The 45,349-nt window shown below is 65.7% G+C and carries 35 protein-coding genes, 1 other RNA gene and 1 pseudogene (1 of these 37 running past the window's edge); 13 read left to right on the forward strand and 24 right to left on the reverse strand.

What is annotated here, in order from left to right; translation table 11 throughout:
- The 5 genes from CEY11_RS11955 to CEY11_RS11975 all read left to right on the forward strand — a co-directional run.
- Nucleotides 1-1,131 carry the 3' portion of a M20 aminoacylase family protein gene (locus tag CEY11_RS11955; RefSeq protein WP_088603608.1) on the forward strand. The gene continues 75 nt to the left of window position 1, outside the view, so only the last 1,131 of its 1,206 coding nucleotides appear in the window; its start codon lies beyond the left edge, outside the window; its stop codon occupies nt 1,129-1,131.
- Nucleotides 1,132-1,566: 435 nt separating this feature from the next.
- Nucleotides 1,567-1,911: an acyl-CoA thioesterase gene (locus tag CEY11_RS11960; protein WP_088603672.1), complete on the forward strand. Its 345-nt coding sequence runs from the start codon at nt 1,567-1,569 to the stop codon at nt 1,909-1,911.
- Between the two features lie 13 nt (nt 1,912-1,924).
- A complete protein-coding gene (gene mgtE / locus CEY11_RS11965; protein WP_088603609.1) occupies nt 1,925-3,400 on the forward strand; it encodes a magnesium transporter in 1,476 nt (491 codons plus the stop codon).
- A 478-nt stretch (nt 3,401-3,878) separates the two neighbouring features.
- Entirely contained in the window at nt 3,879-4,295 is a 417-nt protein-coding gene (locus tag CEY11_RS11970) for a putative toxin-antitoxin system toxin component, PIN family (RefSeq protein WP_088603610.1), read from the forward strand.
- A 1-nt stretch (nt 4,296) separates the two neighbouring features.
- On the forward strand, nt 4,297-4,518 hold the full coding sequence (locus CEY11_RS11975) for a toxin-antitoxin system HicB family antitoxin (protein WP_088603611.1): 222 nt from the start codon (nt 4,297-4,299) through the stop codon (nt 4,516-4,518).
- A gap of 418 nt (nt 4,519-4,936) precedes the next feature.
- Here the strand turns inward: CEY11_RS11975 and secA are convergent, their stop codons facing one another.
- Both secA and CEY11_RS11985 read right to left on the reverse strand, forming a co-directional pair.
- Nucleotides 4,937-7,681, reverse strand: a complete 2,745-nt coding sequence (secA, locus tag CEY11_RS11980) for a preprotein translocase subunit SecA (RefSeq protein WP_088603612.1) — start codon at nt 7,679-7,681, stop codon at nt 4,937-4,939.
- Nucleotides 7,682-7,795: 114 nt separating this feature from the next.
- Nucleotides 7,796-8,785, reverse strand: a complete 990-nt coding sequence (locus CEY11_RS11985; RefSeq protein ID WP_233154846.1) for a M23 family metallopeptidase — start codon at nt 8,783-8,785, stop codon at nt 7,796-7,798.
- Between the two features lie 27 nt (nt 8,786-8,812).
- Here CEY11_RS11985 and CEY11_RS11990 point away from each other — a divergent pair, with 27 nt between their 5' ends.
- Nucleotides 8,813-9,301 (forward strand): DciA family protein, encoded by a 489-nt coding sequence (locus CEY11_RS11990; RefSeq protein ID WP_088603614.1) that lies wholly within the window; start codon nt 8,813-8,815, stop codon nt 9,299-9,301.
- A gap of 197 nt (nt 9,302-9,498) precedes the next feature.
- Here the strand turns inward: CEY11_RS11990 and lpxC are convergent, their stop codons facing one another.
- The 14 genes and pseudogenes from lpxC to mraZ form a co-directional block, all read right to left on the reverse strand.
- Nucleotides 9,499-10,422, reverse strand: a complete 924-nt coding sequence (gene lpxC, locus CEY11_RS11995) for a UDP-3-O-acyl-N-acetylglucosamine deacetylase (protein ID WP_088603615.1) — start codon at nt 10,420-10,422, stop codon at nt 9,499-9,501.
- Between the two features lie 306 nt (nt 10,423-10,728).
- Entirely contained in the window at nt 10,729-11,901 is a 1,173-nt protein-coding gene (gene ftsZ / locus CEY11_RS12000) for a cell division protein FtsZ (RefSeq protein ID WP_088603616.1), read from the reverse strand.
- Nucleotides 11,902-12,176: 275 nt separating this feature from the next.
- Complete coding sequence (gene ftsA / locus CEY11_RS12005) at nt 12,177-13,403, reverse strand: cell division protein FtsA (RefSeq protein WP_088603617.1); 1,227 nt, start codon at nt 13,401-13,403, stop codon at nt 12,177-12,179.
- 7 nt (nt 13,404-13,410) lie between these two features.
- The gene (locus tag CEY11_RS12010) at nt 13,411-14,202 is read right to left on the reverse strand and encodes a cell division protein FtsQ/DivIB (protein ID WP_088603618.1); all 792 of its coding nucleotides are present in this window, start codon (nt 14,200-14,202) and stop codon (nt 13,411-13,413) included.
- A 37-nt stretch (nt 14,203-14,239) separates the two neighbouring features.
- Entirely contained in the window at nt 14,240-15,646 is a 1,407-nt protein-coding gene (gene murC / locus CEY11_RS12015; RefSeq protein WP_088603619.1) for a UDP-N-acetylmuramate--L-alanine ligase, read from the reverse strand.
- A complete protein-coding gene (murG, locus tag CEY11_RS12020; protein ID WP_088603620.1) occupies nt 15,643-16,722 on the reverse strand; it encodes an undecaprenyldiphospho-muramoylpentapeptide beta-N-acetylglucosaminyltransferase in 1,080 nt (359 codons plus the stop codon). Before murG ends, murC begins: the two co-directional genes overlap by 4 nt.
- On the reverse strand, nt 16,719-17,912 hold the full coding sequence (gene ftsW, locus CEY11_RS12025; RefSeq protein WP_088603621.1) for a putative lipid II flippase FtsW: 1,194 nt from the start codon (nt 17,910-17,912) through the stop codon (nt 16,719-16,721). The genes murG and ftsW overlap by 4 nt, the downstream gene beginning before the upstream one ends.
- Nucleotides 17,909-19,489, reverse strand: a complete 1,581-nt coding sequence (gene murD, locus CEY11_RS12030) for a UDP-N-acetylmuramoyl-L-alanine--D-glutamate ligase (protein WP_088603622.1) — start codon at nt 19,487-19,489, stop codon at nt 17,909-17,911. The genes ftsW and murD overlap by 4 nt, the downstream gene beginning before the upstream one ends.
- Entirely contained in the window at nt 19,486-20,658 is a 1,173-nt protein-coding gene (gene mraY, locus CEY11_RS12035) for a phospho-N-acetylmuramoyl-pentapeptide-transferase (RefSeq protein ID WP_088603623.1), read from the reverse strand. Before mraY ends, murD begins: the two co-directional genes overlap by 4 nt.
- Nucleotides 20,648-23,425, reverse strand: a complete 2,778-nt coding sequence (murF, locus tag CEY11_RS12040) for a bifunctional UDP-N-acetylmuramoyl-L-alanyl-D-glutamate--2,6-diaminopimelate ligase MurE/UDP-N-acetylmuramoyl-tripeptide--D-alanyl-D-alanine ligase MurF (RefSeq protein WP_088603624.1) — start codon at nt 23,423-23,425, stop codon at nt 20,648-20,650. The genes mraY and murF overlap by 11 nt, the downstream gene beginning before the upstream one ends.
- Nucleotides 23,425-25,158, reverse strand: coding sequence for a peptidoglycan D,D-transpeptidase FtsI family protein (locus CEY11_RS12045; protein WP_088603625.1), 1,734 nt, complete (start codon nt 25,156-25,158; stop codon nt 23,425-23,427). Before CEY11_RS12045 ends, murF begins: the two co-directional genes overlap by 1 nt.
- Nucleotides 25,159-25,343: 185 nt before the next feature.
- A pseudogene (gene ftsL / locus CEY11_RS25555) lies at nt 25,344-25,595 on the reverse strand (cell division protein FtsL); the annotation flags it as partial.
- Complete coding sequence (gene rsmH, locus CEY11_RS12055; protein ID WP_088603627.1) at nt 25,595-26,659, reverse strand: 16S rRNA (cytosine(1402)-N(4))-methyltransferase RsmH; 1,065 nt, start codon at nt 26,657-26,659, stop codon at nt 25,595-25,597. The pseudogene ftsL and the gene rsmH, both read right to left, overlap by 1 nt.
- 8 nt (nt 26,660-26,667) lie before the next feature.
- Complete coding sequence (mraZ, locus tag CEY11_RS12060; protein ID WP_088603673.1) at nt 26,668-27,096, reverse strand: division/cell wall cluster transcriptional repressor MraZ; 429 nt, start codon at nt 27,094-27,096, stop codon at nt 26,668-26,670.
- Between the two features lie 618 nt (nt 27,097-27,714).
- On the opposite strand from mraZ, the gene rnpB reads away from it, so the two are divergent.
- Together rnpB and CEY11_RS12070 are read left to right on the forward strand one after the other, a co-directional pair.
- An RNA gene (rnpB, locus tag CEY11_RS12065) (RNase P RNA component class A) lies at nt 27,715-28,126 on the forward strand.
- A 33-nt stretch (nt 28,127-28,159) separates the two neighbouring features.
- A complete protein-coding gene (locus CEY11_RS12070; RefSeq protein WP_088603628.1) occupies nt 28,160-29,989 on the forward strand; it encodes an ATP-binding cassette domain-containing protein in 1,830 nt (609 codons plus the stop codon).
- 200 nt (nt 29,990-30,189) lie between these two features.
- Here CEY11_RS12070 and pyrC read toward each other — a convergent pair whose 3' ends face one another.
- Nucleotides 30,190-31,266, reverse strand: coding sequence for a dihydroorotase (gene pyrC / locus CEY11_RS12075; protein ID WP_088603629.1), 1,077 nt, complete (start codon nt 31,264-31,266; stop codon nt 30,190-30,192).
- Nucleotides 31,267-31,457: 191 nt separating this feature from the next.
- Nucleotides 31,458-32,654: a M20 aminoacylase family protein gene (locus CEY11_RS12080; protein WP_088603630.1), complete on the reverse strand. Its 1,197-nt coding sequence runs from the start codon at nt 32,652-32,654 to the stop codon at nt 31,458-31,460.
- A gap of 330 nt (nt 32,655-32,984) precedes the next feature.
- Between CEY11_RS12080 and CEY11_RS12085 the strand changes: the two genes are divergently transcribed.
- Nucleotides 32,985-34,331 carry an ABC transporter substrate-binding protein gene (locus CEY11_RS12085; protein WP_088603631.1) on the forward strand — a complete coding sequence of 449 codons (1,347 nt, stop codon included), beginning with the start codon at nt 32,985-32,987 and terminating at the stop codon, nt 34,329-34,331.
- A 175-nt stretch (nt 34,332-34,506) separates the two neighbouring features.
- On the opposite strand, the gene CEY11_RS12090 is transcribed toward CEY11_RS12085, so the two are convergent.
- Genes CEY11_RS12090 through CEY11_RS12105 form a run of 4 tightly spaced genes read right to left on the reverse strand, consistent with a single transcriptional unit; the run spans nt 34,507 to nt 38,350 of the window.
- Nucleotides 34,507-35,694 carry a branched-chain amino acid ABC transporter permease gene (locus tag CEY11_RS12090; protein WP_198958888.1) on the reverse strand — a complete coding sequence of 396 codons (1,188 nt, stop codon included), beginning with the start codon at nt 35,692-35,694 and terminating at the stop codon, nt 34,507-34,509.
- A 31-nt stretch (nt 35,695-35,725) separates the two neighbouring features.
- The gene (locus tag CEY11_RS12095) at nt 35,726-36,790 is read right to left on the reverse strand and encodes a branched-chain amino acid ABC transporter permease (protein WP_088603632.1); all 1,065 of its coding nucleotides are present in this window, start codon (nt 36,788-36,790) and stop codon (nt 35,726-35,728) included.
- A gap of 8 nt (nt 36,791-36,798) precedes the next feature.
- Complete coding sequence (locus CEY11_RS12100; protein ID WP_088603633.1) at nt 36,799-37,506, reverse strand: ABC transporter ATP-binding protein; 708 nt, start codon at nt 37,504-37,506, stop codon at nt 36,799-36,801.
- Complete coding sequence (locus tag CEY11_RS12105) at nt 37,487-38,350, reverse strand: ABC transporter ATP-binding protein (RefSeq protein ID WP_088603634.1); 864 nt, start codon at nt 38,348-38,350, stop codon at nt 37,487-37,489. The genes CEY11_RS12100 and CEY11_RS12105 overlap by 20 nt, the downstream gene beginning before the upstream one ends.
- Nucleotides 38,351-38,928: 578 nt before the next feature.
- Here CEY11_RS12105 and CEY11_RS12110 point away from each other — a divergent pair.
- Nucleotides 38,929-39,198: an SWIB/MDM2 domain-containing protein gene (locus tag CEY11_RS12110; protein ID WP_088603635.1), complete on the forward strand. Its 270-nt coding sequence runs from the start codon at nt 38,929-38,931 to the stop codon at nt 39,196-39,198.
- 295 nt (nt 39,199-39,493) lie between these two features.
- Here the strand turns inward: CEY11_RS12110 and CEY11_RS12115 are convergent, their stop codons facing one another.
- On the reverse strand, nt 39,494-39,859 hold the full coding sequence (locus tag CEY11_RS12115) for a DUF4870 family protein (protein ID WP_088603636.1): 366 nt from the start codon (nt 39,857-39,859) through the stop codon (nt 39,494-39,496).
- A gap of 141 nt (nt 39,860-40,000) precedes the next feature.
- Nucleotides 40,001-40,924 carry a LysR family transcriptional regulator gene (locus CEY11_RS12120; RefSeq protein WP_088603637.1) on the reverse strand — a complete coding sequence of 308 codons (924 nt, stop codon included), beginning with the start codon at nt 40,922-40,924 and terminating at the stop codon, nt 40,001-40,003.
- A gap of 98 nt (nt 40,925-41,022) precedes the next feature.
- On the opposite strand from CEY11_RS12120, the gene CEY11_RS12125 reads away from it, so the two are divergent.
- From CEY11_RS12125 to mdlC, 3 genes are all read left to right on the forward strand, one after another.
- Nucleotides 41,023-42,234 carry an FAD-dependent monooxygenase gene (locus CEY11_RS12125; RefSeq protein WP_233154847.1) on the forward strand — a complete coding sequence of 404 codons (1,212 nt, stop codon included), beginning with the start codon at nt 41,023-41,025 and terminating at the stop codon, nt 42,232-42,234.
- 40 nt (nt 42,235-42,274) lie between these two features.
- A complete protein-coding gene (locus CEY11_RS12130; protein WP_088603639.1) occupies nt 42,275-43,252 on the forward strand; it encodes a Bug family tripartite tricarboxylate transporter substrate binding protein in 978 nt (325 codons plus the stop codon).
- Between the two features lie 108 nt (nt 43,253-43,360).
- A complete protein-coding gene (mdlC, locus tag CEY11_RS12135; RefSeq protein WP_088603675.1) occupies nt 43,361-44,983 on the forward strand; it encodes a benzoylformate decarboxylase in 1,623 nt (540 codons plus the stop codon).
- Nucleotides 44,984-45,349: the final 366 nt, after the last annotated feature.

Raw genomic sequence — 45,349 nt, forward strand, 5'->3', positions numbered from 1 at the left:
GAGCTGGCCTACGAAGAAGTGCGCACCGCAGACGTGGTAGCCGAGCAACTCCAGTCCTGGGGCATCGAAACCCATCGCGGCCTGGGCGTTACCGGCGTGGTCGGAACCATACACGGAAAATCCCGCAACGGCCATGCCCTGGGTCTGCGCGCCGACATGGACGCCCTGCCCATGCAGGAACTCAACACCTTCCCGCACGCCAGCAGCAACCCCGGCAAGATGCACGCCTGCGGCCACGATGGCCATACCGCCATGCTGCTGGCCGCGGCCCGCTACCTGGCGCAGCGCCGCGACTTCGACGGCACCGTGCACGTCATTTTCCAGCCGGCCGAAGAAGGCTTCAGCGGGGCGCGCAAAATGATCGAAGACGGCCTGTTCCGGCTCTTTCCCATGCAGGCGGTGTTCGGCATGCACAATTGGCCCGGCATGCCGGTGGGCAGCTTCGGCGTGCTGCCCGGCCCCATGATGGGCTCCAGCAACACCTTCCAGGTCGAACTCGAGGGCAAGGGCGCGCACGCCGCCATGCCGCACCTGGGCACCGACCCGGTCATGGCCGCCGTGCAGCTCGCCCAGTCGTTCCAAACCATCATCACCCGCGACCTCGACCCGCTCGACCCCGCCGTGCTCAGCATCACCCAGATCCACGCCGGCTCGGCCGACAACGTCATCCCCAACAGCGCCACCATGCGCGGCACGGTGCGCACCTTCTCCGACCAGGCGCTCGACCTCATCGAACAGCGCATGTCCGAAGTGGCGCAGCTGGGCGGCCAGGCCATGAACTGCAAAATCGCCTTCACTTTCAACCGCAAATACCCCGCCACCGTCAACCACCCCGAAGAAACCGCCTTCAGCGCCGAAGTCCTGAAATCCATCGTCGGCGAGCAGAACGTATTGCAAGACATCCGTCCGTCCATGGGCTCCGAAGACTTCGCCTTCATGCTCAAAGAAAAACCCGGCTGCTACGTCTGGATCGGCAACGGCAGCGGCGACCACCGCGACGCCGGCCACGGCCTGGGCCCCTGCATGCTGCACAACGGCAGCTACGACTTCAACGACGAACTGATCCCCCTGGGGGCCACCTACTGGGTGGAACTGGCCCGGCGCTGGCTGGCCGCGGCCGCCGCGCGCTGAAAGCCCGAACCGCCGCTGCGCCACAGCGCTGTGGCAGCGCCACGATCTGGCGCCCCCACAGCGCGGCCCACACGCCACCGCGACCTCGCACTCTGTGCGCTCCGCGGCCCTGCGGCCAGCGGCCCTGCAGCCAACTGCGCCTAGCCTGGCGCCCATTTGCCCACCAGTGCGGCTCCCCTTTTAGTATGAACAGGCCCTAGCGCAAGCCGCCATACCCCCGGCAGGCGCTGCTCGGGCCACAGCAGCGCAGGCACGGCCACATCCTCTGTAACATTCTGGCCGTAACATCCTTGCCGTAAAATAGCGTCGCCAACAGGCAGCCTTTCCACCGGCCCCGCGCAGGGTCGCCGCCGCGAGCTTACCGGAGCAGTCGTCTTGAGCAACGCCACTTCCACGCCCCTCCCCCCTCCCGAGCGCCACGCGGTACTGCGCGTCATGCCCATGCCCGCAGACGCCAACGTGCACGGCGACGTATTCGGCGGCTGGATCATGGCGCAGATCGACATCGCCGGCTCCATCCCCGCCGCACGGCGTGCCGGCGGCCGCGTGGCGACCGTGGCCGTCACCGCACTTACCTTCAAACAACCCGTCTTCGTCGGTGATTTGCTCAGCTTCTACGCTGAAATCATCAAAATCGGCCGCACCTCCATCACCATAGAGGTCGAAGTCTACGCAGAACGGCAAGGGCTCGAAGCCCAGGTCGTCAAAGTCACCGAAGCTACGCTCATCTACGTGGCCACCGACGCGCAGCGCCACAGCCGCCCCCTGCCCGCGGCCTGAGCAGGAAGCGTAGATGCCGGAAGTTTCCGCCAACGCCGAGCCCATACCCATCACCATTCCCCGCAGGCTCGATCCAGAAGACGCGCAGCTTGCGCTGCAAAAACTGCAGGTTCTGTTCAAGCGCGAAGAGGTGGTGGAGGCACTGGCCGACAAGGCCGAGGACGACGAGCGCGCCAACCTGCTCGACGGCGCACTGCAGCGCCAGCTGGAAAACGAGATCCGCGAAGTCATCCAGGGCCTGCATCCGGCCGACATCGCATTCATCCTCGAATCCCTGCCGGTCGAGCCGCGCCAGCTCGTGTGGCGCCTGGTCGGCCCCGACCAGGCCGCCGACGTACTGCTGGAAGTCGACGACTGGGCAAGGGAATCGCTCATCGAATCCATGGATCGCCAGGATCTGGTGGCCGCCACCGGCACCATGGATGCCGACGAGATCGCCGACCTGGTGCCCGACCTGCCGCCCGACGTGGTGGCCGAAGTCCAGAAAGGCCTGACCGAAGAAGAACGCGCCCAGCTCATCGCCGCCATGGGCTACCCCGAAGGCAGCGTAGGCGCCATCATGGACTTCGACATGGTGCGGGTGCGCGAGGACGTGTCCCTGGAAGTCGTGCTGCGCTACCTGCGGCGGCTGCACGAACTGCCCGACCACACCGACCAGATCTTCGTCGTCGACCGCCAGGATCGCCTGCAAGGCGTACTGCCCCTGACCACACTGCTGGTCAGCGAGCCCGACAGCGACGTGTCGGAAGTCATGAACACCGACTACCTGACCCTCGGCCCGCTCGACGAAGACACCGAAGCCGCCAGCGGCTTCGAACGCTACGACCTGGTGTCCGCCCCCGTCATCGACGACCAGGGCCGGCTCATCGGCCGCGTCACCATCGACGAAGTCGTCGACGTGATCCAGGAAGACTCGCAAGAACAAGCCCTGTCGCGCGCCGGCCTGCAGGAAGAAGACATCTTCGCCCCCGTCATCAGCGCCCTGCGCAACCGCGCCCCCTGGCTGCTGGTCAACCTGTGCACCGCCTCCACCGCCTCATTCATCGCCTCGCGCTTCGAAGACACCGTCAGCCACATCGTCATCCTGGCATTCCTCATGTCCATCGTCGCCGGCATCGGCGGCAACTCGGGCAACCAGACCATGACCATGATCATCCGCGCCCTGGCCGTGGGCCGCGTCACCGGCTCCAACATCTGGCAGCTCATCAAGCGCGAACTGTCCGTCACCTTCATGGTCGGCGCCTGCGGCAGCATCGTCACCGGCGCCTTCGCCTGGGTCATCTCCGGCTCGGCCGCCATCGCCGCCGTCATGATGGCCGCCATGATAGGCAATATGCTCATCGGCGCCGCCCTGGGCGTACTCATCCCTCTGCTGCGCGACCGCTTCGGCAAAGACCCCGCAGTCGGCTCATCGGTGCTCCTCACCTTCGCCACCGACTCGCTGGGCTTCTTCATCTTCCTGGGCCTGGCCACAGTCTTCCTGCTGTAGCAGCGCCCAAACCGGCGCCAGCCCCCGGCCCGCCCCAAACCCGAGCCCCCAACAGATACCCACACTCTCCACCCGTCTACGAAACCAGCGGAGAGCACGGGGTGCCTCCTGGAGGTGAGTGGGTCATCGAACCGTAAGGAGGTACCCCGTGCTAGGCCGCGCCTAAAGAACCAAGCCAGGCGACGACCACCACAGCGTCCCATTCCAGGCCGCGCCAGAAGAACCAATCCACACGACAAACCAAGCCTCACACCCCCCGCCCGCCTACGAAACCAGCGGAGAGCATGGGGTACCTCCTGGAGGTGAGTGGGTCATCGAACCGGAAGGAGGTACCCCATGCTAGGCCGCGCCTAAAGAACCAGGCAGAGCGACGACCACCACAGCACCCCGCTCCAGGCCGCGTCTAAAGAACCAACCCCCACGACGAATCGATATCCATGCCAGCAAAAAACGGTGGCATTTCTGCTACCATATCACCATGAGGATTGTCATCGACACCAACGTTTTTGTCGGAGCCTGCATGGGTATCGGCGCCTCTCGCAAGGTCGTCGAAGCATGCCTGCAAGAGCGTTGCATCCCGTTGATGGGTGCCGCTCTTCTTGCGGAATACGAAGACGTCCTGAACCGCACAGCGCTGTTCCGGAATTGCCGCCTGAACCCTCGAGAAAGAGCAGAACTGCTGGACATCCTCTTGTCCTATAGCGAATGGACGCGGGTGTACTACCTGTGGCGCCCCAACCTGCCCGACGAAGCAGACAATCACCTGGTCGAGCTGGCCGTAGCCGGCGCTGCACAATACATAGTAACGCGCAACCTGCGCGACCTCCGTGCGATGGAACTGCAGTTCCCTGGGCTCAAACCCGTTAGGCCGGAAGATTTTTTGAAGGAGCTCTGACATGACAGCCCTTACCGTACGACTTCCTGACGAAAAACACCGCCGCCTGAAGGCACTGGCAGAAAGCCGGGGCACACCATTGAACCGCCTCATCGACGAAATGACCACACTAATGCTGGCCGAGTTCGACGCGGAAACCCGGTTCAAAGTCCGCGCCGCGCAGGGCGCGAGAAACGCCGCCCGCGGAATGGATCTATTGAAAAAAGCAGCCAGCCGAGACTGACAGCTAGGGCGCTCCGCCACAGGCTCGACAATCCCCACATCCGTCTACGAAACGAGCGGAAAGCATGGGGCACCTCCTGGAGGTGAGTGGGGTATCGAACCGGAAGGAGGTACCCCGTGCTAGGCCGCGTCTAAAGAACCGAATCGGGCGACGAAAACCCTCACCTAGCAAAAAGGCCCCAAAACCCGGCGACGCCCCAAAAGACACCAACACCATCCACCCGCCTACGAAACCAGCGGAGAGCATGGGGTGCCTCCTGGAGGTGAGTGGGGTATCGAACCGGAAGGAGGTACCCCATGCTAGGCCGCGTCTAAAGAACCGAATCGGCGACGAACACCCCCCCACCAAGCAAAGAGGCCTCCGCGCCGCCAAGCGCGAAGGCCTCTTCCATCTGCAAACAGAAATCAAGCTGCCGCCATCAGCTCAACTTCCCATGGCAGTGCTTGTACTTCTTGCCGCTGCCGCAAGGGCAAGGATCATTACGCCCCACCTTCGGTACCGCATTCACGAACGGCACCCCGCGAGCCGCGGCGGCCTCGTCCAGCCCCGGATCCGCCCCGCTCAATGCCGCGTCATAGTCCGAATGATGATAAGTCACATTCTCCAGCTGCGTCGGCGGCTCCTCGGCCTCGACCTGCTCCGGCGACTGGATCTTCACCGTCATCAGCACCTTGATCACCTCATCGCGGATGCGCTCCAGCATCGCCGAGAACAGCTCGAACGCCTCCAGCTTGTAAGCCTGCTTCGGATCCTGCTGCGCATAACCGCGCAGATGAATCCCCTGGCGCAAATGATCCAACGAAGACAAATGCCCGCGCCAGTGCGTATCTATCGCCTGCAGCAGCATCGAGCGCTCGAACGGTGCCCAGTTCTCGCGCCCCACCAGCTCGACCTTCGCCTCGTACAGGCCGCGCGCCTTCGCCAGCACCCGCTCCAGCAGATCCTCATCGGTCAGGTTCGGCTCTTTGTCCAGCATCTCGACCAGCGGCATCTCGACCTGCCAGTCGGCCTCCAGCACCACCTGCAGCCCCGGCACATCCCACTGCTCTTCCATACTTTGCTCGGGTATGTAAGAGCGGAACTGCTGCGTCACCGCCGCGTCGCGCAAATTATGAATGACCTCGCTGATGTCATCCGACTCCAGCACCTCGTTGCGCTGCCCGTACAGCACCTTGCGCTGCTCATTGGCGACGTCGTCATATTCCAGCAGCTGCTTGCGGATATCGAAGTTGCGCGCCTCGACCTTGCGCTGCGCCGACTCGATCGAGCGCGACACCATGCGCGCCTCGATCGGCTCGCCCTCGGGCAGGCGCAGCTTTTCCATAATCGCCCGCACCCGGTCGCCGGCGAAAATCCGCATCAGCGAATCGTCGAGCGACAGATAAAAGCGCGAAGAACCCGGGTCGCCCTGGCGTCCGGCGCGGCCGCGCAACTGGTTGTCGATGCGCCGCGACTCGTGGCGCTCCGTGCCTATGATGCGCAAGCCCCCGGCCTGCTTGACGCGCTCGTTGTCGGGCGCCCACTGGGCCTTGATGGAGTCGACGCGCGCGGCCTTTTCCGTATCGCTGAGCGCGGCATCGGCACGCACCAGGTCGACCTGCTTGTCGACGCTGCCGCCCAGCACGATGTCGGTGCCGCGGCCGGCCATATTGGTGGCGATGGTAATGCGCCCAGGCTTGCCGGCCTCGGCCACGATCTCGGCCTCGCGCGCGTGCTGCTTGGCGTTGAGCACCTCGTGCGGCAGCTTCGCCTGCGCAAGCAGGCCCGACAGCAGCTCGGAGCTTTCGATGCTGGTGGTACCCACCAGCACCGGCTGCCCGCGTTCCTGGCAATCGCGGATATCGGCCAGAATGGCCTGGTATTTTTCCTTGTCGGTCTTGAATACCTGGTCGTTCTGATCCTTGCGGATCATGGGCCGGTTGGTCGGGATGATGACGGTTTCCAGGCTATAGATTTCCTGGAACTCGTAGGCTTCCGTGTCGGCGGTACCGGTCATGCCGCCGAGCTTGTCGTACATGCGGAAGTAGTTCTGGAACGTGATCGAGGCCAGGGTCTGGTTCTCGTTCTGGATCTTGACGCCTTCCTTGGCCTCGACCGCCTGGTGCAGGCCGTCGGACCAACGGCGCCCCACCATCAGGCGCCCGGTGAATTCGTCGACAATCACCACTTCGTCGTTCTGCACCACGTACTGTTGGTCGCGGAAATACAGATTGTGGGCGCGCAGCGCCACGTTCAGGTGGTGTATCAGCGTGATGTTGCGCGGGTCGTACAGCGACTCGCCCTCGGGCAGTATCCCCAGGCGCGCCAGGATCTGCTCGGACTTCTCGTGGCCAGCCTCGGACAAATACACTTGCTGCCCTTTCTCGTCGACCCAGAAGTCGCCCTCGGGCTCGGGTTCCTGCGGCTTGGGCTCGGAGGCCATGCGCGTGAGCAGCGGCGGCACGGCATTCATGCGCACGTACAGCTCGGTATTGTCTTCGGCCTGGCCGGAAATGATCAGCGGAGTGCGGGCCTCGTCGATGAGAATGGAGTCGACTTCGTCGACGATCGCATACGACAGCGGCCGCTGGCGCCGGTCTTCCGCGCGGTATTCCATATTGTCGCGCAGGTAGTCGAAGCCGTACTCGTTATTGGTGCCGTAGGTGATGTCGGCCTGGTAGGCCGCGCGCTTTTCTTCATTTTCCTGCTGCGGCACCACCACGCCCACCGTCATGCCCAGGAAGTTGTAGAGGCGCGCCATCCACTCGGCATCGCGCCGGGCCAGGTAGTCGTTGACCGTAACCACGTGCACGCCGCGCCCGGCCAGCGCGTTCAAGTACACCGGCAGCGTGGCCATCAGGGTCTTGCCCTCGCCGGTACGCATTTCGGCGATCTTGCCGCCGTGCAGCGCTATACCGCCCAGCATCTGCACATCGAAGTGGCGCATGCCGAACACCCGCTTGCTGGCCTCGCGCACCACCGCGAAAGCTTCCGGCAGCAGGTCGTCGAGCGAGGCGCCGGACTGGATGCGTTCGCGGAATTCTGTAGTCTTGGCGGCCAACTGCTCGTTGCTCAGGTCGGCCAGGGACGGTTCGAGCGCATTGATGCGCGCCACCTGCTTGCGATATTGCTTGAGTAAGCGGTCGTTACGGCTGCCTATCAGTTTCTTTAACAGTGGAACCATTCTCGTGTCGTCGCTGCCGGGCCGCGCGCCTGCGCGCATAGCCCGAAGCTGTCTGTTGATGTTGGCGAAAACGCCCCCGGCAAAATTCAGCTACCCGCGGGCAAACAAGACAGTTTAACGCACCTCGGTGGCCCCGGCTCCGGCATGCGTCGCGGCCGCCGCGACCAGGTGCCCCGAAACCCCTGGCTTGGCCAGGAACAGCCGCGGATCCAGGGGCGTGCCCGCCATGCGCACCTCGAAATGCAGATGCGGGCCGGTAGAGCGGCCGCTGGTGCCTACCTGGGCAATTACCTGCCCCTTTTCCACCAGGTCGCCCACCTTGACGTCCAGCGCAGAGGCATGGGCATAGCGCGTGACCAGGCCATTGCCGTGGTCGATTTCCACCATATTGCCGTAGCCCGCCTCGCGCCCGGCCTTGGTGACCACCCCGCCGGAGGCCGCGTAAATGGCGGCGCCGCGCGGCGCCACGAGATCCATCCCTTCGTGCAGCGAACGGCGGTGGGTCACGGGGTTGACACGCCAGCCGAAGGGCGAGCTCAGGCGCGTATAGTCCACCGGCGTCAGGTCGGGCAGGCGCGCCTCGATGCCGGCGCGCCGCGTGAAGGCCAGATCCAGCAGCGCCAGGCGCTCGCCCTGTTCGGTCATGCGCTGCTGCAGCCGATCCAGGGCAAGCCCGAGGCTTACGCCCGAATCCGGCTGCGGCCGCGCGCCGGCGATGTCGTCCATGGGCGGCGCCGCGGTATCGATGCCGGCATTGATCTCGGGATCGGTATAGGCAATGTCGGCTTGCTTGGCGATGCGTCGGCTAAGCGCCGTCATGGTGATGAGCCGGGCCTGCAGCTCGCCCACCTTGCCGGCCAGCAGCGCCAGGGTGTCGCGCATATGGGCCGAGTCGCGCACCAACCGGGCGTCCATCGCCTGGGCCTGGAAGGCATCGGCGGCATGCGCGGGCGTATGCGCATACGACTGGATCCAGGCCCCGGCCAGGGCCGAAGCCACCAGCGCAGTGGCCATGGCCAGCGAGCGCAGCAGCCGGGACGGCTGGCTGCTCGCCAGCCCGGAATTGGAAGCGCCGGCCTGGCCGTGCATAATGGTGGATGACACTGTAGCAATACCTCAGTAAATCTATAAATGCATACCACGCCCAGCCAGCGCCAAGCGCGCAAAAAAACTGCCCCCGACGCCGATCTTTCGGCGATAGGGTGGCTGGGCAGTGACCAGCACACCGCCGGCGTATTGACAACCGCCCGCATGCTGCTGGCCATCGAACAGGCGGCCGGCGCCATACTTCCGCCCGCGTTGCGGCAGGTATGCCGGGTGGCCCGCATAGACAGACAGCAGGTCACGCTGGCGGTTCCCGGCGCGGCCCATGCCGCCAAGCTTCGGCAACTGGCTCCACGGATCGCGCAGCGCCTGTCCGAGAGTGGATGGAACCTTAACCAGGTGCAGGTTCGGGTTCAAGCGGGTTTGCCGCACATCGGGACAAATCCGCCAAGGGCCAAAAATGTCGAGCCCCTGGGCGCGCAGGCCCTGGACGCCTTCGAAGCCTTGCATGCTTCGCTGCGGCCGGGGCCCTTGGCCGATGCCGTCGGCCGGCTGCTGGCCCACCACAAGCCCTGACCCCAACCCCGGAGTCCGGCCGCAAAATGCCGAGGTGGCCGCGGCCCCGTGGCCTGCAGCGGCCCTCGGCCGCCCGGCCGCGGCCTCGTACGAGCCGCAAGGCGATATTTCAGAGGGCGGAACAACAAGCTGTACCCCGGGTGCAGTCCCCCCCGGAGCTTGCCACGTTCACCGCCGCCCGGACATGCGCACCCGGCTCAGGCCAGCTTCCACTCGGTCGTGAAGGCGCGCGGCGCGGTAGCGGTGGATTCGTAGGTGATCGGCTCCCAGGCGTCGCGATGCGCCAACAGCGCGCGCGCGAGCCGGTTGTTCAGGCTATGGCCCGACTTGCAGGCCACGTAGCGCCCCACCAGCGGCTTGCCGATCAGATACAGGTCACCGATGGCATCCAGGATCTTGTGCTTGACGAACTCGTCGTCATAGCGCAAGCCGTCGGAATTGAGCACGCGGTATTCGTCCATGACGATCGCGTTGTCCAGGCTGCCGCCGCGCGCCAGGCCCGCGGCACGCAGCGCCTCGACCTCGCTGACGAAACCGAAGGTACGGGCCCGCGCGATGGTCTTGGTGTAGGAATCTTTGGCGAAATCGACCTCGGCGAAGTTGGCCGTGGAGTCGATGGCCGGGTGATGGAAATCGATGGCGAACGACAGGGCGAAACCGTCGTAGGGTTCGAGGCGCGCCCATTTCAGGTCGCTGCCTTCGCCCTCGCGCACCTCGATGGGCTTGAGCACGCGGATGAAGCGCTTGGCCGCGGGCTGCTCTTGCAGGCCGGCCGAGCGCAACAAATACACAAAAGTGCCGGCGCTGCCATCCATGATGGGCACTTCTTCGGCCGTGAGGTCGACGTGCAGATTGTCGATGCCCAGGCCGGCGAGCGCCGACATGAGGTGCTCGACCGTGGACACGCGCACATTGCCCTGCTGCAGCACGGACGCCATGCGGGTATCGCCCACTTCGTCGGCACGGGCAGGGAAATCAACGACCTCGGGCAGGTCTACACGGTGGAACACAATACCGGTATTGGGCTCGGCCGGTCGCAGCGTGAGTTCGACTCGGCGGCCGGAATGCAGCCCCACCCCCTTGGTACTGATGGGTTTCTGGATGGTGCGTTGGCGTAACATGATGATCGGTCAGTAAGTTTGCGGCTTCGACTTGGCGTAGCGGCGGATGGAAGCATTGTAACAAGAATGGATTTCAAGCCGCGTAATAGTTGTAAGGCCCAGATACCGCCACGGGCCGAGGCCAACGCTGCCGGCATGGCGCGGCGGCGCACGCCCCCGGGGACATAGGGTTGTGCGCCGCCGACGGCCGCGGGCTACCAGCAAGGTATTCCGGCGCTGCGAGAGGATCCCGCAGCGCCCGGACTACCGTCCGCGCGGCTCCATGTGAGGTTCGTTCCGGTTACAGAAATGTGCCGGTACTGCCCCTCAATCGGCCTGCTTGCGCAGGAAGGCCGGAATGTCGAAGTGATCCATGCCGGCGGTCTCCAGCGCCCGCACCTGGGCCGAAGCCTGGCTGCGCGGGTTGCGGATCACGGCGGGCACGTCCGAATTGGCAAAGCCGCCCATCAGAGGCATGTTGTCGGTGCCGGTACGATATGCCTCGTTGGTGGCCACCAGCTGCGGACGGCTGGCCATGGCTTCGTGACGGCCCAGGCCGGTCGCCACCACGGTCACGCGCAGGTTCTCGCCCATGGACTCGTCGTAGGCCGTGCCGAAGATGACGGTGGCGTCTTCGGCGGCATAGCTGCGGATGGTGTCCATGATTTCGCGCGTCTCGCGCATCTTGAGGCTGCCGCGGCTGGCGGTGATGTTGACCAGCATGCCACGCGCACCGTGCAGATCCACGCCCTCGAGCAGTGGGCACGCAATGGCGCGCTCGGCGGCCACGCGGGCCCGGTCGGCACCGGCGGCGATCGAGGTGCCCATCATGGCCTGGCCCTGCTCGCCCATGATCGTCTTGACGTCCTCGAAGTCGACGTTGATGTTGCCCTCGACATTGATGATCTCGGCGATCCCGGCGCAGGCGCTGTGCAGCACGTCGTCGGCGGACTTGAAGCAGTCCTCTTGCGTGGCGTCGTCGTCCATCAGCTCGTACAGGTTTTCATTGAGCACTACGATCAGCGAGTGCACGTGCTTGGACAGTTCGGCGATGCCCTCTTCGGCCATCTTCAGGCGCTTGGTGCCTTCGAAGGAGAAGGGCTTGGTGACCACGCCGACGGTGAGTATGCCCAGCTCCTTGGCCACTTCGGCCACCACGGGGCCCGCGCCGGTGCCGGTGCCGCCGCCCATGCCGGCGGTGATGAACACCATATTGGCGCCATTGAGCGCGGCACGGATTTCCTCACGCGCGGTCTCGGCCGCGGCACGGCCCTGTTCGGGCTTGGCGCCGGCGCCCAGGCCGGTGCGGCCCAGGCGGATCTGCACCGGGGCCTCGGTAGTGACCAGCGCCTGAGCGTCGGTATTGGCGCACACGAACTCCACTCCGTTCACGCCGGAACGGATCATGTGGGCCACGGCGTTGCCGCCGGCGCCGCCGACACCTACGACTTTGATCACGGTGCCGTTGGCATTGCTGTCGAGCATTTCGAAATTCATCATGACTGACTCCCTCACATTTCCTGAAAACGATTAAAGCGTTGATTTCCCCAAGTACTGCCTGTACTGCCGGGAATCGCTTCAAAGAAGATGCCAGCCGTGCTCGCACCAGATTTGAAACGCCTCCCGCGTGGCCGATCCGCCTGCTTCATGAGCCAACGCACCAGACACTGGACGGGATCCGAAAGCCACCCGCCCCAAAGAACCCCCGGAACCGGCCCGGCACACGGCGCCGCAAAAAGCTGCGACGACCTTGCTCCGCACAGATTCCCGGCGTCCTAATTCATGAACCACTCCTTCATCCTGGACAACAGAGTCTTGAAACTCCCTTTTTGTTGCGCGACCTTGCGGCCGCGGGCGCGCTGCACACGGGCCTCGGACAACAGGCCCATCACAGTGGAAAAACGCGGATTGCGCATTACGTCGGCCAGGCTGCCCTCGTAGTCGGGCACGGCCACCCGCACCGGCTTGAGGAACACGTCCTCGGCCAATTCGACGATGCCCGGCATCAGCGCCGTGCCGCCGGTGAGCACCACGCCGGAGGCCAGCAGGTCTTCATAGCCGGACTCGCGCACGATCTGCTGCACGAAGGTGAATAGCTCTTCGATGCGCGGCTCGATCACGGCGCCCAGCGCCTGGCGCTTGACCTGGCGGTTGGGCCGGTCGCCCAGCCCGGGCACTTCCACATATTCTTCGGCGCTGGCCAGCACCTGCTTGGCGATGCCGAAGCGCAGCTTGATCTCTTCGGCATCCGGCGTGGGCGTGCGCAGCATCGCCGCGATGTCGCTGGTGATCTGGTCGCCGGCGATGGGCACCACCGCGGTGTGGCGGATCGCCCCGCCGGTATAGATGGCGATGTCGGTGGTGCCGCCGCCGATGTCGACCAGCACCACGCCCAGCTCTTTCTCGTCGGCGGTCAGGCACGCCAGGCTCGAGGCCAGCGGCTGCAGGATCAAGTCCTGCACCTCCAGGCCGCAGCGGCGCACGCACTTGACGATGTTCTGCGCCGCGCTGACCGCTCCGGTGACGATGTGCACGCGCACTTCCAGGCGCAGGCCGCTCATGCCTATGGGCTCGCGGATGTCTTCCTGCGAGTCGACGATGAACTCCTGCGTCAGCACGTGCAGCACCTGCTGGTCGGTGGGGATGTTCACCGCCTTGGCGGTCTCGATCACGCGCGCGACATCGGTGGCGGTGACTTCCTTGTCCTTGACCGCCACCATGCCGCTGGAATTGAAGCTGGTGATGTGGCTGCCGGCGATCCCCGTGTACACCTCGCGGATCTTGCAGTCGGCCATCAGCTCGGCCTCTTCCAGCGCGCGCTGGATGGAATTCACGGTCGACTCGATATTGACCACCACGCCCTTGCGCATGCCCTGGGACTCGTGCTGGCCCAGGCCGAGCACTTCGAAACGTCCTTCCGGCAGTATTTCGGCCACTACGGCCACCACCTTGCTGGTGCCTATATCGAGTGCAACGATCAGATCCTTGATGTCACGGGTCATGGTTTTTCTATTTGCTAGGAGTATGGGAAACAGGGGCCAACATAATGGCGAAGCCGTTGGAATAACGTAAATCGGCACTGCGCACGGTACGCCCGTCGAGCCGCCGCAGCAGCGCCGGCCAGGCGCGGACAAAGCGCTCGATGCGGGCGGCGAAAGGCAGCGCCCCGGAACGTCCGTGAGGGTCGGCCACGTCGGCGGCCGGGTCGCGGCCCAGATTCATCCGCAAGCCGTTGGACAGATCCACGTCCCAGGCATAGCGCGGGCTGAGGTTGATCCGGGTGACGCGCAGATTCAGCGGCGCAAGCCAGCGCGCCAGTTCCGCGTAGCGCTGCACCACCAGGCGCTCGGACAGATCGGGGCCATAAAAATGCGGCAACTGGGCATCGTCGGGCAGCTCACCCTGGTTGGCGCTGAATGCCTCGCCCCAGGTATTAATGAGCTGGTTTTCGTTCCACAATGCCAAGGGCTGCTGCTCTTCGATTTTGACCCGCAAGGCATCGGGCCAGACGCGCCGGATCTGCACGTGGCGCACCCAGGGCACGGTTTCGAGCAGCTTGCGCGTGTCGTTCAAATTAACAGTGAAGAAATTCCCCACCAGCCTGCCCGCTATTGTCGCCCGGACGCTGGCGGCAGAGACGTAATTCAATGTATCGGCCTGCATCGGTTCTATCTCGATGCGATCGATCGTGAAATAAGGACGCTGCACGACCCAGGCCAACACGCCCGCGATCATTGCCGCCACGGCCAGTACGGCCAGCGAATTGGCAATGAAGTTGGTCAGGCGGGCGTCGTTGAACACGCTTACACCTCCGCCTTGCGATGTACCGTGGAAACGCTCATGCCAGCTCCCCCACTTGCGCGGGCACGCGGCTGATGGAGCCGGCGCCCATGACGACCACCACGTCGCCGTCGCGCACGAAGCCCAGAATGGCTTGTGGCAGCTCGGCGACGTCTTCCACGAACAGCGGCTCGACCTTGCCCGCCACGCGGATAGCCCGCGCCAGCGCGCGGCCGTCGGCCGCCACCAGCGGCGCCTCGCCGGCCGCGTAGACCTCGGTCAGCAGCACGGCGTCGGCCGAGCCGAGCACGCGCACGAAGTCCTCGAAGCAATCGCGCGTGCGGGTGTAGCGGTGCGGCTGGAAAGCCAGCACGATGCGGCGCTGCGGCCAGGCGCCGCGCGCCGCCGCCAGGGTCGCGGCCATCTCCACCGGATGATGGCCGTAGTCGTCGATCAGGGTGAAGGCGCCGCCGCCCGCAGCGGCCGGCACCGGAAATTCGCCCACCTGGGTGAAGCGCCGGCCGACGCCGTTGAAGGCGGCCAGCGCCTGCGCGATGGCCGCGTCGGGCACGCCCAGCTCGGTGGCCACGGCAATCGCCGCCAGCGAATTGAGTACGTTGTGCACGCCGGGCAGGTTCAGCGTAATGGGCAGCTCCGGCAGCATCCCTGCGGGGCCGCGGCGCTGCACCGTGAAGCGCATGCGTGTGGCCTCGGCCTGCACGCCCACCGCCCGCACCTGTGCCTCGGCGTTCAGGCCGTAGGTCGTGACGGGCCGCGACACGAAGGGAATGATCTCGCGCACATTGGCGTCGTCGCTGCACAGCACCGCGCTGCCGTAGAAAGGCAGTTTGTGCGTGAACTCTATGAAGGCACTCTTGAGCCGCGCCACGTCATGGCCGTAGGTGTCCATGTGATCGGCGTCGATATTGGTCACGATCGCCATCACCGGCAACAGGTTCAGGAAGGAAGCGTCCGACTCGTCGGCCTCGACCACGATGAACTCGCCCTGCCCCAGGCGCGCGTTGGCGCCGGCCGAATTCAGCCGCCCGCCGATGACGAAGGTCGGATCCAGGCCGCCGCCGGCCAGCACGCTGGCCACCAGGCTGGTGGTCGTGGTCTTGCCGTGCGTGCCGGCCACGGCGATGCCGCGCTTCAGGCGCATCAGCTCGGTAAGCATCAGGGCGCGCGGCACCACCGGAATGTGCGCAGCGCGCGCCGCCAGCACCTCGGGGTTGTCGGCCTTGACCGCCGTGGAGGTGACGATCGCCCCTACGCCCTGTATGTTCCGCGCGTCGTGGCCGATGGAGATGCGCGCCCCCAGGCCGGCCAGGCGGCGCGTCACGGCGGACTCCTGGATGTCCGAACCGCTGATGGCATAGCCCAGGTTGAGCATCACCTCGGCGATGCCGCTCATGCCCGACCCGCCTATACCGACGAAATGGATGCTCTGTATCCGGTGCTTCATGCCGGCCTCCTCAATACCTGCTCGCAAGCATCGGCTATCTGTTGTGTCGCGCTGAGGCACGCGTGCTCGTGAGCATGCTCGGCCACCGCGGCCAGTTCCGCACGGCTGCGCTCGCGCAGCCATTGCGCCAGCCATGCGGCCGACAAGCCGGCCTGCGCCTGCAGCCACGCGCCGTGGCAATCGCTCAGGTAGCGCGCATTGGCCGTCTGGTGATCGTCGATGGCGTGCGGCAGCGGCACGAACAGCGCCGCCACGCCTACCGCCGCCACCTCGGCCACCGTCATGGCGCCGGCGCGGCAGATCAGCAGGTCGGCCCGCGCCAGGGCCGCCGCCATGTCGTCGATGAAGGCATGGCACTCGGCCCGTACGCCGGCACGCGCGTAGGTTTCGCGCAGCACCGCCAGGTGCTGTTCGCCGGCCTGGTGCACGACCTCGGGCCGCTCGCTTTCGGCCAGCATGCCCAAGGCCTGCGGCACGATCTCGTTGAGCACCCGGGCACCCAGGCTGCCGCCCACCACCAGCAGGCGCAGCGGCCCGCTGCGCCCCGCATAGCGCTGCTGCGCGGGAGGCACTTGCGCCAGGCTGGCACGTACCGGGTTGCCGACCATGATGGCGCCCGGCAGGGCGCCTGGGAATCCCACCAGCACCTTGCTGGCGAGCCGCGCCAGCCAGCGGTTGGCGGTGCCCGCCACGGCGTTTTGCTCATGCACCACCAGGGGCACGCGGCGCAAAGCCGCCACCAGGCCGCCCGGGAAGGCCACATAGCCGCCCATGCCCAGAACCACGTCGGGCCGGGCCCGGCGCAGGCACGCGGCCGCCTGCCAGCAGGCGCGCAACAGCGTGAACGGCAGCTTCAGCAGCGCCGCCGGCCCCTTGCCGCGTACTCCGCCGAAACGCAGCGGCAGCAGCTCGAAACCCTGGGGCGGCACCAGCCGCCCTTCCATGCGGCCGGGGTGTCCCAGCCAGAACACCCGCCAGCCGCGCGCACGCATCTCGTGAGCCACCGCCAGGCCGGGCATGATGTGCCCGCCGGTGCCGCCGGCCATGATGAGTACGGTGTGCTGCGCTGTGCTCATGTGCGCTTACCCCGCATCAGATTGCGATTCTCGAAATCCACCCGCAGCAGCAGGGCAATCGCGCACAGGTTCATCACAATGCCCGAGCCGCCGTAGCTCACCATGGGCAGCGTCAGGCCCTTGGTGGGCAGCAGGCCCACGCACACGCCGATATTGATGAAGGTCTGCACCCCGAACCACAGGGCAACCCCTTGCGCCACCAGCCCGTTGAAGATGCGTTCCATGGCAATCGCCTGACGGCCGATGTCGAAACCGCGCCAGATCAGGAAGGCGAAGACCGCGATCAGGCACACCAGGCCGACAAAACCCAGCTCCTCGCCGATCACGGCAACGATGAAGTCGGTATGCGCTTCGGGCAGGTAGTGCAGCTTCTCGATGCTGGCGCCCAGGCCCACGCCGAACCATTCGCCGCGGCCCAGGGCGATCAATGAATGCGACAGCTGATAGGCGCTGCCGTAGGCATTGTCGGGATTCCACGGATCCAGATAGGCGAACAGCCGCTCGCGCCGCCACGGGGACAGCCAGATCAGCATCAGGAAGCTGCCCATCATAATGGCCAACAGCGCCGAAAACAGCTTGCCGTTGATGCCGCCGATGAAAAGTATGCCCACGGCGATGGCCACGATGACCATGAAAGCGCCCAGATCCGGTTCCAGCAGCACCACCATGCCGACCGCGGCCAGGGCGCAGGACATGGGCAGGAAGCCGCGCACGAAATTGTGCATGTGCTGCTGCTTGCGCACCGTGTAATCGGCCGCATACAACAGAATGGTGATCTTCATCAGCTCGGATGGCTGGAAGTTCAGCGGCCCCAGCGGCAGCCAGCGGCGTGCGCCATTGACCTCGCGGCCTATGCCGGGCACCAGCACCACCAGCAGGAACACCAGGCTCACCAGCATCAGCGGCATGGCGTACTTCTGCCAGACGCTCATGGGTATGCTCAGCACCACGGCCGAGCACAGCAGGCCGACGCAGATGAACGCGCCGTGGCGCACCACGAAATAGAAGCGGCCATAGCTTTCATAGCGCGGCCCGTCGGCCAGCCCGATCGAGGCCGAATACACCATCAGCAGGCCGAACAGCAGCAGCGCCGCGGCCGGAATGATGATCCATACGTCGAAGCTGGCCATGCGGGTGCGGCCGGGCCGCACGGCGTTGACGCTGGAGGTAAGATCCGCGAATACGCTCATTCCATCTCCCCTTCATCCAGCGCCAGTTCCTGCACGGCGGCCACGAAGGCCTGGGCGCGGTGGGCGTAGTTGCGGAACATGTCCATGCTGGCGCAGGCCGGCGACAGCAGCACCACGTCGCCGGGCTGCGCCAGTTCGAAACCGCGCCGCACCGCCTGCTCCAGGGTGTCGGCCCGCTCGGCCGACACGCCGGCCGGCTCCAGCGCCTGGGCGATGGCGGGGCCGTCGCGGCCGATCAGCACCACGGCCCTGGCATGCTGCGCCGCGGCGCGCGCCAGCGGCGCGAAATCCTGGCCCTTGCCCAGGCCGCCGGCGATCAGCACCACCTTGCGGCCCAGGCCTTCCAGGCCGGCCACGGTGGCGCCCACGTTGGTGCCCTTGCTGTCTTCGACGAAATCGACGCCGGCGATACTGCGCACGAACTCGACCCGATGCGGCTCGCCGCGATAATCGCGCAGCGCCGGCAGCACATCGGCCCAGCGCAGCCCGGCGGCACGCGCCAGCGCCAGCGCCGCCAGCGCATTCAGCACATTGTGCAGGCCCCGCACCCGCAGGGCGTCGGCCGGCATCAGCCGCGTCAGGCGGCCCGGGTGGCGCGGCAGCGGAATCTGCGCCTGCCCGCGGCGCCGCTTGGGCGCGGCCGGCAGGTCGAAATCCAGCAATTCGGCAACCGCCAGCCAGCGCACGTCATGGCTGGCATCCAGGCCCAGGTCGCCGTCCAGCTCGGGCACGCCGCGGCCGAAAGTACGTACCGAAGCGGCCGCCGGATCGTCCACCATGACGACCACCAGCGGGTCGTCGCGGTTGATGACGGCAACACGCGCCATCTTCAGCAGGCGCGCCTTGGCGGCCTGGTATGCCTGCATCGAGCCGTGCCAGTCCAGGTGATCCTGCGTCACATTCAAGACCGCGGCGGCATCGGCGCGCAGGCTGCGGGTGGATTCGATCTGGAAGCTGGACAGCTCCAGCACCCAGGCATCGGGCAGTTCGCCACTGGCCAGCGCATCGCGCAGGGCCGCCAGGGCGGCCGGGCTGATGTTGCCGGCCGCGCGGGCGCGCAGGCCGGCGGCCTGGCACATCTGCCGCGTCATGGCGGTGACCGTGGTCTTGCCATTGGTGCCGGTAACCGCCAGCACCTTGGGCTGGTAGCCCTGCTCGGCCATGTCATTCAAGGCCCGCGCGAACAGTTCGATTTCCCCGATCACCTCGATGCCGCGCTGCGCGGCCTGCGCCAGGAATGACCGCACCGGTTCCTGCAGCGGCGACAGCCCCGGGCTGATGACGACGCTGCGCACGCCGTCCAGCGCGGCGGCATCCAGCGCCGATTCGCCGTAGCGGCAATCGGCCCCCGGAGCGCCGGCCGCCGGAATGCCGGCCGCCGGGTCGCCGGCCGCCACGCCCTGCAATTGCTCTTGCAGGGCCGCCCAGCCGGGCGGCTGTTCGCGGGTGTCGACCAGGCGCAGACGCGCGCCACGGTCGGCGCACCACAGCGCCGCGGCCGCGCCGGTCTCCCCCAGTCCCAGAATCAGAACCAGCGGATTGTCGGCCAGCGAGGGGAAAGTGAAATTCGTGTTCATCGCAACTTGAGTGTGGCCAGGCCCAGCAGCACCAGCATCATGGTGATGATCCAGAAACGCACCACCACCTGGGTTTCTTTCCAGCCGCCCACCTCGAAATGATGGTGCAGCGGCGCCATGCGCAGGATCCTGCGTCCCGTGCCGTAGCGCTTCTTGGTGTATTTGAAATAAGTGACCTGCAGCATCACCGACAGCGTCTCGGCGACGAACACGCCGCCCATGATGAACAGTACGATTTCCTGGCGCACGATCACCGCGATGGTGCCCAGCGCGCCACCCAGGGCCAGCGCCCCCACGTCGCCCATGAACACCTGGGCCGGATAGGCATTGAACCAGAGGAATGCGAGGCCGGCTCCGGCAATGGCGGCGCACAGCACCATCAGCTCAGACGCGCCCGGAATGTACGGAAACAGCAGATACTTGGAATAATCGACCCGCCCCACCACGTAGGCGAAGATGCCCAGCGCGCTGCCCACCATCACGGTGGGCATGATGGCCAGGCCGTCCAGGCCGTCGGTCAGATTGACGGCATTGCTGGTGCCCACGATCACGAACCAGGTCAGGGCGGCGAAGCCGAACACGCCCAGCGGGTAGCTGACACTCTTGAAGAACGGCACGATCAGGTCGGCGCGCGTGGGCAGCGGCATGGTGAAGCCGCTCATGATCCAGTCGCGGAACAGCGGCCACAGATCGGCGTTGGCGGGAGCGGCCACGGCGAAGGTGAGATAGGTCGCGGCGATCACGCCGATCAGTGCCTGCCAGAAAAATTTCCTGCGCGAGGACATGCCTTCGGGGTCGTGGTTGACGACTTTCTTGTAGTCATCGGCCCAGCCTATCCAGCCGAAGCCGAAAGTCACCAGCAGCACCACCCAGACGAAGCGGTTGGTCCAATCGGCCCACAGCAGCGTGCTGACGGCGATGGAAATCAGGATCAGCGCGCCGCCCATGGTCGGAGTGCCATTTTTCTGCAGATGGGACTGCGGCCCATAACTGCGTACGGCCTGGCCGATCTTCAGCTCGGTCAGCTTGCGAATGACCGCCGGGCCGGCCACCAGGCCGATGAACAGCGCCGTGCCGCAGGCCAGCACGGCCCGGAAGGTGATGTATTCGAAGACGCCGAAGGCGCGTATGTGCTCGTCGGACAGCCAGCGGGCGATTTCAAGTAGCATGGCGCGCCTCTTGTTCTTTTGTGCCGGCCTGTTGCCGCAAGGCCTGCACGACCCGCTCCATGCGGGTGCTGCGCGAGCCTTTGACCAGAATATGGGCCGGCGGGCTGGCGCGCAGGCCGGCCACCAGGGCGTCGATGGAATCGTAGGCCTGCGCTCCGGCGCCAAAGGCCTCGGCCGAGTTGCGGGCCGCGGGCCCGTAAGTCAACAACTGGTCGATGCCGCGCTCGCGGGCATAAGCCCCCACCTCGGCATGCATGGCTGGCCCGTCGGCCCCGACTTCCGCCATGTCGCCCAGCACCAGCATGCGGCGCCCGGGCAATTGCGCCAGCACGTCTATGGCGGCACGCACCGAGTCGGGATTGGCATTGTAGGTATCGTCGATGAGCTGCAGGCCGCCGGCCAGGGCGCTGGGCTGCATGCGGCCGGCCACCGGATTGAACTGCTCCAGCCCCTGCACCACGGCATCCAGCGGAGCGCCGGCCGCGCAGGCGCAGGCCGCCGCGGCCAGCGCGTTGCGCAAATTGTGCTGGCCGGGGGCATGCAGCGTCAGCGGCCGCACGCCGGCCGATACGTGCAATTGGCAGCGGGTGCCCTGCGACTCGGCGCGTATGTCGTCGGCATACACATTGAAGCCCGGATCGAAACCGAACAGCCGCAGCTCGCGCGCGCCGGCCAGGCGGCGCCAGGTGCCGGTGTAGGCATCGTCGCCCGGAAACACCGCCACGCCGTCATCGGGCAAAGCCTGCAGCACCGCGCCGTTCTCGAGCGCCACGGCCTCGACGCTGTGCATGAACTCCTGGTGCTCGCGCTGCGCATTGTTGACCAGGGCCACCGTGGGGCGCGCCATCCCGGCCAGCATGGCGATCTCTCCGGGGTGATTCATGCCCAGCTCGAAGACCGCAGCGCGGTGCGAGGCGCGCAGGCGCAACAGCGTAAGCGGCACCCCTATGTCGTTGTTTAGATTGCCGGACGTGGCCAGCGCATCGTCGCGCAGCCAGGCGCGCAGGATGGAGGCCACCATTTCCTTGGTGGTGGTCTTGCCGTTGCTGCCGGTCACCGCAATGACCGGCAGGCGGAACCGGCGGCGCCACGCCGTGCCGATGCGCGCCAGCGCCGCGCGCGTGTCGCCCAGCTCGAACTGGTGCAGGGCCACCGCGGGATCGCGCCGCGCCACCACGGCCGCGCAGGCCCCCGCCTGGCGCGCCCGTTCCAGATACTCGTGGCCATCGAAGGACTCGCCCTTCAAGGCGATGAACAGTTCACCGGGCCGCAGGCTGCGGGTGTCGGTGGACACCGGCAGGCCATGCCCCCAGCTCAGCGCATAGCGAACCCACTCGCGGTCGTCGAAAGGGGTGCGCAGGCCGGCGGTTTCTTGATAGGTTTCGTGCCCCTTGCCGGCCACCAGCACCACGTCGCCAGGCTGCGCCGACCATACCGCATCCAGAATCGCCAGGGCGCGATCCAGCTCGACCGCGGGCGTGCCGTGCATGCCGGCCACGACCTGCGCGGCAATGTCGCGCGGATCTTCGCCGCGCGGGTTGTCGCTGGTGACCACCACGGCATCGGCCAGCCGGCCGGCAATCTCGCCCATCAACGGGCGCTTGCCGCTGTCTCGCCCGCCGCCGCAGCCGAACACGCACACCAGCCGTCCGCCGCGCGACTGCGCCACTTGGCGCAGGGCCGCCAGGGCCCGCTGCAGCGCGTCGGGGGTATGGGCATAGTCCACCACGACCATGGGCATGGCCGCCGCGCCCTCGCCCGGCACGCCGGGCTCGACGATCTGCAGGCGTCCCGGCACCGACCGCAGTGCGGCCAGCGCCCGCGCGATCCGGGCCAGCGTCCAGCCCAGCTCGCGTAACACCCCCGCGACCAGCAGCAGATTGGACACATTGTGCTCGCCCACCAGCCGGGTAACGATCTGCGCCGTGCCCTGCGCGGTGGCCAGGTTGAAAATCAGCCCGTAAGTGCCGGCCTGGATGTCCAGGGCCTGCAAGCCCGCGCCCGGCTCGCCCTCGAGCGTATAGCCCACGCGCCGGGCCGCCGCTGCCTTCTCGAACAGCAGCCGGCCGGCCTCGTCGTCCAGATTGACGACCGCCGCACGCAGCCCCGGCCAGTCGAACAGCGCGAACTTGGCCGCCTGGTAGCGCTCGAAGCTGCCGTGATAATCCAGGTGGTCGCGAGTCAGGTTGGTGAAGCCGGCGACCTCGATGCGGATCTGTTCCAGCCGCCCCTGCTCCAGGCCGATGGAGGACGCCTCGAGCGCCGCGGCCGTGCCGCCGGCAGCGCGGATGGCCGCCAGACTGCGATGCATGGTCAGCACGTCGGGCGTAGTCAGTGCGCCGCCGAGATTGCTGCCATCGGGCAGCGTCACGCCCAGCGTCCCGACCGTCCCGCAGGGCACGCCTTCTTGATTCAGGGCCGCGGCGAGCCATTGCACCGTCGAAGTCTTGCCATTGGTGCCGGTCACCGCCAGTACCGACATATGGCTGGAGGGCTCGCCATACCAGACATGCGCTACTGCGCCCAGCAGGCCGCGCAGGCCTTCGACCTGCAGCAGCGGCACGGCGGCCGACACTTGGCCGGCCTCGGCCACCACGGCCGCAGCCCCGCGCGATTGCGCGTCTTCTATATACAGGCGCCCGTCGCCCGCCAGTCCCGGGCAGGCGAAGAACACATCGCCGACGCCAACCTGGCGCGAGTCCAGGCATAGATGGGCGCTGCTATTGACGTTGCCGCGCAGCCAATCGATGATCTGTTGCGCGTTCATCAGCGCCTCCCTTCGCGGCCGTTGACCGCGACCAGAGAGTCGGCCAAAGGCGCATCGGGCTTTACGCCCAGCCGCCGCAAAGTACTGCCCATGACGCTGGAAAATACCGGGCCGGACACCACGGCGCCGTAGTAGCCGCCGACATGCGGCTCATCGATGGATACCGCGACCACCACGCGAGGGTCGGATACGGGGCCGAAGCCTACGTACGACCCGCGGTACTGCGTCCTGCTGTAGTGGCCGTTGACGATCTGGCGCGCCGTGCCGCTCTTGCCGGCCACGCGATAGCCCGGAACCTTGATCTTGGCGCCCTCGGGCCCGGCGGCCGCCTCGAGCATGGCGCGGATCAGGCCGGCTATGCGCGGCGAGAAGATCTGTACGCTGGCGGCGTTGCCCTTGCGCTTGAGCAGGGTAAGCGACACCATGTCGCCGTTGCGGGCGAATACCGTGTAGGCATGGGCGATCTGCAGCAGCGACACCGACAGGCCATAGCCGTAGGCCATGGTGGCGCGCTCGATGGGCCGCCAGCGTTTCCAGGGCCGCAGGCGGCCCGAGGCCACCCCCGGGAAATTGGCCTGCGGCGGCCGCCCGAAGCCCAGATTGGTGAAGTTGTCCCACATTTCCTGCGAGGTCAGCAGCTCGGAGATCATCGTCATGCCGATATTGCTCGAGCGGCGCAGGATACCGGCCACATTCAGATAGCCATTGCTGCTGACATCGGTGATGGTCGCGCCCTGGTAGCGATAATGGCCATTGCCGGTGTTGAACATCGTCGAGGTGGTGATGCGGCCGAGCTGCAGGGCCAGCGCCGCGGTGAACGGCTTCATGATGGAGCCCGGCTCGAACGTATCGGTGATGACACGGTTGCGCAGCGCCGAGCCCTTGCGGTCTTCGCGATTGTTCGGATCGTAGCTGGGCAGGTTGGCCAGCGCCAGAATTTCGCCGGTATGCACGTCGACGATGATGCCGGCAGCCGACTTGGCCTGGTGGTCTTCCATGGCCTTCTTCAGCGCCGTATGCAGGTCGAACTGCAGCCCGGAGTCGATCGACAGGCTCAGATCCTGGCCGTCGACCGGGGGCACCACCGCGCGAACGTCCTCTACCACGCGGCCCAGGCGATCCTTGATCACGCGGCGGCTGCCGGGCTTGCCCTGCAGCTCGGAATTGAAGGCCAGCTCGACACCCTCGATGCCCTGATCCTCGATATTGGTGAAGCCGACGATATGGGCCGCCACATCTCCTTCCGGATAGTAGCGCCGCATTTCACCCTGCTGATGGAAGCCCGGCACCTTGAGGCGCTTGACTTGTTCGGCCACGTCCAGCGGCACCTGGCGCTTGATGTAGACGAAATTCTTGTCTTCGTCGGTAATGCGGCTCTGGATGTTCTGCACCGACATGCCCAGCAGCTTGCCGAGCGCCGCGAGCTGCTGCGGTGTGGCGTCCTTGGCATCGTCGGGTATGGCCCAGATGGCGCGCGCCGGCACGCTGGAGGCCAGCACCACCGAGCCGCTGCGGTCGAATATCTTGCCGCGCGTCGCCGGCAATACCAGGGTGCGCTCGTAGCGGCGCTCGCCCTGCTGTTGCAGGAACTCGGTGGACAAGCCCTGCAGATACAGCGCCTTTATCACCAGCGCCACGAAACTCAGCAGCAGCAGCATCAGCACCAGCTTGGAGCGCCACAGCGGCATCTGCGCGTTCAGCACCGGGCTGGCATGGAAACGCACTCGTTTCATTGATGCCCTCCGGCCCGGGGTTTGCGCGCAGCGGCGCCGGAAGAAGCTTGGGCCGCGCTAGACCGGGTCGCGCCAGACCGGGCCGCGCCGGGCCGGGCCGGACGGCGGCCGGCCGCCTGCGGCTTGGGCGCCTGAACGGCGGGCGGCACGGCGACATCCGGATCGCCCGGCTTGAGGCCTTCCGCTATATAGATGATGGAGCCCGGAGTCACGTTGACCATCTTCAGATCACTGCGGGCAATGCCGTCGATACGGGCATTGCGCACCAGCTCGGCGCGCTCCAGCTGCAGGCGGCGCCAATCCGTATCCAGCTCGTGCGCCTTGTCCGACAAACGATCCGATTGAATGAAAAGCCGGCGCGACTGAAAGCGCGCCGTGACCAGTGAAATCGCCGATGACATCAGCAGCACCGAAACGATGGCGATGAGGCGTCCCATTATGTCCGCCCTCCGCGCCGGCGCCGCGGCGCCGCGCCTGGCGGTGTGCCGACGAACGAAGCCGCCCCACCAGGCGGCAAGGGCTCGTCCGTACGCTCGGCCACCCGCAGCACCGCGGAACGCGCCCGCGCGTTGCCGGCCACTTCATCGGGCTCGGCCTGCACCTTGCCCAGCGACCTCAGGATCGGCTGCGGCATGTCCTTCTCGAGAATCGGCAGGCGCGCCTGAGCAGCCGCCGGACGCGCCGCCGCGGCGATGCACTGCTTGACCATGCGATCCTCGAGAGAATGGAAACTGATCACCGCCAGCCGCCCCTTGGGTGCCAGTAGCCCTAGAACTGCCGCGAGGGCGAGCGCCAGCTCTTCGAGTTCCCTATTGAGGTGAATCCGTAGAGCCTGAAAGGTACGAGTGGCCGGGTGCTGGCCCTTCTCGCGCGTGCGGACAACGCCGGCGACGAGCTCGGCGAGGTCGAGCGTGGTGCGCAGCGGCCGGGATTCGCGGCGAGCTGCAATCGCCTTTGCAATCTGGAAAGCAAACCGTTCTTCGCCATAATGAGCTATGACCTCCCGTATTTCATCAACACCGGCCTCGGCCAGCCACTGCGCAGCGGTCGGGCCGCTGCTCGTATCCATCCGCATGTCCAGCGGGCCTTCACGCATGAAGGAAAACCCGCGGGCCGCGTCATCTATCTGCGGGGACGACACCCCCAGATCCAACATCACACCGTCGACCTGATCCACGCCCAGGCCCTGAAGCCGCTCGCACATGCCGGCAAACCCCGCATGCACCACCTCGACGCGCGCATCCTCGGCCTGCAGCGCGCAGGCCTGGGCGATCGCCTCGGGGTCTTTATCAAAGACCACCAGCCGGGCATCCTCGGCCAGATGGCTGAGCAGCAAGCGGCTGTGCCCGCCCCTGCCGAAGGTGCCGTCCACGAACACGCCGCTGCGCCGCGCCAATGCCGCGCCGGGGCCACCGCCGCGCAGCGCTTTGGCGCTGAACTGCGGATCCACCAGGGCGCTGACCGTAGGCTCGAGCAGCACGGACCGATGCGTGAACACCATGGCCCGTTTCAGAAAGAGAATTGATCCAGTGCTTCAGACATGCCTTTGGCGAGGTCTTCCGCCTCTCGGCGTGCCCACTCGGCGGCATCCCATACTTCGAAATGGCTCCCCATTCCCAAGAGCATGATTTCGCGAGTCAAGCCGGCGGCCGTACGCAGTTCGGGGGCGATCAGAATGCGCCCCGCGGCGTCCAGATCCACGTCCTGCGCATTGCCCAGCAGCAAACGCTGCAAGGGGCGGGCGGACATGGGAAACGCTGCGATCTGCTCGCGCTTCTTTTCCCACACAGGGCGCGGGTACAGAAGCAAGCAGCCGTCGGGATGGCGAGTCAGGGTCAACCGGCCTTCGACCTGCGAAGCGAGCGCGTCACGATGCCGGGTCGGGATCGAGATCCGCCCCTTGGCATCCAATGTGAGTGCGCTGCTACCCTGAAACACCACTTTTACTCCACTTTTTTACACTGTTTCCTACTTTTCCCCACTCTACGGGAAGCCGTGCAGGAGGTCAAGCGCCGTTTCTTGTTTTTTTCAATAACGACAAGCACTTAGCGACTATTCGCCATATTTGTAGAAAGGGAATTCCTTAGATAAATCAAGAAATTGCATACCTATCTAGAAGTCGTTCATTAAGATCGGAAGGCCGTCGCCACCTCTCTCTTTTGCAATTGCTAACACTCGAGCCGGGTCGGCGGCTCGGACGCATCGGCGCGGCCCAGGGCATAGAAAAAACCCTGAGAGACAGTCCGTTGCCGGATCGGATTTTTCACGCGCGGCGTGGAACGGGACAGACAATTCGTTGTCCGACCGGGTTCTTCCGGCGCGGCCTAGAACGGGGCACCTCCTTCCGGTTCGATGACTCGCTCACCTCCAGGAGGTACCCCGTTCTCTCTGCTGTTTTGTAGACGGATGGGGGCTTGGGGTCTCGATACGTTGAACGCCGGTTTCTTAATGTGTGGTGTCGAACGAGGTGTTTTTCCGGAGTTTGGCGACATGCCCTCCGGGCAGCCGCGTTCATGCCCGGCCTGCGACCGGGCTCTTCCTATACAATGCCGGTGCGGGACAGGTCGGGCAATCGCGGTGCCGTACGCGGCATCGAGGAAGGTCCGGACTCCATAGAGCAGGATAGCGGCTAACGGCCGCCCGGCGAGCAGCGGCCATGGCCGCCGCGGGCCGAGGAACAGGGCCACAGAGACGAGTCTGCGGCGCGGGCATGCCCATGGCGTGCACCGACACGGCCACTTCCGTGTCGCGCGACCCGGCAACGGGCCGCGGCGCTGCAGGGTGAAACGCGGCAACCTCTATCCGGAGCAACATCAAATAGGCATGCGCGGGCCTTGCGCCCAGAGAGCGGCTCGCTCCAGCATGCGGGTAGATGGCTAGAGCGCGGCAGCAATGCCGAGCCCAGAGGAATGATTGCCCGCCGGGTTCGCCCGGCGTACAGAATCCGGCCTACAGACCTGTCCCGTTTTCTCGCCAAGACTCCCCCCAACCGAAACACCACATGGCCGCAAGCACCCTGATCTCCCTCACCGACGCGCAGCTCGCCTACGGGCACCATCCGCTGCTGGATCACGCCGAACTGGCGATACAGGCCGGCGAACGCATCGGCCTGATAGGCCGCAATGGCGCCGGCAAGTCTTCGCTGCTGAAGGTGCTCGACGGGCGCGTCCTGCCCGACGACGGCGAGATCATGCGCCTGGGCGGCCTGAAGATCGCCACAGTGGAACAGGAGCCCGAGCTCGACGACAGCCTCAGCGTACTGGACACCTTGTGCGGCGACATCAACGCATCCGAAGACTGGCAGCGGCCGGCGCGCGCCCAGGCGCTCATCGAACAACTGGGCCTGGACGCCGCGGCGCCGGTCGCCGGCCTGTCGGGCGGCACGCGCAAACGCGTGGCGCTGGCGCGCGCGCTGGCCGACGAGCCCGATCTGCTGCTGCTCGACGAACCCACCAACCACCTGGACTTCGACGGCATCGCCTGGCTCGAGGCCCTGCTGCTGCAGGCCCGCTGCAGCGCCGTGATCATCACCCACGACCGGCGCTTCCTGGATGTGGTGGCCACCCGCATCGTCGAGCTCGACCGCGGCAAGCTGCTCAGCTTTCCGGGCAATTTCTCGGCCTGGCAGCAGCGCAAGGCCGAATGGCTGGAAGCCGAAAGACAGCAGAACGCCCGCTTCGACAAGGTGCTGGCGCAGGAAGAGGTCTGGATCCGCAAGGGCATCGAGGCACGCCGCACCCGCAACGAAGGCCGCGTGCGGCGCCTGGAACAATTGCGCCGCGACCGGGCGCAGCGGCGCGAGCGCTCGGGCAACGTCAGCCTGGCGCTGGCCGAGGGACGGCGTTCCGGCAAGCTGGTGGCCGAACTCAGTCACGTCAACCACGGCTACGGCCCGCGCGTGCTGGTGCGCGACCTGTCCACCAGCATCATGCGCCAGGATCGCATCGGCCTGATCGGCCCCAACGGCGTGGGCAAGACCACGCTGCTGAAGATCATGCTGGGCCTGCTTGCGCCCGACTCCGGCACGGTGCGGCTGGGCACCAACCTGAACATCGGCTATTTCGACCAGATGCGCTCGCAGCTCGACGAAAACGCCACGCTGGCCGACACCATCAACCCAGGCAGTGAATGGATAGAAATAGGCGGCCAGCGCAAGCACGTCATGAGCTACCTGGAAGACTTCCTGTTTCCGCCGGCCCGCGCCCAGTCGCCGGTCAGCAGCCTGTCGGGCGGCGAGCGCGCCCGGCTGGTGCTGGCGCGGCTGTTCGCCCGGCCCACCAATGTGCTGGTCATGGACGAACCCACCAATGACCTCGACATCGAAACCCTGGAGCTGCTCGAAGAGCTGCTGCAGGACTACAAGGGCACCGTGCTGCTGGTCAGCCACGACCGCAGCTTCCTGAACAACGTCGTCACCCAGACCCTGGCCGCAGAGGGCGACGGCGTCTGGCGCGAATACGTCGGCGGCTACGACGAATGGCAGGCTCAGCGGCCCGCGCCCGCGGCGCCGGCCCTCAAGGCAGCCAAGCCCGCCACCGATCGCGCCGAGCAATCGCCGCCGCACCCGGCGCCGGAAGCCGCCCGCGGCAAGCCGGCCAAGTCGGGCCGCATCAGCACCTGGGAACTGCGCGAACTGGAAGAGCTGCCCGAAGCCATCGCGCGCATCGAAGCGCGCCAGGCCGAACTCAACGAAAGGCTGGCCGACGGCAGCCTGTACCGCGATGCGCCCGCCGAAGTCGCGCAAATACAGGAACAGCTGCGCCAGATGGAACAGGAAATGGAAGGCCTGTTCGCCCGCTGGGAATTACTCGAGGAAAAACGCGGCGGCTGACACGAGCCCGCGGCTCCAAAGAGTACGAGGCGCGCTGCCGCGGACAGTGCATATAAATAACAAATAACGCGGACAATGCATATCAACAAGCACGTCGAGGCGCCGCAAAGCCGCTATCTTTTATCGAGTGCGTATCCATATGAAGGACGATGTTGCGGCGCCTTCGCGCCGGGCCGGCGCGGCCCCCGTGCCCCGCTTCTTCAGGCCGCGGCCGCGACCGTCCAACCCAGTGCTTCCCCGGCGGCCAAGGGTACGACCGACGCATCGCCCATGGGCAGCTCGGCCGGTATCTCGTAGCGGCCGCGGCGCAGCGTCAGCGTGCCGCGATTGGCCGGCAGGCCATAGAACGCCGGCCCGTTCAGGCTGGCAAAGGCTTCCAGCCTGTCCAGGCGACCCGCCGTGTCGAAGGCCGTGGCGTACAGCTCCATGGCGTGCAGGGCGGTGTAGCAGCCGGCGCAGCCACAGGCGTTCTCTTTCAGCCCCTTGGGGTGCGGCGCGCTGTCGGTGCCCAGAAAGAAGCGCGGGCTGCCGCCCGTGGCCGCCTCGACCAGCGCCCGCCGATGCGTCTCGCGCTTGAGCACGGGCAGGCAATACCAGTGCGGCCGGACGCCGCCCTGGAACAGGGCATTGCGGTTGTATAGCAGATGATGCGCGGTGATGGTGGCGGCGATGGGCCCCTCGGCCTGCTGCACGTACTGCACGCCCTGGTGCGTGGTGATGTGCTCGAACACCACTTTCAGCGCCGGGAACGCCTGGCGCAGCGGAATCATGACACGGTCGATGAATACCGCCTCGCGGTCGAACAGATCGACCTCGGGGTCGGTGACCTCGCCATGCACCAGCAGCGGCATGCCATGGCGCTGCATGGCCTCCAGGGCCGGGCGGCAGCGCCCCAGCAGATCGGTGACGCCGGCATCGGAATTGGTGGTCGCGCCGGCCGGATACAGCTTCACCGCATACACCGCGCCCGACTCGCTGGCCCGCGTGATTTCTTCGGCCGCGGTATTGTCGGTAAGGTACAGCGTCATCAGCGGCGTGAACGCCTGCGGCGCAATACCCGACTGGCGCAGCGCCGCCGTGATGCGGTCGCGGTAGGCCAGCGCCTGAGCCGTGGTGGTGACCGGCGGCTTCAGGTTGGGCATGATGATGGCGCGCGCGAACTGCCGAACCGTGTCGGGCAGCACGCTGGCCAGCACGGCGCCGTCGCGCAGGTGCAAATGCCAGTCATCGGGACGGGTGATGGTCAGGGTATCGGCGGCGCCGGCTTGCTGGGTCATAGGAAGATAAAAGACTCGTGCGGGTTTGCAATCAAGAAGAGAACAGAACAAGGCGTGAAGCCGCGGACAGTACGAATAGTACGGCAAGGCGAAGCAGCGCAGTTGTCTTCTTGATTGCAGGCCCGGTCAGTATAAATATCGAAGGAACCGCCGCGGCCGCGCCTATGCCTCCGTGTCGTAACTAGGCTCTTTCATGGCGCCGCCAAAGGCATGCTGCGCTCGACGATGCGGCAGAACATGGCGCTGCCCGCGGGGATCACGGCATCGTTGAAATCGAAGCTGGCGCTGTGCAGCACGCAGCCGTGCTCGGCGCCGCCCTGGCCCAGGCGGAAATAGGCGCCGGGGCGCTCCTGCAGCATGAAAGAAAAATCTTCCGAACCCATGGAAGGCACCAGGTCGGGCACCACGTTCTCGGCGCCGAAAAGCTCGGTGGCGATCTCGGCCACGAAGGCCGCGTGCTCGGGCGTATTGACCGTGGCCGGGAAAAGTTTGTGGTACTTCATTTCGATGCGCGCGCCGAAGGCCTGCGCCAGGCCGTCCACCAGTTCCTGCATGCGCGTGATCACGCGCTCCTGCACCGCGGGGCTGAAGGTACGCACCGTGCCCACCAGATCGGCGTCGCGCGGGATGACGTTCATGGCCTGCAGATTGCCGGCCTGAACCGCGGCCACCGTGACCACCGCCGCATCCGGCGCAGATATGTTGCGCGAGACTATGGTCTGCAGCGCGGTGATGAGCTGCGCCGCGATCACCACCGGGTCATTGGTCTGGTAGGCATGCGCGCCGTGGCCGCCGCGCCCTTCTATATGGATCTCGAAATGATCGGCGGCCGCCATCATGGGGCCGGCGCGCACGCCTATGACCCCGGCGGGCAGGCCCGGCCAGTTGTGCAGGCCGTAGATGGCATCGCACGGGAAGCGTGTGAACAAGCCGTCATCGAGCATCGCCCGCGCGCCGCCCAGGCCTTCTTCGGCGGGCTGGAAGATCAGCACCAGCCGGCCGTCGAAATTGCGGGTCTCGGCCAGATAGCGCGCAGCACCCAGCAGCACCGTGGTGTGGCCGTCGTGGCCGCAGGCATGCATCACCCCCTGCCGGGTCGATGTATAGGGATGCTGGCCCTGCTCTTGGATGGGCAGCGCATCCATGTCGGCGCGCAGCCCTATGCAGCGCCCCGAGGTGTTGCGCCGGCCTTCCAGCACGCCGACCAGGCCCGTGCCGCCGATGCCGCGATGCACTTCATAGCCCAGGGCCGTCAAAGACCGCGCGACCAGATCCGACGTACGGTTTTCCTGGAAACCCAGCTCGGGATGCGCGTGTATGTCCTGGCGCAGCGCGCTGAGTTCGTCATGGAACAGCGCGATCGACTCGATTATGCTCTTCGCGTACATGCGAGGTGCTCCCAAAACACGATGATCCGGCATGCCTGCCGGGGCCGTACGTCCAGCGCCGCCGCGTGCGGGCGGCCGCGCGGCGGCCATCGGCATTGTAGTCCCTGGCAGGCGCCGCGCGTATCGGCGCGGGCCCATGCGGACACGGCGCCAGCCCGCGGCGCAACGCGCCGAAATCTGCTTGACAGACGCGGGCTCAGCGGCGGTAATATTGGGCTGCAAAGCATTGGGCTGCACAGCCCTCTCCCCTCCCTTCCTGCCGCAAGCGGCAGCACCCGGGCCTTATAGATTTCCTGTACAAAATCAATACCACACCAAGGAGACACTGCAATGGCAGATCAAGATCCGAGCGTCGGCAACCGCCGTAAATTCATCATCACCGCCGGCGTGGCCGGCGGCGCGGTCGTGCTGGGCAGCTCATTTTCGCGCCGGGCATTCGCCGCCGGCGCGCCGCCCGCCATCAACCTGGGCCAGATCGCCCCCATGACCGGAGCCGCTGCCGAGTTCGGCACCTACTACCGCGATGCCGTGCAGCTGGCCGTAGACCAGATCAACAAGGCGGCCACGCAGGTGTTCGGCGGCCCGATCATCGCCAAGCACATCACCGTCGACACCAGCACGCTGCCCACGGTGGGCGTACAGGCCGCGCGCCAAATGGTCGACACCAGCAAGACCCCGGCCATCATCGGCGGCTGGTCCAGCGGCGTCACGGTGGCCATCGCCACGTCGGTCACCATACCTTCGGGCGTGCTGCAGGTCGCCAACGGCGCCACCTCGCCGCTCATCACGGTGCTGCCGGCCGACGCCAAGGCTGACCTGCTGTTCCGCACCACCGCCTCCGACGCCCTTCAGGGCGTGGTGGCCGCCCAGCTGGTCAATGGCGAGCTGCAAAAGGGCTACAAGTTCAGCAAGGTCTCCACCATCTATATCAACAACCCCTACGGCCAGGGCCTGTCGAACTCGTTTGCCGCGTCGTTCGAAAAACGCGGCGGCAAGGTGCTGGCGCAAGTGCCGCACCCCGAACAGGTGCAGCCCACCTACAAGTCGCAACTGGCGGCCGCCCTGAAAGACAAGCCCGAACTGCTGCTGTGCGTCAGCTACCCCTCGCACACCGCGGTGTTCCTGAAAGAATCGCGCGACATCTTCAATTTCACCAACTGGCAATTCACCGACGGCAATGCCTCGCTCGACGTCGTCAAGGCGCTGGGCGAGCAAAGCGTCGACGGCAAGCTGGGCACGGCGCCGGGCGAAGACACCAATACCGCCGCCTATAAAGATTTCGCCAAGAACTTCATGTCGGGCTTCAAGTACGACCACATCCCGCCCTTCACCGCCTCTACCTACGACGCGGGCATGACCATCGGCCTGGCGCTGGCCAAGGTCATCGCCAACGGCGCAACCGACGCCTCCAAGATCACCGGCACGGCCCTGCGCGACCAGTTGCGCGTGGTGTCCAATCCTCCGGGCGAATCCATCGAGGGCGGCAGCGACGAGCGCGTGCTGGAAATGCTCAAGATGATCAAGGCCGGCAAGAAAATCAACTACACCGGCGCCGCCGGCCCCTGCGACTTCGACAAGAACGGCGACGTGATCACGCCGATCAACATCTGGAAGTTCTCCAAGGGCCAGGTGGAAACCGTCGAGACCCGTCCCGCCGCATCGATCCCCAAGATCTAAGGCAACGGCTTTCCAGGCCCTGGCGGTCGCGAGTGCCCCGGCACCCGCAACCGCCAGCAAGCCATGGGAACCACACAAGAGGCCGCGCAGCCGGCCCTGCATACATAACAGCAAGCCCGCGCACCTTCCGGTGCGCGGGCTTCTTTTCAAGCTGCGGCCGGCGCCGCCGGGCTTCCTACTTCAGGAAGCGCGACACCACTTTCTGCTCTTTCAATATGCCTTCCGGGCGATACAGCACGATCAGGGCCAGCAGTATGCCCACCAGCATCCAGCGCAGGAAGGCGGTGCGCGAGGCAATCTGCGGCAGCACGCCGGACAGCGAAGTCTGCAGCACGTCGGTCAGGTAGCCGGTGCCGCTCCATACCCCCCAGATCACGAAGGCCCCGAGCACGGCGCCGCGGTTGTTGCCGCTGCCGCCCAGCATCAGCATGACCCACACCAGGAAGGTGGCGAACAGCGGCTCGAAGTGCGAGTAGTCGATCGTGACCATGTACGAGGCATAGAGCGCGCCGCCCACGCCCATGACGACGGCGCCCAGCACGAAGGACTGCACCCGCAGCGAGGTGACGTTCTTGCCGTTCATGGCCGCCGAGGCTTCGTCGTCGCGCACGGCGCGCAGCGCGCGGCCCCAGGGCGAGCGCACCGCGGTTTCCAGCACCAGGTATACGACCGCCAGCACGATGACCGTCAGGGCCAGGAACAGGAACCCATAATCGCGCGGCTGCAGCGGCGAGAGCAGCGACGCCACCGAAGCGGGCAGCCAGCTGCAGGCGGGATGCTCGAACACGCAGGACAGGGGCTGGGGTATGCCGCTAAGCGGCTGCGGCCCATTGGCCAGCCAGCGCTCGTTCTGAAAGATCAGGCGGATGATCTCGGCGATGCCGAGGGTGGCAATGGCCAGGAAATCGGTGCGCAGGCGCAGCACTGGCAGCGCGACCAGCAGGCCGACGATGCCCGAGATGACGCCGGCGGCCACCAGGCCGACCAGGAACGGCGCCTGCAGGCCGAAGGCCTGGTGCGCATACTGCGCCATCAGCCCGCTGGGCGGCGCGGTAATGAACAAGGCGCTGGTGAACGCGCCCACCGCGAAGAAACCGGCCACGCCGAAATCCAGGTGGCCGTTGTAGCCCCACTGCGAATTCAGACCCAGGCTGAGAATGGCATAAATCGATGCCATGATGGAAAACGACACCAGGTAGTCGACCGCGCCGGGGATCAGGGCCATCAGCGCGTAGCCGGCCACCAGCCCGATGACGATGGCGGCGGGTATGCGTGCGGCCCAGCGCAGGCGCAGCAGGGCAAGCGCCAGCAGCCCCAGGGGCACGGCCAGGAAGATAGCCTTCAGGACGGAAGCCGGATCCATGGATTGCTCCTTGTATGCTTGGGGTAGGCGCTCATTTGCTGGCGAACAGCCCTTGCGGGCGCACCACCAGCGCCAGCACCATCAGCGCGAACGCGACCGCGGGCCCGTAGGCCGGGCTCATGAAGGCCGAGGTCACCTGCATCGCCACGCCTATTACGATAGAGCCGACCAGGGCGCCGAAGGCGTCGCCCACTGTGCCCAGGATCACCGCGGCGAACATCGGCAGCAGCAAGGTGAAGCCCATGTCGGGCCGCAGTTGCGAAGCCAGCCCGTACATCACGCCGCAGGCGGCGGCCAGGCCGCCGCCTATGCCCCAGGTCCAGGATATGACGCGCTCGGTGTCGATGCCGCGGATCTGCGCCAGGTCGGGGTTGTCGGCCGTGGCGCGCATGGCCTTGCCCATGCGCGTGCGGCCCAGCAGCAGGTACACCAGCACCACCAGCACCAGCGCCAGCGCCAACACGAAGATCTGGTCGGCCTGCACGCGTATGCCCAGCGGCAGGTGCAGCGCGGGATTGGCCCGGCCCACGTAGAAGAAATGGAAGTCCGAGCCCCACAGCATGTAGATGACGCTGCGCAGGAAAAACGCCATGCCCAGGGAAGCCATGGCGAACAGCACCATGGGCGCCTTGGTGCGGCGCAGGCGCCGGTACAGGACGCGATCGAACAATATCGCCGCCAGCGCCGTGACCGGAATCGAGATCAGCAGCGCGATGAACATTTCCCAGCCGAAGGAAAAGCGCCAGATGGGCGCGCTTTGCGGCATCACCTGCACGACGGCGTAGGCTACGAAGGCGCCCAGCGTCACCAGGTCGCCATGCGCGAAATTGGGAAACTTCAGTACGCCATAGCACAGCGTCAGCCCCACGCCGCCCAGGGCGATTATGCCGCCGAGCATCACGCCCCATACGGTCAGGTACAGCAGTTGGTCCAGGCCGGTGCCGTAAACCAGCCCCAGCAGCCACATGATGGCCAGAATCAGCACCAGGCCCACGCCCATGGCGCTGCGGGTCTGCAGCATCGCGGCCAGCCGGCCGCCGTGAGTGCCGGCCGGCACCACTTCCAGAGGTGCCGCGGGATCCAGGGTTTTCTCCATAAGCTTGTTCAACCTCCCAGGTAGAGGCGTCCGACGTTCGGATCGTCCAGCAATTCCTTGCCCGTGCCCTCGTGGCGATTCTCGCCATTGGCCAGCACGTAGCCGCGATGGGCCATCTGCAAAGACTGCCGGGCGTTCTGCTCGACCATCATGATGGCGATGCCGCTTTCATTGATGCGCGCCACGCGCTCGAAGATTTCGTCGACCAGCTTGGGCGACAGGGCCGCGGTGGGTTCGTCCAGCAGCAGCAGGCGCGGCTCGAGCATGAGCGCGCTGCCCATGGCCACGAGCTGGCGCTCGCCGCCCGACATCTTGCCCACCGCCTGCCGGCGCCGCTCCCGCAGGCGCGGGAACATATCGTAGATGCGCTGCTTGCTGGCTTCCAGCTCGCCCTTGGGCAGGGTGAAGGCGCCCATTTCCAGGTTTTCTTCCACCGACAGCGCAGTGAACACGTTGGCGACCTGCGGCACGAAGCACATGCCCAGCTTGACGATCTGGTGCGGCACCTTCCGGGAAATATCTTCGCCGCCGAAGTCGATCGAGCCCTCGCGCGGGTGCAGCAGGCCGAACACCGTTTTCATCAGCGTGGACTTGCCGGCGCCGTTGGGGCCGATGATGCAGACGATTTCACGTTCCGCCACCGTCATGGAAACGTGGCGCAGGATTTCTGTGTCGCCGTAGCCGCAGCTTATTCCATCAACCTTCAGCAGCGGCATATTGCCCCCCCAGGTAGGCCTCGAGCACGCTCTGGTTATTGCGCACTTCGTCGGGCGAGCCTTCGACCAGCTTGCGCCCTTCGCTCATGACGATTACCGGGTCGCACAGGCTCATGACCATGTTCATGTCGTGCTCGATCAGCAGGAATGTAATGCCGCGCTCGCGCGACAGGTATTCGATATTGGAGGTGAGCCGCTTGAGCAGCGTGCGGTTGACACCCGCCGCCGGCTCGTCGAGCAGCACCAGTTCGGGGCCCGTCATGAGCGTGCGCCCCAGTTCCAGCAGCTTTTTCTGGCCGCCCGACAGATTGCCCGCGTACTCGTCGCGCACGTGGGTCAGTTCCAGGTAGCCCAGCACCTCGAGCGCCTTGTCGCGGTTCTGCTCTTCCTGGCGGCGCACCTCGGCGCCATGAAACCAGGCATTCCAGATGTTCTCGCCCTTTTGCCGCATGGGAACCAGCATCAGGTTCTCGAGCACGCTCATGGTGCCGTGTTCACGCGGGATCTGGAAAGTGCGGCACAGGCCGCTGGCGAAGATCTGGTCGGGCCGCAGCCCCGTGATGTCCTGGCCGCGGTAACGGATGGTACCCGAGTCCGGCGTGATGAAGCCCGTGATGTTGTTGAACATCGTGGTCTTGCCCGCGCCATTGGGGCCGATCAGCCCGGTGATCGTGCCGCGCCGCACGTCGAAGCTGCAGTGATCGACCGCATGCAGGCCGCCAAAGGCCTTGACGACGTCGCGCACCTCGAGCAGGACTTCGCCGCCCCTGGCAGTGCCGCTGGGGCCGGCATCCTGGCTTGCCGCGGCTGTCTCGGATGTTGTAGGTGTTGTTTGTATTGCCATGGTCAGCGGCTTGTCTCCTGACTCTGCAGCTTGTAGCTGGCTGCAATCCTTTGCGTCGACACCAGGCGCGTGTCGCGGGCCGGATTCGTCGCAAGATGCTACAGCGCACCGATAGTAGCATAGACATTGTGGCGCTACCGTCATTGTTTTCCCCAGCTCGGCCGGGTTTCCGCCGGCCCGCCTGGGCTACGAAATTCGCCCTCAAGATGCCGCGTACGGAGCCGAAATCCGCAATAAAACCGCCGATAACTCGGCATTTCGACGGTTGGAGTGCTGCTTGACGGCCGTGCGCCGGAATCCGACGCCGGTGCTGCCTTGCCGCGCGGCGCAACACGGCAACCGCCACCCCGCCGTGCCGCATCTGCGCCTTGCCCGGGCAGCGCTTCGATACAAAATCAAGCACATGGATCACGCCGGCCCCATACACCCGCAAAACCTCGCCCAGGCGCGGCCAACCGAGTCCGGCGCGAGCCCGGTTTTTTTTGGAAAATTTGTGTATAAAGCACTTTGTCTTTCTGGGCGACTCACGGTATGCTCAGGAAAATCTTTTTTTCACCCATTCCGAGGAGCACCACCCTATGGCAACAAAAGCCGCAGCCCGCACCCCCAATGCCGCGTTCATGAAGCCGCTCACTCCCAGCGCTACCCTGGCCGCGATCATCGGGCCGGAAGCCGTGCCCCGCACCGAAGTTACCAAGAAGATCTGGGACTACATCAAGAAACACGATCTGCAAGACCCCAAGAACCGCCGCAACATCAATGCCGACGACAAGCTGCGCCCCTTGTTCGGCAAAGAACAAGTGTCCATGTTCGAACTGACCAAGCTGGTCAGCGCGCACCTCAAGTAAGGCAGGCCTGGCTACCAGGCCGCGCCGGCGCCACTGCCGCCACTTGCCCATATAGGCGCGCACACTACGCAGCCAGGACGGCGCAGCCGGTGCGGTGCCTAGCCCGCAGCGGCATGGCAGCGCCAAATACAAAGGGCCGCCCTTGCGGCGGCCCAGCATCTACAGCCTCCCGCCTTCCGGCAGCGAGGCTTTATTTTTTCGTGCCGCGGCATGCTAATGCGCGGCACACATGTTTGTATTTTTATGTGACGGCAAAGCCCGCATGCCACGATGCAGGCCAGGTGTACTCCTTGCTTTACACTTCGCCGTCGGGCGGCTGCCCGGCAAATAGCGCCAGCCAGCCCTTGATCAGGCGATACAGCACCCATACCAGCGCCACCGCCCCGGTCAGCCAGCCAATGAAAATAAGCGTGGCCAAGGCGCTGAGCACCAGCCACAACAGCCCCCACCAGAAGGTCTTGAGCACCCAGTCGAAATGCGGTGCATACACGGTACCGGCGGCATCGCCGCGCTTCAGGTACGCCAGCACGATCGAGGCAACGGTGGCCAGGGCCAAAAAGCCGGCGCTGATCAGCCCCAGCGCGAACAGCCCATAAATGACATGGGTAACGGCCCGCATGCTCGGGCCCTGCGGATCCTCGGTAGGGACGACCTCGGTCATTGAAATCTCCAGTCAGGCGCGATTGTTTCCATGGACTGGCTATTGTAGCGTTTGTCACGCTTCGAGACCCGTGGCGCAGCGCCGGCCAGGCGGAAGCGCGGCAAGCTGAAGCGCGGCGTCTGCCGCGCGCAAGGCTTCCGGTCAATAACTCAGCGTACAACGCGCCCTCAAGGTTTCAAGCACGGTATCGACGAATTCGGACTCCGCGGCAGCGCGGCTCTTGCCCTTCATGTTCACTTGGTAGAAATCGACCGGCACGACGGGGTTCTCCATCAGTGCGGCATCGAGGTTCATCCGATCCAGCGCCGAGACGGTGAACGAGGGCAGGACGGTGCTGCCGAATCCCGCCTCGACCATGCTCAGGATAGTAGGGATGTTGTTATGCACCAGGCGATCCGCATCGATGGGGGCGATAGGCGCCAAATGCGCGTCGACCAGTTCCTGCACCGAATTGTCGGCGGGCAGCCCGATCAGCGGAGTCTCGGCGAGAGCCTCCCAACTGAGCCGCCGCACGGTCTTCCTGCGCCGCCGAGGCGTTGCGCCCGCCGCTTTCGACAGGCAGACCATTGCGCACTGGAAAATGACGCGGCGGTGCAGATTTCCGGCGGGCTTCAAGAATATGCCGAACCCGAGATCCGCAGCTCCCGATTCGATCAGCGACTGGATCTGCCAGCGCTCCACGTCGATGATGCGCACGGTGACATCGGGATGCCTCTGCCTGAAGCGCATGCAGGCCTCGGGCATCAGGGTCGCGGCGATGAACGGCGTGGCCGCGACGGAAAGCGTCTGTGCCGCCTTGGTGGATAGCTGGCTGATCGATGCGGCGGCCTCTTCGAGCGAGGCAACCGCAACGCCTGCGACGGCGACCAGCTGCCGGCCGGCCGCGGTCAGCGTAACCCGGCGCGTGGTGCGGTCGAACAAGCGGCCGCCGAACTGCTTTTCCAGCTCCTGGATCATCAGGCTCAGCCCTTGCTGGGTGATAAGCAGGTTTTCCGCAGCCCGCGTAAAGCTCCTGAGCCTGGCGACCGCCAGGAATGCCTTGAGCTGGCGCACCGACACATTCATTAGGAATCCATGTTAATTCATTTAATAAACATGTTTTACATGAACTGAGGCCGCATTGTCTAATGAATCGGTTGCAATCTAGCGAGTCCGGAGTTGTTATGGGTGGGATGGAAAAAAAGGCCGAGCACGTCGTCATCGTCGGCGCAGGCCTGGGAGGGCTGACGGCAGCGTTGGCGCTGCTGCGGCAGGGTTTTCGGGTCACGGTTCTGGAACAGGCGCCGGCACTGGGCGAAGTGGGCGCCGGTGTGCAGCTCAGCGCCAACGCCACGCGCGTCCTCAGCCTGATCGGCCTGGACGAAGTCGTAGCCGCAAGCGGCGCCCAACCCACCGACAAAGAGATCAGGCTATGGAGCACCGGCCAGACCTGGCAGCTTTTCGATCTGGGCGCCGCGTCGGTGCAACGCTACGGACATACCTATGCCATGTTCCATCGGGCCGATTTGCACAAGGCCCTTGAAAACGCCCTCAGGAGCCTGGCGCCGGGCGCCATCCGGCTCAACTGCCGCTGCGAGTCGGTGGACTTGTCGGGCCCCCGGCCCAGCGTGCTGCTGTCCAATGGCGAACGCGTCGCTGGGGATCTGATCGTGGGCGCCGATGGCGTGCATTCCCGAGTGCGCCGCGCGATCGTGGGCGCGGATCAGCCCGTGTTTTCCGGCATGCACGCCTGGCGCGGGGTCATTCCCACGAACCGCCTGCCCGGGCATTTGCGCAAGCCCGCCGGCGTCAATTGGGTGGGGCCGGGACGGCATGTCATCCATTACCCCTTGCGCCGCTGCGAGCTGACGAACTTCGTGGGTATTGTCGAAGGCAGCAACTGGGAGGTCGAATCCTGGACGCAGCAAGGTTCCCTGGATGCCTGCCTCGGCGACTTCAAGGGCTGGCACGAAGACGTGCAGACAATGATCCGCGCGGTCGATGTCCACTTCAAGTGGGCGTTGATGGTGCGCGAGCCTATCGAGCGCTGGTCTTCGGGATGTGTGACGCTGCTTGGCGACGCGGCGCACCCCACCCTGCCGTTCCTGGCCCAGGGCGCCGCCATGGCGCTCGAGGACGGCTACGTGCTTGCGCGCGCCTTGGCGGCCCACAGCGGCGACGTGCCCGCGGCCCTGTCGGCATACGAGTCCGCGCGGGTAGAGCGCACCGCCAAGGTCGTCCGCGGCTCCAATGGCAATGCGGCGCGGTTCCACAACCCGAAGCTGGCCAACGCGCAGGGCGCGGCGCAATACATCGAAGATCAATGGGCCCCCGACAAGGTGCGGGAGCGCTACGAATGGCTGTTCGAATACAAAGTGGACGAAGTTCCGGTTTAAGCAGCACGCATACCCGATTCGATATCAACAGGAGACAGCAATGCGTATTTCACAAACATGGGCAGCCGTGGGCGCAATCCTGGCCGCGGCTTCTTGTCACGTCGCCTGCGCGGCCCCGGATTTTCCGAGCCACCCGGTCACCATTGTCGTGCCTTATGCGCCGGGCGGCCCGACCGACACGGCCGGCCGCATTCTGGCAACCGGGCTGCAGGAAGAAACCGGCGGCAATTTCATTGTCGAGAACGCGCCCGGGGCGGGCGCCACGCTGGGCTCCGGCAAAGTGGCGCGCGCCAAGCCGGACGGCTACACCATCCTCTGGGGCGGCACCAGCACGCACGCCATCGCGCCGCATTTGCGTTCCAACCTGCCCTACGACCCCTTCAAATCCTTCGAATCCGTCGCGATGGTGGGCTCGCAGCCCTACCTCGTCATGGTCAGGGCCGACTCGCCCTTCAAGACTATCGCCGACCTGATCAAGGCGGGCAAGGCCAAACCCGGCTCGCTCAACTATTCGTCCCCGGGCACGGGCAGCGCGCCCCACCTTGCCACCGAGCTGTTCCTGCACGAGACGGGGATAAGCGCCCGCCACATCCCGTATAAAGGCGGGGCTCCGGCGATGATGGCCGTGCTGTCCGGCGACGTGGATTTCTATCTGGACACACCCACTTTACCCAAGGCACAGGCCGCGGTGGGCAAGGCGCGCCTGCTCGCCACGTCGAATCCGGTGCGCCTGAAAGACCTGCCCGACGTGCCCACGCTCAAAGAAAGCGGGTACGACAAGCTCGACATGAAAACCTGGTTCGGGCTGTTCGTGCCTGCCGGCACGCCCAAGAACGTCGTGGATTGGCTGAACCAGAAAGTCAATGCCGTGCTGCACAAGCCCGCGGTGGTCAAACAGCTCGTGGCGGCCGGCTTCAAGGTCGAGCCGATGTCAGTTCAGGTATTCGACGCTTATGTCCATAGCGAATACACACGCTGGGGCAAGATCATCAAAGACGCCAACGTCAGCATCCAATAGGCCTCGCCCACGCCTGCTGCTTGCCAAGCGCTACGTAAAACCTCCAGGCCACTTCAACGGCGGGGCGCAGCATTGCCGCTCCCGCCCGTTGCGCAGACCGAGTTTTCCATGACACAAGCTACCGCTACATCCGGCGCGTCCGCCGGCTCATCCGAATTCACTGTGCGTGACGCCGTCTACGCATTGATGCGCGAATTCGGCACAAACAAGATCTTCGGCAATCCGGGCTCGACCGAGCTGCCCATGTTCCGCCACTTCCCCGACGACTTCGAGTACGTGCTGGGCCTGCAGGAGGCTACGGTGGTGGGTATGGCCGATGGCTATGCGCAGGCCACGGGCAATGCCTCGTTCGTCAATCTTCATGCGGCCGCCGGCGTCGGCAACGCCATGGGCAATCTCTACTCGGCGTTCAAGAACCAGACCCCCATGGTCGTCATCGCCGGGCAGCAGTCGCGCTCGATCCTGCCCTTTGACCCGTATCTGGGCTCCAGCCAGGCCACCGAACTGCCCAAGCCTTACGTCAAATACAGCATTCAGCCGGCCCGCGCCGCAGACGTCCCGCTGGCGGTGGCCCGGGCGTACTACACCGCCATGCAGGCACCGCGCGGCCCGGTTCTGGTATCGGTGCCGGTCGACGACTGGGATCGTCCCGCGCAGCCTCTGGCCGTACGCGCGGTAAGCACCCGGGTGGCGCCCGACCCCGATGCCCTGCGGGTGATTGCGGACGCCCTGAACGCCGCGCAGCGCCCCGCCTTTGTCGTCGGCGCCTCGGTGGATCGCGACGATGCGTGGCCGCAGATGCTGCGGCTGACCGAGAGCCATTCGGCCGCCGTCTACGTGGCGCCGTTCGCCGCGCGTTGCAGCTTTCCCGAAGACCATCCGCTGTTCAGGGGCTTTCTGCCGGCCTCGCGCGAGCGCATCGTCGCTCAACTGGCGGCGCACGACTTCATCCTGGTGATCGGTGCGCCCGCCTTCATCTACCATACCGAAGGGCAAGGGCCGTTCATTCCCCCTAGTGCCCGGTTGTACCAGCTGACCGAGGATCCGGACACAGCCAGCTGGGCCCCGGTGGGAACCGCCGCCGTCGGCAGCATCCGGCTGGCGCTGTGTGGCTTGCAAGAGCAGGCAAGCCCGGCCGCGCGCAAGCCGCCGCCCGCGCTTGCCGCCGTTGCACCAGTGCCGGCCACCCGGCCCATGAGCGCCGCCTACGTCCTGCAGACGATTGCGCAGGTGCGTGCGCCGGACGATATCATCGTGGAAGAGGCTCCCTCGTCGCGTATTGCAATGCATTCCCACCTGCCCATAGTGCGGCCGCAGACTTTCTACACCATGGCCAGCGGCGGTCTGGGCTACGGCATGCCCGCGGCGGTAGGCGTGGCCATGGGCAGGCCGGACAAACGGGTGATCTGCGTGGTGGGCGACGGCTCTGCCTTGTATTCCCCCCAGGCCTTGTGGTCGGCAGCCCGGCAAAACCTCGACATCACTTTCATCGTCATCAACAATGCCGGCTACGCCGCCATGAAGCGCTTCGCGGGCGTCTTCGGCTTTCCCGCCGACGAACCCATACAGGGCATCAAGCTGCCCGGCCTCGATTTCATGGCGCTGGCCCACGCCCATGGCTGCCCCGCCGTTCAGGTGGCGTCGCCCGATGATCTGGCAGGCGTGATTCGGCAGGGGCTGGATACCAGGGGCCCGATGCTGATCGAAGCAATCGTCGAATCGGGCGTATAGGCATACCCGGCGCGAGCGCTTCGGCTGGGTATTTGCATTCTTCCAATGCGCCGCATCATACGCATCCGCAATCAAAAATATAAGAATTCATGTAAGGATTCTTACCTCTTTGAAAACGGATTGATATCAGGCACGCACCACGAAAATTCAGCGCACATCTGCGCCGACCCTGTTCCCGGGCAATAAGGCCGGCGCTGACTCAAGGACACTGCATGGACGTAAAACTTCGCATCGGAGCCGAGCTACGTGTTAGCGTCGATGTAATACTGACCCACCCCGTCGGAGTAAATCTGACCCACCTGGGCAATGATGGTGGCTTTTTGGCCACCGACAATGTTGACTCAGGAGCAAGCAGTGGAGATCAAG

It is taken from the genome of Candidimonas nitroreducens (assembly GCF_002209565.1).
Taxonomy (GTDB): domain Bacteria; phylum Pseudomonadota; class Gammaproteobacteria; order Burkholderiales; family Burkholderiaceae_B; genus Candidimonas; species Candidimonas nitroreducens.

What these genes read in the sequence shown, in the direction of transcription:
- CEY11_RS11960 (WP_088603672.1), top strand. Translation starts at nt 1,567, where the DNA reads ATGCCCATGCCCGCAGACGCCAACGTGCACGGCGACGTATTCGGCGGC.
- mgtE (WP_088603609.1), top strand. Translation starts at nt 1,925, where the DNA reads ATGCCGGAAGTTTCCGCCAACGCCGAGCCCATACCCATCACCATTCCC.
- CEY11_RS11970 (WP_088603610.1), top strand. Translation starts at nt 3,879, where the DNA reads ATGAGGATTGTCATCGACACCAACGTTTTTGTCGGAGCCTGCATGGGT.
- CEY11_RS11975 (WP_088603611.1), top strand. Translation starts at nt 4,297, where the DNA reads ATGACAGCCCTTACCGTACGACTTCCTGACGAAAAACACCGCCGCCTG.
- secA (WP_088603612.1), bottom strand. Translation starts at nt 7,681, where the DNA reads ATGGTTCCACTGTTAAAGAAACTGATAGGCAGCCGTAACGACCGCTTA.
- CEY11_RS11990 (WP_088603614.1), top strand. Translation starts at nt 8,813, where the DNA reads ATGCATACCACGCCCAGCCAGCGCCAAGCGCGCAAAAAAACTGCCCCC.
- lpxC (WP_088603615.1), bottom strand. Translation starts at nt 10,422, where the DNA reads ATGTTACGCCAACGCACCATCCAGAAACCCATCAGTACCAAGGGGGTG.
- ftsZ (WP_088603616.1), bottom strand. Translation starts at nt 11,901, where the DNA reads ATGATGAATTTCGAAATGCTCGACAGCAATGCCAACGGCACCGTGATC.
- ftsA (WP_088603617.1), bottom strand. Translation starts at nt 13,403, where the DNA reads ATGACCCGTGACATCAAGGATCTGATCGTTGCACTCGATATAGGCACC.
- murC (WP_088603619.1), bottom strand. Translation starts at nt 15,646, where the DNA reads ATGAAGCACCGGATACAGAGCATCCATTTCGTCGGTATAGGCGGGTCG.
- murG (WP_088603620.1), bottom strand. Translation starts at nt 16,722, where the DNA reads ATGAGCACAGCGCAGCACACCGTACTCATCATGGCCGGCGGCACCGGC.
- ftsW (WP_088603621.1), bottom strand. Translation starts at nt 17,912, where the DNA reads ATGAGCGTATTCGCGGATCTTACCTCCAGCGTCAACGCCGTGCGGCCC.
- murD (WP_088603622.1), bottom strand. Translation starts at nt 19,489, where the DNA reads ATGAACACGAATTTCACTTTCCCCTCGCTGGCCGACAATCCGCTGGTT.
- mraY (WP_088603623.1), bottom strand. Translation starts at nt 20,658, where the DNA reads ATGCTACTTGAAATCGCCCGCTGGCTGTCCGACGAGCACATACGCGCC.
- murF (WP_088603624.1), bottom strand. Translation starts at nt 23,425, where the DNA reads ATGAACGCGCAACAGATCATCGATTGGCTGCGCGGCAACGTCAATAGC.
- CEY11_RS12045 (WP_088603625.1), bottom strand. Translation starts at nt 25,158, where the DNA reads ATGAAACGAGTGCGTTTCCATGCCAGCCCGGTGCTGAACGCGCAGATG.
- rsmH (WP_088603627.1), bottom strand. Translation starts at nt 26,659, where the DNA reads ATGGTGTTCACGCATCGGTCCGTGCTGCTCGAGCCTACGGTCAGCGCC.
- CEY11_RS12070 (WP_088603628.1), top strand. Translation starts at nt 28,160, where the DNA reads ATGGCCGCAAGCACCCTGATCTCCCTCACCGACGCGCAGCTCGCCTAC.
- pyrC (WP_088603629.1), bottom strand. Translation starts at nt 31,266, where the DNA reads ATGACCCAGCAAGCCGGCGCCGCCGATACCCTGACCATCACCCGTCCC.
- CEY11_RS12080 (WP_088603630.1), bottom strand. Translation starts at nt 32,654, where the DNA reads ATGTACGCGAAGAGCATAATCGAGTCGATCGCGCTGTTCCATGACGAA.
- CEY11_RS12085 (WP_088603631.1), top strand. Translation starts at nt 32,985, where the DNA reads ATGGCAGATCAAGATCCGAGCGTCGGCAACCGCCGTAAATTCATCATC.
- CEY11_RS12090 (WP_198958888.1), bottom strand. Translation starts at nt 35,694, where the DNA reads ATGGATCCGGCTTCCGTCCTGAAGGCTATCTTCCTGGCCGTGCCCCTG.
- CEY11_RS12095 (WP_088603632.1), bottom strand. Translation starts at nt 36,790, where the DNA reads ATGGAGAAAACCCTGGATCCCGCGGCACCTCTGGAAGTGGTGCCGGCC.
- CEY11_RS12100 (WP_088603633.1), bottom strand. Translation starts at nt 37,506, where the DNA reads ATGCCGCTGCTGAAGGTTGATGGAATAAGCTGCGGCTACGGCGACACA.
- CEY11_RS12105 (WP_088603634.1), bottom strand. Translation starts at nt 38,350, where the DNA reads ATGGCAATACAAACAACACCTACAACATCCGAGACAGCCGCGGCAAGC.
- CEY11_RS12110 (WP_088603635.1), top strand. Translation starts at nt 38,929, where the DNA reads ATGGCAACAAAAGCCGCAGCCCGCACCCCCAATGCCGCGTTCATGAAG.
- CEY11_RS12115 (WP_088603636.1), bottom strand. Translation starts at nt 39,859, where the DNA reads ATGACCGAGGTCGTCCCTACCGAGGATCCGCAGGGCCCGAGCATGCGG.
- CEY11_RS12120 (WP_088603637.1), bottom strand. Translation starts at nt 40,924, where the DNA reads ATGAATGTGTCGGTGCGCCAGCTCAAGGCATTCCTGGCGGTCGCCAGG.
- CEY11_RS12125 (WP_233154847.1), top strand. Translation starts at nt 41,023, where the DNA reads ATGGGTGGGATGGAAAAAAAGGCCGAGCACGTCGTCATCGTCGGCGCA.
- CEY11_RS12130 (WP_088603639.1), top strand. Translation starts at nt 42,275, where the DNA reads ATGCGTATTTCACAAACATGGGCAGCCGTGGGCGCAATCCTGGCCGCG.
- mdlC (WP_088603675.1), top strand. Translation starts at nt 43,361, where the DNA reads ATGACACAAGCTACCGCTACATCCGGCGCGTCCGCCGGCTCATCCGAA.